We start from the raw sequence: 57,671 nt of genomic DNA, 5'->3' as shown, positions 1-57,671 counted from the left end.
TCGTCGGCCAGCCATCGCAGCAGGCGTGCGCAATCGGCGGGTTCGATATCGGCTTCGACCGCGGCCGCGGAATCGCCGGCCTGTTCCAGCCGGGTCGCCAGTTCGTCGACAATGGCATGGATCGCCTGCGTATCGCTGCTCACCTGCCGAACGTCCTTGATGACGTCCGGTACGGCGGCGGCGATCTCGTCGAGCAGTTGGGCGCTCGTCGCCGGGTGTAGTTGCAGGTGGATCCAGGATTCGCGACCGTCTCCGGTGCCGTTGCGCCGCAGGTCGGCCTCGTGTAGGCGGGCTGCGGTGAGGGTGCCGCCGGAATCCCGTTCCACCGTGAAGATGGGATGGATGACCTCGCTGATGGTGCCGCCCATCCGGCCGAAAAGCGCGGTCACCGAATCGACCAGCATGGGCATATCGTCGGTGACGATCTGCACCGCGGCGCCCAGCCCGGACCCGTCGTCGGGATGGTGGACCCGGACCAGGCCCTGACCCGGCTGCCGGGTCAGGGCCAATGTCAGATGGGCACGGAAGGTCAGGGTGGGTGCGGTGATCTCACAATCGGCGTCGTCGGTCTCGACGTGCCGGAAATAGCCGTCCTCCAAGGCGCCGAGGTCGGCTCGTAGCGTGTCCGGCAGTTCGGCAGCCCATGCCTCACTGGACAATTCGGACGAGACCGTCATTTCCCACTCCCTTGAATCCGGTTGTTTCTCGGACACACCGACACCGCCCCCGAGGGTAGACCCGAAGCCGGGCAGCGGGAAAAGTCTCGCGGCGTTACCCGCGGGTCAGCTTACGATGTGTCACTCGATGCGGCCGTGCGGCTTCCGGGCCGAGGCGTTCGATCTTGTTGGCCTCGTATGCTTCGAAGTTGCCCTCGAACCAGAACCATTCGGCCTCGTTGTCGGCATCACCTTCCCAAGCGAGGATATGCGTACAGGTGCGGTCCAGGAACCACCTGTCGTGGGAAATGACCACGGCACAGCCCGGGAACTGCTCCAACGCGTTCTCCAGCGACCCCAGGGTTTCGACGTCGAGGTCGTTGGTGGGCTCGTCGAGCAGGATCAGGTTGCCGCCCTGTTTCAGGGTGAGCGCCAGGTTCAACCGGTTGCGTTCACCACCGGAGAGCACCCCGGCCGGCTTCTGCTGATCCGGACCCTTGAAGCCGAAGGCGCTCACGTAGGCGCGCGAGGGCATCTCCTGCTGGCCGACCTCGATGTAGTCGAGCCCGTCCGAAACCACCTGCCATACGGTTTTGTTGGGATCGATACCGGCGCGGGACTGGTCGACATAGCTCAGCTTGACGGTCTCGCCGACCTTCACCGTGCCGCTGTCCGGCTGTTCCAGGCCGACGATGGTCTTGAAGAGCGTGGTCTTACCGACACCGTTGGGCCCGATAACACCCACGATGCCGTTTCGGGGCAGGGTGAACGACAGATCCTTGATCAGCTGGCGGTCACCGAAGCCCTTGTCCAGGTGCTCCACCTCGACCACCACGCTGCCCAGCCGCGGCCCGGCCGGGATCTGGATCTCCTCGAAGTCCAGCTTCCGCATCTTCTCCGCTTCGGCGGCCATCTCCTCGTAGCGGCCAAGACGCGCCTTGTTCTTCGCCTGACGTGCCTTGGCGCCCGACCTGACCCAGGCGAGCTCGTCCTTGAGCCGCTTCTGCAGTTTCTGATCCTTCTTGCCCTGAACAGCGAGCCGCTCGGCCTTCTTCTCCAGATAGGTGGAGTAGTTGCCCTCGTAGCCGATCGCCCGGCCACGGTCGAGCTCGAGAATCCAGCCGGCGACATTGTCCAGGAAGTACCGGTCGTGGGTGACCGCCAGGACGGCGCCCGGATACTGCGCGAGAAACTGCTCGAGCCAGAGCACACTCTCGGCGTCGAGATGGTTGGTGGGCTCGTCGAGCAGCAGCAGGTCGGGCTTGCTGAGCAGCAATTTGCACAGGGCCACCCGGCGGCGCTCACCACCGGACAGGTTGGTCACCGGCTCGTCCGGCGGCGGGCAGCGCAGCGCGTCCATCGCCTGCTCCAGCTGGGAGTCCAGGTCCCAGGCGTCGGCGTGGTCGAGCTCCTCCTGCAGTTTGCCCATCTCGTCCATGAGCTCATCGGAGTAATCGGTGGCCATGAGTTCGGCGATCTCGTTGAACCGGTCGAGTTTGACCTTGATCTCGCCGAGCCCCTCCTCGACATTGCCGCGGACCGTCTTCTCCTCGTTCAACGGCGGTTCCTGCTGCAGGATCCCGACCGTGGCGCCGGGCGCGAGAAAGGCCTCGCCGTTGTTCGGCTGGTCCAATCCGGCCATGATCTTCAGCACGCTGGATTTACCGGCGCCGTTCGGACCGACAACGCCGATCTTGGCGCCGGGAAGGAAGTTCAAGGTGACATCGTCGAGCACGACCTTATCGCCGTGCGCCTTACGAACCTTCTTCATTTGGTAGATGAACTCAGCCATAGCGATCACCCTATCCGTCAGACATCGGTGCGGTTTCACACGTCGGCGTTCACGGCCTCCTCGGCGCGCGCCGCCTGCTCCACCATTGGATCGTTCAGTTCCCCCGCCGCCCCGGTTTCGGCAGACGCAGCACCGGGACCGGCGGATATATTCCCGGTCGTGGCCGGTTGTCCGCTCCGGCGGCGCTCCACGCGGGCAGTGCAGCGGGTGAGGTCCGGCCCCAGGGTATGCGCTCGCATCTCGAGATCGCGTCGCTGGGCACCCTCCCGGGTCCGGTACTCGTTCGACCGTAGCTGCCCCTGCACGATCACCGGATCGCCCCGGTGGATCGACGCGTCCACCCCGGCCACCAACCGCCGCCAGCAGCTCACCGTGAGAAAGAGCGTCCCGTTGTCCACCCATTCACCGGTTTCGCGGTCCAGCCGCCGCGCGGTACTCGCCAACCGGAAGCTGAGCATCTGCTCGCCGCCGGGAAGTTCTCGTCGCACCGGCTCGGTCACCACCGTACCGACCACGGTCGCTACTGATTCGTACATGTCCGCCCCTCCATTCGCCCCGTGCTTCCGGGCACGCACTCATCGTCGCCCGCACGACGGGCCGGTGCCGGGCGCGAATCGGATCTGTGGGCAACTCCTCCGCGACAGGGCACTTGTGGAAAGAACGGACCGCCCGATTCAGCGGCCGGCTGCCGCCATGGCGGCAGCGATATCCCGCCGGGAGCGCACGCCGAGTTTGGCCAGAATGCTCGACACATGGGATTGGACGGTGCGGCGCGAGAGAAACATCTGCGCCGCGATATCGGCATTCGAGGAGCCATCGGCCACCTGGACCGCCACGGATCGTTCGGTATCGGTCAACGACGCCCAACCCGTTTTCGGGCGATTGCGCGGGCCCCGTACGCCCCGGCGGATTCCGTACCGCCGGATCCGGGCCACCGCGCGGGCGGTATCCCACGACGCGCCCAGCCGGGTGTACAGCTGGACGGCGGATTCGAGCGCCTCCCGCGCGTCGGCCCCCCGGCCGCCCGCGGCCAGCACGATCGCCGCGCCCTCGTAGGCCTGGGCTTCGTAGAGCGGCCACTCACAGCGCGAGAATTCCCGCGCGGCGGCGAACAGCGCCTCGGGGTCGCGCTCGGCCAGCCCGCCGCACAGCTGCGCGATACCCGCGCGGGCGGCGGTCCACTGCTTGGCCACCAGATCGTCGGCCGCCGTACGCGCGCTGTGCAGCGCGTCCGTATCGCCGGTATCGAAGGCCAGGCGGGCGATATCGGGCAGGATGTAATGCAGCGTCGAGGCGCTCATACCTCCGTCGAGCTTCGCGTGGGTCTCGACGAGCAACCGCAGCGCCGGTTCCGGGTTCCCCCGGGTCTCGTGAACCAAGGCGGTGACCCACGGCTGCATATATCCGTACCCGGCGGTGCCCAACCGGTCGTCCGGAACGAGCACATCCCCGGACGGCGGCGCCCCACGGTGCATCCCGATCAGCGCCATCACACTGTGGGCGACCGGCGCGTAACCGAACACATCGGACGCCTCCAGAGCCGCCTGGCACTCCGCGATCGCCTCGTCCCAGCGCCCGTTCAGCAGGAACATGCGCGCCTTGGCCAGGAGGTTGGCCGCCAGATAGACCCCGCGCGTCCGGCGATTGTGGCCGATGGCGGTCTGCAGGGCCTCCAGGGCCGCGACCGGGCGATCGAGCTCGATCAGGCAGTGCGCGTACAGCACGTACGGATCGATCTGATCCGATCCGGCACCGTCCTGTAACACCGTGAGCGACTCGGTACTGATCTCCAAGGCTTCGTCGACATATCCCTGGGTGTAGCGCACGGCGCCGAACGCCATCAGCCCGTATCCGGTGGCCAGGGAGTTGCCCGACTGCCTTCCCAGCGCGACCGCGCGCCGCCCGGCCGCTTCGGCCTCGACGAACCGTTCGAGGAAGAAGTTGTCCAGCGCGCACAGGCCCAGGAAACGCGCCGCGTCGGAGTCGTCGAGATCGAGCGTGTTCAGTGCGGTCTCGGCTACTTCGACGGCCTCGGCCAGTCGGCCCTGGGCGTGGCATACATGGGCGAGCAACCAGCGCAGACCCGGGTCGTCGGCGTGCTCGGGCCGGTGCCGTAACGCCACGCGCAACGTGGCCTCGGCCTGGTCGGTCCGGCCGTTCCACAGCAGCGTGCGGGTCCGCATCCGGATCAGGGCGGCGCGGGTCGCCGTATCGAGCCCGGCCGTATCGACTATGCGGGTCAGCAGGCGCATGGCCAGTTCCGGGGCGCGCACGATCAGCGCGTCCGAGACGGAGAGCAGCCATTGCAGACTTGCCGGCTCTAGTTCCCGGCCGCCGATCGAGAGGTAGTAGGCGACCCGTTCGATCGGTGCGCCGGTGGTCTGCAGCACACGCCCGGCCCGGCGCAGCAGATCCGAGCGCAGGGAGGCGGGTAATCGCTCCACCAGCACGTGACGGATCAGATCGTGCCGGAAGGCGAGCTCGGAATCGACCATGGTGAGCAGTCCGGCATCCGTTGCCTCGGTGACCGCGCTCCACACTTCCATGATGTGGCCGTCCAGCACCGCGGCGAGTTCCACCACATCGACTTTCGGGCCCAGTGCCGCGGCCATGGGCAACAGGTCGCGAGTCGATCGCGACAGCGATTCGGCTCGGCGCCAGATCGCCTCGGCCAGCGAGCCGACCGGTTGCGGAGCGGAACCGGATGCGGGTTTCGCGCCCTCGGCCTCCAGCAGTGAGGCCGCCACCAACTCCGTGATGTGCAGCGGATGCCCGTACGCTCCGGCGACCTGCCGCAGCAGCGACGGCGGCGGCACCGCACCGACCATCTCCCGGACCATGGTCGTCGTCGCCGCATCGGGCAGCGCGCCCAGCCGGATGGTGGAGGCGGCGCAGGCGGTCAAGGTGGCGGTCAGTACCGCGAAGGCTGGATCGGTGGTGAAAGGCCGGGTCGCCAGTACCAGCACCAGCGGCAGCCGATCGGCGAGGGTGCACAGTCGGTGCAGCACGGCCAGACTGGAGCGGTCGGCCCAGTGGACATCGTCGAGCAGCAAGGCGACGGGTTGCTCGGCGCACCAGGCGCGAACCTGTTCGAGCAGGAGCTCGGCGAGCGCGAACTCGTGGGTGGCTGCGGCGTCTCCGGCCTGGTCCGCGCCATCGAGCAGGGTCCGGACCGGATCGGAATCGGTGTGTGGGTCTCCGGTGACAAGCCAGGTGGCCAACGCGGCGAACGGGACATCCTGCTGGAGTTCTCTCGCGCGACTCGTCCGCACCTGCAACCCCAGTTCGGCGAACTGCCGGGCGGCTGCACCGAGCAGCGTGGTCTTGCCGATACCGGCTTCGCCTTCCACCACGACCACGGCGCCGTGCCCCGCGACCGCGGCACGCCCACCCGAGACCAGGGCCGCGACCTCGGCGTCGCGACCGACGAACACTGTCGCGAGAGATTGCTGCACTCGCATCAGTTTAAGCATCCGGACCGTCGCACGCATGGACCTACCACCGGTGGAACTGTGATCTCCCACCGCCACTCCGTCGGAAAACAGACAATCCGGGATCGACGGCCCCGCTCACAATCACGTGTATCGCACCACGACGGCGGGTCCGGAGCACCGAAAATGTTCGGGCACCGACGGATTCGACAAGCCCGGCGCGGCTTACGCGACCATGGTCACGGTCGGCGGCCGAAAGATGGCTCGACACTGCTCCCGCCGGGGGTCGAGCGGTGAACCGACACGCCGATCAGTGTGTCAGAGCACCGGGAGTTCGGTGTTCGCGCCGCACAACACCACCACCGGCCGCTCACCCGCACGCGGTACATAGGCACCGCTGAGAATGGCGGCCAGGGCCACCGCGCCGGAGAGTTCGACGACGATCCGGAACTCCCGCCACAGATAGTCCCGCGCATCGGTGATCGCGTCATCGGTCACCAGCGCGGACCGTACACCGTAGCGCCGGGTCACATCGAGCGCGATCTCGCCGATCCGCGAGGCGCCCAGGGCATCGGCGGTGATACTGGACACCTCCACATCGACCGGCTTCCCGGCGGCCAGCGCGGAGTTCAGTGTCGGAATCCCCGCGGGTTCCACGCCGACGATCTCGCGGCGGCGCCCGCCGGCGGCGGCGATCCCGCCGATCAACCCGCCGCCGCCGACCGCGACCAGGATCGGCGGCCGGCCACGGACCTGCTCCTCGATCTCCAATTCGATCACGCCGGCTCCGGCCACCACCGCGGGCAGATCGTAGGCGTGCAACTGCAACGCCCCGCGTTCGGCGGTGAGCTCGCAGGCGTGCTCGTAGGCTTCCGCATAGGTGGTTCCGTGCCAGCGCACCTCGGCGCCGTGCGACCACATGGCGGCGACCTTGGTGTGCGGTGCGGATTCCGGGACCACCACCGTGCAGGTCTTGCCCATCCCCGCGGCCGCCAGGGCCGCCGCGATCCCCGCGTTGCCGCCCGAAGCGATCACCACATGTTCGGGACACACCCGCTCCGATAGCAGCGCGTTGTAGCTGCCCCGCACCTTGAAGGTGCCACCGTGCTGCAAATACTCGAGCTTCAGGGTGACCGGGACGGGACCGCCGGGCCCCGGTACGGCGGTGTGGAAGACCGGGGTCTTGCGAATACGTCCGGTCAGTCGCCGACGCGCCGCCCGCACATCCGACCGGTAGATACGCCGGAGGGGTGGCACCGGTGTCAGCGGGATTTTCTGCTCGGTCATCTACCTACTTGCCCGATCTCGCTTGGCCAATTGGGCGAACATGGCATTGTGCGCGGCAAGTTCCGCGTCGTCGTCGCGTTCCGCGGCGCGGTCGGTGCGCCGGGCCAGCCGCGCGTCGCTGCGCGACCACTGGACCAGTAGCGCCAGCATGACCACTACCAGTGGGACCTCACCGGTGGCCCACGCCAGACTGCCCCCGGTGCGCTGATCGCCCAGCAGATCGATGGGCCAGCCGAGGTCGAGGCTGCGATAGAACCAGCCGGCCAGCACCGTGCTCGTGCCCATCAACACCACCCCGAAGAAAGCGTGGAAGGGCAGCGAACCGAACACCATGGCCAGTCTGGTCAGCGGCTCCACCCGCCGCGGTTTCGGGTCGATCCCGATCACCACCCAGTAGAAGAGATAACCACTGAGCAGGAAGTGCAGGTTCATCAGCAGGTGCGCGGTATGGGAATCGGCGTAGGTGTCGAAGATCCCGCCCAGGTACAGCGCATAGAAACCGGCCACGAACAGCACCGAGGCCACGATCGGCTGGGTGAGGAAACGGGAGACCGGGTTGTGTACCGCGGCCAGGATCCACTCTCGAGGGCCCGGGGCCCCGTCCCGGCCGGCCGGCGGCAGCGCACGCAACGCGAGCGTCACCACGCCCCCCAAGGCCAGCAGGATCGGGGTCAGCATCGACAGCGCCATATGCGCGCCCATGTGCACGCTGAACATGGCGGGCGCGTACCGGCCGACTCCCGACGAGGTCGTGAACAGCAATACCGCGCAACCGAGCAGCCACGCGACGGTCCGGCCGGCCGGCCACGCGTCACCGCGTGCCCGTAACCGTCGGACACCCAGCAGATAGAGCACCGCCAGCACGATGGCGAGCGTGCCGAAGATCAGGTCGAAACGCCAGTCGAAGAGCAGCCGCGCCACCGTAGGCGGACCGTCGAGGTTGTAGCCGAGCTCGACCTCCATCGGGGTGGGCACGCTCGTCGGCGGCGGTGGCGGGGTCCGGCCCAGTCCCACCGCCAGGCCCATGGTCGCGGCGAAGACGAGCAGCTCCACACTCGCGAAACGGGCGAGCGCGCGCCGGTCGTCCGGGTCGGCGGCCAGCGCCGGCAGCGCCGCGCGTCGCTGGAACCAGCCGAAGACGCCGAGGATCACCAGCGCCGCGGCCTTGGCCAGTACCAGTCGGCCGTAGGTACTGCTGAACAGCTCGTCCCAGGGCACGCGTACCCACGAGTTGACCACACCGCTGACCGCCAGCACCCCGAAGGAGACCAGGGCCACCGCGGAGAAGCGCCGGGCCGCCAGGGCCGTATGGGTGCCGTCCCGCAGCGCATGGACCAGCAGCGCGCCCAGGCCGCCGATCCAGACCGCGGCGGCGATCAGGTGCAGGATCAAACTGTTGGTGGCCACATCGTGGGCGCCGCCGGACGCCGAATGTCCGGTCAGCGCCAGCGGCATCATCACCACGACCGACGCGCCGAACAACACCGGCGTCCAGCCCCAGCGCAGAGCCAGCCGGCAGCCGATCGCCAGCAACAGGGCACCGATCGCGGTCAACCGCCAGGTACCGGCGAGCTCGATCCCACCGGCGATCCGCCACAGATCCCGGGGTGCCAGGATTTCGGTGACCGGCCGGCCGGTGCTGTCGGAGACGGTCAGCGGTACCAGCAGCGCGGCGCTCACCGCCCAGGCCACCGCCAGATTCGAAGCCCGCCGCACCGCGCGGTAACCCCCCGTGTCGAGCAGGCCGCCACGCTGCGGCGGCACCAGGAAGGCCGCGCAGAGCAGCGACCCCACTGTGAAGGCCGCGAAGAGATCGGCCAGTGCCCGGAGCGCGGGCAGGCCGTAGGTTGTCAGCGGACCCGGATCGGGAATCCCCAGCAGGCTCAGCGCCTGGGCGGCCGATAGGCCCACCACCAGCATCGATACCAGTGCGGCCAGCGCCGCGGCACACACGGTCAGCACCGTCGGCAGGACCGCCGGGCTACTGGGCCGACCGGCCTCTGTAGCGGGTTCGGCGGCGGGAGCCTGGGCTGACGACATAGGTTCGAGAGTAGTTCGATGGGCACAGTTCGGCCCGCCGGGGCCGTTTCGGGGCAGCCCAAATCAGACGATCCGGTCGATCGCTACACTTTTCAGCTGGACAGCGCGGCCGTTGTCCGCCATGGTGGAACCACTGCCTCCGTAGCTCAGTTGGATAGAGCAAGGGCCTTCTAATCCCTAGGTCGCAGGTTCGATTCCTGCCGGGGGCGCTCCACCCACCCGACTGAGCTGTTCGGGCCAGTCGGAGTGGGTGTACCCCTCCCGGCGAGCGTCAAACACACAATCCCGGTGGGCGAGCCTGCGCCTACACGCCGGCCGTGCGCGTCCACGGCCGACCCGCCACTCCGGTCCTGCGCGGGCTGCGGGCGGGCCGTGACCGGCGGTGCCCTCTAGGGTGTCGGGAATGGGTTTGCCTTCGCCTACCGCCGAGAGCCGCGCCGTGGTGACCGGCGCTTCGTCCGGAATCGGAACCGCACTGGCCGCCGAACTGGCCCGCCGGGGTCATTCGCTCATCCTGGTCGCGCGCCGCGGCGACATCCTCGACGACCTGGCCGGTCGGCTCACCCGGGATCACGGCGTCACCGCCGAAGTCCGCGCCGTCGATCTCGCCGACCGGGCACAGCGGGCTCCGCTCACCGAGGAACTCGCGGGCCGGGACATCTCGATCCTGTGCAACAACGCGGGCATCGCGACCTTCGGCCCCCTCGCCGCCCTCGATCCCGCCTACGAACGCGATCAGCTGGAGTTGAACGCCGTCGCCGTGCACGACCTGACCTTGGCCGTGCTCCCGGCGATGCTGGCCCGGCGGGCCGGTGGCATCCTGGTGAGCGGTTCGGCGGCCGGCAACATGCCCATTCCGAACAACGCCACCTACGCGGCGAGCAAAGCCTTCGCCAATACCTTCGCCGAATCCCTGCGGGGCGAGCTGAAGGGTTCCGGGGTGCACATCACCCTGCTCGCTCCCGGCCCGGTGCGTACCGAGACCCCCGATCCCGCCGACGCCTCCCTGGTCGACCGTATGGTCCCGGATTTTCTGTGGGTGTCCTCGGAGTACACGGCCCGGATCTCGATCGACGCACTGGCCCGGAACAAGATGCGGGTGGTACCCGGCCTGATCGGGAAGGGTATGAGCGCCGCCGGTAACTATGGGCCCAGGGCGGTCACCGCCCCGATCGCGGGCGCGTTCTACAAGAAGCTCGGCGGCTGAACCGGGGCCCTCCCCGGAGACTTCCCACACGGAGCGGGTACTGATTGCGCTCGGCGGGTGGCGGCGCTGATTAGGGTGGTGCGGGTGTCGGACAAATTAGTGGTGTGGATGGATTGTGAGATGACCGGGCTCGACCTGGTCACCGACAAACTGATCGAGGTGGCCGCCCTGGTGACCGACAGCGATCTGAATGTTCTCGGTGACGGGGTGGATATCGTCATCCACGCCGACGACGAGGCGCTCGCGGCGATGCCCGAGGTGGTCGCCGAGATGCACGCCCGGTCCGGCCTCACCGAAGAGGTGCGGCGCTCCACGGTCACCCTCGCCGAGGCCGAGCGGCAGGTACTCGACTATGTGAAGCAGTACGCGCCCGCCGCCCGGGTGGTACCCCTGGCCGGTAACTCCATCGCCACCGATCGTGGTTTCATCGCCCGGGACATGCCGGAGCTCGACGCGCACCTGCACTATCGGATGATCGACGTCAGCTCGATCAAGGAACTATGCCGTCGCTGGTACCCGCGGATCTATTTCGGCCAACCCGAAAAGGGCCTGGCCCACCGCGCGCTCGCCGATATCCAGGAATCCATCCGGGAGCTCGAGTACTACAGGCGCACGGCCTTTGTCGCCGCGCCGGGCCCTTCAACGGCGGAGATCTCCGCAATCGCCGCCGAGGTCAGCGCCGGTCCCCCGGGGGGAACCGGCGGCGGCACGCCCGGCCCGGTATAGGCCCGGCGACCGGCGCACCGATAACCGATTGGCTTGCGGAGGGGTAGACGCGCTACTATCTAGGCCGCCGGTGCAAATCGGTGATGGTGAGTGTAGTTCAGTTGGTAGAGCACCAGGTTGTGATCCTGGCTGTCGCGGGTTCGAGTCCCGTCACTCACCCTGGAAAGCCCGAGGGCCCATTGGGTCCTCGGGCTTTTTCGTTCGGCCGGTAATGGTCTCAGGCCTCGGGTTTGCTCGTATCGACCAGTGGGGGCGCCGCCTCGTCACGGGCGCCCTGATCCAGGCGGAAGGGCGGGTACTCGTCGCGTAACAGCGAGCCGTAGGCCTGCACCCGCAACATCCACCGGTTGATTCCCATCACAAAATCGAACAGCCCCTGGGAGTAGCGGGCCGCGAACAGCAACCCGACCAGGGCGACGAAGGTCAGCACGCCGATCAGCGGAATACCCGCGGCACCGGCCGTGGTGTCGGCGTCCTCGAAATCGACCAGCCAGGCGGCACCGGTCATACCGCCGATGATCAGATAGTGCGGAATGGCGAGCAGCCACCATTTCACCAGTACCAGCCCGCGATGCAGCGTCGGCGGATAGTCGATGTCCAGGTCCGCCGCGTAGTCGTCGTCACGGGCCAGCGAGAACGGTGGATATCTGTCGGTACCGGCAGGCGTCCAGGCGTAGAAGCTGACCCGCCACGACCACCGCATGACCCCGACGCTGTAGTCGAACAGGGCCCGAGGGTATCGACCGGTGAACAGGATCGCGAAGAACGCGATCACCGTGACCACGGCATAACCGATGTGCAGGAAGAACAGAACTATGTAGTGCGGAATGGCGAGAAGCCATTTCACGATCCACATCCAGCGCGACAGCGCGGGGTCCAGATCGCCGCGAACTCGGACCGGGTAACCGGCGGGAGCAGGCATTGTGATCAACGCTCCTTCGAGGGTGCTGGTCCGGCCGACCCAACCGGCCAGGCCGTCTCTCGATTGTGAGCTATCACACAAATTTTCGTCTTAATCCCCGCCGTACCGACATGGCATCGAGATCAATCGGCCACTCGGCCCGGTCGGCCCCGCGCGGCCTACCTGACCGGCGTCTTCTCGAATCCGTCCAGCGCGGCCAGGCGCGGCAGTGCGCCCGGATGCTGACCGTTCAGCCAGCTGATCAGCTCCTCACGGACGGCACAGCGCAACGACCACACCGCGTCCGAATCACGCCCGGTCATCGATGCCCGGACCTCGATACCGGTGGGGGTGCTGTCGGTGACCAGGAGGTTCCAGCTGCGGCCGTCCCAATCGGGGTGCTCGCTCAGGTATTCGTAGAGATGCTCACGCAGCTCGGCCACGGGGGCGCTGTGGTCCAGGTAGAGGAATACGGTGCCGGTCATCTGCGGGCCGCCACGCGACCAGTTCTCGTACGGCTTGCTGTTGAAGTACGAGACCGGCATGGTGAGCCGGCGGTCGTCCCAGATCCGGACGGTGAGGAAGGACAGGGTGATCTCCTCGACGGTGCCCATCTCCCCCTCGACGACAACCGTATCGCCGATCTTCACCGAATCACCGAAGGCGATCTGCAGGCCCGCCATGAGGTTGCTGAGCGTGGATTGGGCTGCCACACCGGCGATGATGCCGATGATGCCGGCGGAGGCGAGCAGCGAGGTGCCCAGCACACGCAGCCCGGGGAACATGACCAGCATGGCGATCGCCGCCGTCGCCACCGCGAGCAACGCGGTCGTGATCCGGCGGATCAGCGTGAACTGGGTGTTCAGCTGCCGTACCCGGCGAGGATCACGGGCCCGGCGGGAGTAGCTGTTCAACAGCCCGTCGGCCACCGCGTCGACTATCCGCACCACCAGCCAGACCGACGACATGGTGACCATGGAGGCCAGCACACTGAGGATCACCGTGTCCTGGCGCAGATTCAGATCGGCCAGCGGGTAGGTGATCCGGAGTGCGGCGAAGCCGAGGAACAACTGGAGCGGCAATTGGATCCGCCGTAGCAGACCCGGGATGGCGGTCTTCGGATGCCGGGCCGACCAGTATCGAAGGCCGCGGTCGATTGCCCAGCCGAGGACGATCGTCACTGCCAGTGTGACCCCGAATACGATCAGCAGCCGTATCACGTTCTCCACCGCGCCCACTCCTTGTTACCCATCGCTCGTGCAGGTCCCCCGAACAAGGCTACAGTTCGATAACGGCGGGTCACCACCAGTCACGGGGATCTCACGCAGTGGTGGGCGGTTACTGCGGCGCACTCCCCTGCGAGTACAGCCGGATCTCGCCCGCGTCACCAAGGAACGCGTTGACCAGCATCACCTGGTCTGCCCTCAATTCGGCCGGGTCGGGCGCGGTGGTGGTGATGGAGATCTGCGGAATGGCCGCCCAGTTCACGACATATCGTTCCGGCGGCCCGTCGTCGTCGGACAGCCTGGCCAGCCGGAAGACCGAGACGGTTTTGCGTTCCATCAGGTCGCGTACCATCTCCGCGATCCGCTCGGGATCCTCCAGCGCGAACAGGAAACCGAAGGTCAGTTCCGGCGAGGAGACATAGGCGGGCACGAGCCGAGGTTAGCCCATGGATAACCGCTCGGTGTGACCTGGCCCACCGAGCGGTTTCCGGATCGGATCAGTGTCGTTTGCCGGAGGCACCGGGATCGACGGTCTCGGCATCGACGATATCGGCGTCCAGGACGACGCCGGTCTCCCGGACCGGCGGGGTGCCCGCCGAGTCCCGGCCCACCCCCACCTCGTGAGTATCATCGGCGTCCTTGCTCGCCTCGGCCGCGGCGGCATGCTCGGCGGCAGCGTCGCGTTTGGCCGCGGCGGCGGCCTCGTTCATCTCGATGGCGTCGGTGATCCATTCCCCGACCTCCCGGGTCACCTCCGAGACGGTGCCGGTGATGATGCTCGCGATATTGCCGACCCGGCGCGCCCCCGACGTGGTGAGTTCCTGGATGAGATCCTTGTTGGACTCGAATTTGCCGATCATCACACGCCCGCTTCGGTAGGACTCTGCTGACGCATCACGATAACACCGGAAGTGGGCTGTTTCCGCAGCGCAGCGGGCAGGAAGCGGGCGATCCGGGACTCCGTCAACCGCGGCGGCAGCGCCAGTTGGAAGATTTTGGCCCACACCGAACCGATCTGCTTGCCCAGCGGCCCCGTGTTGTAGGGGAGCCCGAATTTCTCGCACAGCGCGCGCACCTCCGGGGCGATCTCGGGGTACCGGTTGGCCGGCAGATCCGGGAACAGGTGGTGCTCGATCTGGTGGGACAGATTGCCGGACATGATATGGAAGAGCGGACTGCCGGAGATATTGGCCGAGCCGAGCATCTGCCGCACGTACCATTCGCCGCGGGTCTCCTCGGCGGTCTCCTCTTCGGTGAATGTTTGCACACCGGAGGGGAAATGCCCGCAGAAGATGATTGAGTACGCCCACAGGTTGCGCACCAGGTTCGCCGTCGCATTCCCGGCGAGCGTGGACAGGAACAGCGGACCGGTCAGCAGCGGGAAGGCCACGTAGTCCTTGAGGACCTGCCGGCCCGATTTACGAAGCTGCCCCTTGATCAGCGGTTTCAGGTCGGACCAGCGGCGCTTGCCCTTGACGATGTTGTCCGCTTCGAGGTCGTGCAGCATCACGCCCCATTCGAAGAAGACCATCAGCAGGAACGCGTAGAGCGGGTTGCCCAGGTAGTACGGGTTCCAGTCCTGCCCCTCGTCGATCCGCAGCACGCCGTAGCCGATATCGCGGTCCCGGCCGTGGATGTTCGTATAGGTGTGGTGCATGTAGTTGTGCGAATGCTTCCACTGGTCCGCCGGGCAGACGGTATCCCATTCGAAGACCCGCGAGTTCAGGCCCGGCTCACGCATCCAGTCGTACTGGCCGTGCATCACGTTGTGGCCGATCTCCATATTGTCGAGGATCTTCGACACACTGAGCGCGGCCACACCGGCCAGCCAGAACGGGGGCAGGAACCCCAGGTACATCAGGCCGCGCCCGGCGATCTCGAATCCGCGCTGCGCCCTGATGATGTCGTAGATGTACCCACGGTCGCGCTCGCCCAGATCGGCGACGATACGGCCGCGCAGTTCGTCGAGAGTGCGGCCGATCTCCTCGACCTGATCGGGCGAGAGGACCAGCGGTCCGTCTTTGGTCTCGGTGAGGATGGTCATCTGTTTCTCCCCTTCGCGATGTCAGATGCTCGATGTCAGATTTCGATGTCCACGTCGCCGACGGCGGCCTGGACGCAGAGTTGGATCGGCTGGTCGGGGTCGGATTCCAGCTCCCCGGTGCGCAGGTTGCGGGTGCAGCCGCTGCGCCGGACCGAGGTGCAGGAGAAGCAGATACCCATCCGGCAGCCGAATTCCGGGCGCAGGCCGGCGCCCTCGGCCTGCTCCAGCAGGGACGACCCGGTGTTCTCCGCGGTGACGCCGCTGGCGGAGAAGGTCGTGGCCCCTTCCACGTCCGCGTCGTCCACGGGCGCGGCGGTGGCGACGAACTCTTCGGTGTGCAGACGTTCACTCAGGTCCGCGTCCGTGTAGACCGCACGCACCGAGTCCATCAGCGGCGGCGGACCACACAGGTAGGTCTGCGCGTCGGCGAACCACGGTGCCACCCGCGCGAGTTCGTCGTGATCGAAACCCCGGCCGTCGCGTTCCGGATAATGCAGCTCGACCGCGATATTCGGGTGAGCGGCAGCGATTTCGGCCAGTTCCGCGCGGTGGGGCACCAGCTCCGGCGAGCGCGCGTAGTGCAGGAAGACGACCTCACCGGGGTATTTCTCGTCGACGAGGGTGCGCAGCATGGACAGCACCGGCGTGATCCCGCTCCCGCCGCTGATCAGCAGGACCCGCTCGGGCCGCTGGTCCGGCAGATGGAAGACGCCGGAGGCCGGTTCGAGATCCACGATCATGCCGGGGCGCGCGTGTTCGTGCAGGTACCGCGACACCAGACCGTGTGGATGCACCCGGAGGGTCAGGTCGAGGCGGCGGCGATCGTGCTGGGAGTTCACCGGCGAATAGCAGCGCAGGTGGCGGACTCCGTCGATCACCACACCCAGCTGCAGGAACTGGCCCGCGCGCAGCCCGTCCCACTGCCGGGTCGGGCGCAGACCCAGCGAGATCGTTCCGGGAACCGAGCGGTCCACGTCGACGACGCGGGCCCGCATATCGCGGACGGTCAGCATCGGGCGTACCAGTTCCAGATACCGGTCCACCGGATGTGGCGTGGTCAGGGTCTGCACCAGATCGAGGAGGGCCACCATGGGAGTTCTCCATCCCTGTCTGTCGGTCGTGCCACGAGTTCGAACTTGTTTCGGTGTACGCCTGTACACTCAACCAGTGTGCCGGATACCCCGCGGGAACTGTCAACCAGTAATAGGTGTGACGCGGGCGACAAGAGGGAGATGAGGGAATGGTGAACGGCTGTATGCTCACTGAAATGACCGATCAGGGAGCAAGCCGCGTCGAGCGCAAAGAGCGCACCCGGCAGGCCCTGCTCGCCGGCACGCTGGCACTGGCCGCCGAACGCGGTTTCGGTGCGCTGAGCCTGCGCGAGATCGCCCGCTCCGCCGGAATCGTCCCCACCGCCTTCTACCGGCATTTCGACTCCCTGGACGACCTGGGCGCCACCCTGGTGGACGAGGGCGTTCAGGCATTACGGCTGGCTCTGCGGCAGCTGCGCCGCACCCCCGATGCCCGGCTCTCGGAAACGGTGCGGTTCGTCTTCGGTGAAGTCGCCCAGAAGCGGGAGCTGTACGGCTTCCTGATCCGGGAGCAGCGCGGCGGGAGCCCGGCGCTGCGTTCGGCCATCGCGCTCGAACTACAACTGATCGTGCGCGAGCTGGTGGCGGATCTATCCCGCGTCCCGGCCCTGGACGACTGGTCACCGGGCGATCTGGAGGTCGCCGCCGACCTGCTGGTATCCACCGTGATCGACGGGATCGCCGACTATGTGGGCGCCACCGCGCGCGCGGAACAACCGGTGATCGACCGCACCATCCAGCAGATCCGGCTCATCGCCCTCGGTATGGGCGCCTGGAAACCCTGAGCGCGCGCCGCCGGGCCCGCGTCAGGCCGCCGGTGCCTGCACCGGCTCCTTACTGCCCGAAGCGTTCGGTGACGGTACGAACAGCAGGGCCACGAGCCCCGCTCCCAGCACCACCAGCAGCCCGCCGATACCGGCCCGGTCCGTCCCGAAACCCCAGACGAACAGGCCGAACAGGGTGGGTGCGAGGAACGAGGCGGCCCGCCCGGTCGTGGTGTAGAGACCGAACAACTGCCCCTCCCGCCCGGGCGGTGTCAGCCGGGTGAGGAAGGACCGCGCCGACGCCTGCGCCGGGCCGACGAACAAAGTCAGCGCCAGGCCGAAGATCCAGAACATCACGACGCCCGACACCACCAGCAGCACCGCGCCGCACACCACAGCCGACAGCAGCGATACCGCGATCACCCGCTTCGGCCCGACCCTATCGTCGAACCGGCCGGCCACGACCGCCCCGAGCGCGGCGACCACATTGGCCGAGATACCGAAGAGCAGCACATCGGATTCGCTGATCCCGTACACCTGCACGGCCAGCACCGCGCCGAACGCGAAGACACCGGCCAGGCCGTCCCGGAAGATCGCGCTGGCCAGCAGGAACCAGATAACGGTGCGATCGAGCGCCCACAGTTCTTTCAGATCGCGCCACAGCACCCGGTAGGAGCCGAGCAGTCCCGCGCTCGCCGCCCCGGGATCGGCCCGGGTGCGCGGCACCTCCGGCACCGCGAACAGCACCGGCAGCGCGAACACACCGAACCAGACGGCGGCCAGGAGCACGACCAGCCGGATGTTCAGCCCGCCCTCGGTGCTCACCCCCAGCAGCCCCCGTTCCGGGCCGTCGCCGACGATGAACCCGAAATAACAGATCAACAGCAGGAAGATGCCGCCGAAGTAGCCCATGGCCCAGCCGAATCCGGACACCCGGCCCAGCGTGGCCGGAGTCGAGACCTGACGCAGCATCGCGTTGTAGGGCACGGTCGCGAGTTCGAGGAACACCGACCCCAGGGCGAGCAACACCAGCCCGAGCCACAGGTAGGAGTACTGATCCCGGACGAAGAACATCGCCGCCGTCAGGCCCACGACGACAGCGGTCATGATGCCGAGCGAACGTTTACGATTCGCGGTCGCGTCGAAACGCTGACCGGTGACCGGTGCGGTCAGTGCGACGACCAGTCCGGCGAGTCCCAGCGCCCACCCCAGCCAGGCGCTGGCGGAGACATCACCCGGCAGATCCTCCCCGACACTGTCGGTGAGGTACACCGCGAAAACGAAGGTGGTGATCACGGCGTTGAACGCGGCCGACCCCCAGTCCCACAGCCCCCATGCGACCACCTGCCCGCGCCCCACCCGCGCGTCCGCCTCGCTCATACCGCGCACCCTAATGGATCCGCGGCGCACCGGCCGGGGTACCGCCGACGGGCCGGTGACCGGGCCGCAGCCACGGTCGAAATACGGCGAGGTAGCGGGTTGATCACGTCTGGGTCCGTCGAATGTACGGACACGGAGCGCAAACCCTATAGTCGGAGAATGTCTTTCGACTCGAAGTGCGCCATCAGGGACTCGAACCCCGAACCCGCTGATTAAGAGTCAGCTGCTCTGCCAATTGAGCTAATGGCGCGTGCTCCGCTGTGCGGTGCGGGACAGACATTAACAGGCTCGGGCCGCAGAAGTGAAATCGATATCCCGTCGGGCGGGTGTGAGCCGGCCGACACCGTAACGATCGGCGCCCGGAACTCTATGTGTAGTTGGGCCGTGACGCCGGAAGTGATCGTGGCGGTTGGGATCACCTCGGCGCGGCTGGCAGAATGATGAACGTGGTCTCGACCGATCCCGCTGCCGTGGGTCGAGGTGAGCAGGTGATCGGTCGGATCCGAAGCCGTCGGCGCGTAGCGGGTGCGCCGAGACTTGAAACGGGGTTGATATGCATATTGGTGATCGGCGCAGGCCGGTCCGCTGGCTCTTCGGACCGCTGGCGCTCGTCGCGCTCGTCGTACTGGCGCTGACCGGTTGTTCCTCGTCGGGGGCGTCGGACGGGACCGTCGCCATCGATCGCAACCCCCTCACAGAGCTCATCAAACCCAAGCTCGTGGCCCCGGTCAAGGACGGGGATATCGGCGTCTCACCGGCCGAGGGGATGAAGTTCGAGATCACCGATGGCCTGTTCACCGAAGTAGCCCTGCTCAACCCCGACGATCAGCCGGTGGCCGGGCAGCTGGCCGCCGACGGCCGCAGCTGGTCCACCACCGAGCCCCTCGGCTACAGCAAGACATACCGCCTGCAGGCCCGGGCCAACGGCCTGGGTGGCGCGTCCACCGCCGGTATGAGTTTCACCACAACCGCGCCCGGCAATGTCACCAAGCCGTACCTGGTGCCCGGCGAGGGCGAAGTGGTCGGTATAGGTCAGCCGGTGGCGGTCCAGTTCGACGAGAACATCCCCGACCGCAAGGCCGCGCAGGACGCCATCACCATCAAGACCGATCCGCCGGTCGAGGGCGCCTTCTACTGGGTGAACAATCGTGAGGTCCGGTGGCGGCCCGAGCATTTCTGGAATGCGGGCACCAAGGTGACGATCGATGTGAACGTCTACGGCAAGGATCTGGGCAACGGGCTCTACGGCCAGGACGACATCCACTCGAACTTCGTCATCGGCGACGCGGTGGTCTTCAAGGCCGACGACAATACGAAGATGGTCACCGTCGAGAAGAACGGCCAGGTCATCCGCACCATGCCGACCTCGATGGGTAAGGACGACACGCCCACCAACAACGGGGTGTACATCCTGGCCGACCGGCACGAGCATATCGTCATGGACTCCTCCACCTACGGCGTCGCGGTGAATTCGCCCGACGGGTACCGCACCGATGTCGACTGGGCCACCCGGATGTCCTACAGCGGGATCTTCTTCCACTCGGCGCCGTGGTCGTTGGGCGCACAGGGCAATACCAACACCAGCCACGGGTGCCTCAACCTCAGCCCCGAGGACGCCCGATGGGTCTACAACACCGCCAAGCGTGGTGATATCGCCATCGTGACGAATACGGTCGGCCCGGTCCTGCCCGGTACGGACGGGTTGGGTGACTGGAACATCCCGTGGGCGGAATGGAAAACGGGCAATGCCGCGATGTGACGCTCGTAGGTGACATGCCGGTGCCGGGTCCCGTCGGGGCCCGGCACCTCGCTTTTCAGCGGGCAGTTTCGTAGAGCCGCCGCACGATATCCTCGATATCGGGTTCCTCGATCGAGAGGTCGCGCACCTCGGCCCGAGCCGACACCTCGGCCAGCAACTGCGCGGCGGTGGTCGTCTCGGCGTCGAAGGCCAGCCGCTGCCGCATACCCTCCGCCTCGACCGAGACCAGGTCGGCGCCCGCGAGGCCGTCGAGGGCCGGTGCGGGTACGGCGAGGTCGACAACCAGCACCCGTTGCGCGCCCACCGTCGCCCCGAGTCCGGGTAGCGAGCCGTCGTAGGCCAATCGCCCGTGATCCACCACCAGCACCCGGTCGCAGAGCCGCTCGATATCGCCCATATCGTGGGTGGTCAGCATGAGGCTGGTGCCGCGTTGGGCGCGTTCGGCCCGCAGAAATTCACGCAGGCGCTGTTTGGAGAGCACATCCAGCCCGATGGTGGGCTCGTCGAGAATGATCAATTCCGGACTGTGCAACAGTGCCGCGGCGACCTCGGCACGCATCCGCTGTCCCAGCGACAACTGCCGGACCGGCGTATCGAGCGTATCGGCCATTTCCAGCTGGTCGACCAGCTCCGCGGTGCGCGCCTGCCCGGCCGCGGGCTCGAGCCGGTGGATCGCGGCCAGGATCGTGAACGATTCTCGCAGCGGCAGATCCCACCACAACTGGGAACGCTGCCCGAATACGACGCCGATCCGGCTCGCCAGTTCCCGGCGCTGCCGAATGGGTTCCAGCCCGCAGGTGCGCACCGAACCGGAGGTCGGCACCAGGATGCCGGTGAGCATTTTGATCGTGGTCGACTTGCCGGCGCCGTTGGCGCCGATGTAGCCGACCGCCGCGCCCCGCTCGACCCGGAAGGTCATGGCATCGACCGCGGTGACCACCTCGCGCCGTGCGCGCAGCCCCTTCCCGGTCCGGCGAGTGAAACACCGGGTCAGCCGGTCGACCTCAATGATCGTATCGCTCTTTGTGCCGCCGTATCCCATCTCAGCCACCGCCGCTCTGATAGTGCCTCGTCCCGATCCGCCACATCACCCACGCCAGCACCCACGCCCATGCCGCCGCGAGCGGCGCGCACCAGGCGAGCCAGGCCGGTATTCCGGCAGGGCCGGGGAGATCCAGTAGTGCCAGGGTCGGGAAGTAGGCGGTGAACGCCACCGGTATCGCGACGCAGAACAGCAGTTTCAACGGTGTGGGAAAGATCGACGCGGGCTGCGTCGCCGCGAAGGATCCACCGTAGGTGAAGCTGTTGGTCATCTCCGCCCCGTCGATGAGGAAGAACTGACAGCCCGCGGCCACCACGAACAGCCCGCCGAACAGGACGGTACCGCTCACCACCGTCAGTGCGATCAGCGCCACGGAGGCCGCCGACCAATCGATCTCGTTGCGTACCAGTCCGACGATCAGCACCACCAGCGCGACCGTGGCCCGGGCCAGACGGCGTAAGGAGAAATCGCTGGTGATCAATTGCAGCAGTACCGGCTGAGGGCGCAGGTGGTAGATGTCGAGTTGGCCGAGGCGGATGAGATTCGGCAGTTTGTCCAGGTGCCCGAACACCAGCTGGGCCAGCGCGAAGGCCAGATTGCTCAGCCCGAACAGCAGCAGCGCGGCGTCCAGGTCCAGACCGCCCAGCACCTTGGCCTGATGGAAGATCAGCCATACCTCGGCGAATTCGGCCAGCCCGACCATGGTCGCCCCGGCCATATCGCCGGCGAAGGACAGACGGTAGGTGCGCTGTGCCCGGATCCGGGACCGCAACACCGCCGCGTAGGGGGCCAATCGGTCGCCGGCGGGCACGCGCCGATTCGCCGGTGGGTGGACGGCGGTCTCAACCACCCTGCACCTCCAGTTTCCGCCGGCCCGCGGCCAGCAGCATCCGGCCCGCCGCCAGGACGACCAGCAGCCAGCAGACCTGTGTGCCCACCAGTTGCGCCGCGTCCCAGCCCACCACCCGGCCGGACAGCACATCCACCGGCACCTGCAACATCGAGGGGAACGGCGTGCACTCGGCGATACCGCGCAGCCAGTCCGGGAAGACATGCACCGGGACGAACAGTCCGGCGAGGAACGGGCCGCCGACCTGATAAAGCGTCCGCAGTCCCCGGGTCTCCACGACCCAGAATCCGGCGGTGGTGAGCACGAACAGGGACAGGAACGAGATGGCCGCGGCGAGAACGACACTGAGCAGCCCGAGAAGATAGGACTCGGGGGTGCGGGGTAACACCAGCCCGAAGGTGAGCGCGCCGACCAGCAGGCTCGGTATCCCCCGCGGAAGCAATGTGCACAGCGCCCGGCCGAGGTCGGCGGCGAGATTACCCAGCTGCACATCGACCGGCCGCAGGAAGTCGATGGCGATATCACCGTTGCGGATCCGTTCGGCCAGTTCCAGTTCGGCGGCCATGAACTGCAGCGCGCCGAGCAGCCCCTGGGAGATCCAGACGTAGGCGCCGATCGTGCCCGCGTCGTATCCGGCGAACCCACCGGTGGCGTCGATGGCGGCGATCATCACCGAGGCACGGACGAAACCGAACACACAGTTGGTGAACAGCCCACCGAGCATGGCCAGTTTGTACCGCCACTGTCGGCGGAACCCCGCCACCAGGAGCCGCCGGTAGACACCGGCGGTGCCCTGGAGATCGCCCACAGTGGCCGACACGGTCACCCCCCTGCATGGCGCGGACACAAAGCCGCCACCCTACCGCCGCACCCCGGGCCGGAAAAGCGATTATCGAGTGGCCCTCACAACCGCGCGGCCAGCCGGGTGCCCTGCTCGATCGCCCGCTTCGCGTCGAGCTCGGCGGCCAGATCCGCACCGCCGATCAGATGTGTCGGCACCCCCGCGGCGGTGAGTTCCGATTCGAGCTCACGCACCGATTCCTGGCCGGCGCAGACAATCACATTGTCGACCGGGATCACCCGGGGCCGCTCGCGCTTCGGACCGAAACTGATGTGCAGCCCCTCGTCGTCGATACGCTCGTAGTTCACCCCGCCGATCTGCTCGACCCCTTTGGCTCTCAGCGCCGCCCGATGGACCCAGCCGCTCGTCTTACCGAGCCTTTTTCCGAAGGCCGTGTCCTTGCGCTGCAACAGCACGACCTCGCGGGCCGCGGCCGCCGGGCGCGCGGCACGCAACTGCCCGGGTAGCTGTTCGTCGTCGGTATCGACCCCCCACTCCGCGCGCCACTCGTCCGGTTTCAGCGTGGGATGCCCGTCCACGACCAGGTATTCGCTCACATCGAAACCGATTCCGCCCGCCCCGATCACCGCGACCCGCTCGCCCACCGGTCTGCCGTCCCGCACCAGTTCCGCGTAGGAGAGCACCATCGGATGGTCGATCCCCGGGATATCGGGGATGCGGGGCCGGACCCCCGTCGCCAGCACGATCTCGTCGTACCGTCGGTCGATCAGTGCGGCCGCGGTGACCCGGGTGTTCACATGCACCTGCACACCGGTGAGTTCCAGTTTCCGGGTGAAATAGCGGATGGACTCGTCGAACTCCTCTTTGCCCGGAATCCGGCGCGCGATATCGAACTGGCCGCCGATCCGGTCGAGTGCCTCGAACAGGTCCACCCGGTGGCCACGCTCGGCCAGGTTCACCGCCGCCGAGAGTCCGGCCGGCCCGGCCCCGACCACCGCGATGCTCTTGGCGCGCCGGGTGGGCAGCAGGATGAGCTCGGTTTCCCGCCCGGCCCGTGGGTTCAGCAGGCATGACACCGTACGGTGCCGGAAGGCGTGATCGAGACATGCCTGGTTGCAGGCGATACAGGTATTGATCTCATCGGTGCGGCCGGTCGCGGCCTTGTCGGCCCATTCCGGGTCGGCCAGCAGTGGCCTGGCCATGGAGATGAGCTGGGCGTCGCCGCGGGTCAGGATCTCCTCGGCGATCTCGGGCATATTGATACGGTTCGACGCGCATACCGGGATCCCCACCGCCGCGGTGATCTTCGCGGTGAAGTCGACGAAGGCTGCCCGCGGCACCGATGTCACGATCGTGGGCACTCGCGCTTCGTGCCAGCCGATATCCGTATTGAGAATATCGACGCCCGCACTCTCCAATTCCCGGGCGAGCGCGCGGATCTCGTCGAATGTCTGCCCGTCCTCCACCAATTCCGCCATCGACAAACGGAATACGATCAGAAAATCTGTCCCGACCGCCGCTCGAGTGCGCCGGACGATCTCCACCGCGAGCCGCCGGCGATTCTCGGCGGAACCGCCCCAGCGATCGGTTCGTTTATTCGTACGCGGGGCGAGGAATTGATTTATGAAATAACCCTCCCCACCCATTATTTCGACCCCGTCGTATCCTGCGAAACGGGCCAGTTCTGCGCACCGGACGTAATCGTCGATCGTCCGCCGAATTCCACGGTCGGAAAGAGCGCGGGGCCGGAACGGATTGATCGGCGCCTTGATCGAAGAGGCGGACACGCTGCCGGGAACATAGGCATAGCGCCCGGCGTGCAGGATCTGCAGCGCGATCTTGCCGCCGGCCTCGTGCACCGCGCGCGTGATCGTCCGATGACGGTAGGCCTCGGTGCGGTTGGTCAGTTTCGCCCCGAACGGCAACAACCATCCGGTGCGATCGGGGGCGTAACCACCGGTGATGATCAGGCCGACGCCACCTCGGGCACGTTCGGCGAAGTAGGCGGCCAGCCGGTTCGTATCCCAGGCCCGGTCCTCCAGGCCGGTGTGCATGGATCCCATGACCACCCTGTTGCGCAGTGTGGTGTGTCCGACCTGGAGCGGGGTGAACAGCTGCGGATAACTCGGCGTCGAGTACATCGCGGGCCCTCTTTCCGATATCGGTCCGGCTCGGCGGCGACCCGGCCGCCGGGCCTGCAGGACCTCATCACACCATTTCGCCGCGGCGCCGTTCCACCCCCGGAGCACGCCGCCATCGGAAAGCCGGTCGGCGCCGGGGCCGCGCGCCCCCGCCTACACCGGCGCGACCACCCCGTTTTCTATCACGGACCCGTCACGAGCACCTGAATCCACCGTTACCGACCAGAAATTTTGTGGTCTGCACCACAAGACGTTTAGAACCATTTCCCCAGGTCGTCGCGACGATACAACGTGTTCATTTCCCGCTTCAAGATCGCACTTATTATTTTCTCAGGCTCCGTTTACCCGCTGTTCACCTGCTGTGACCATTCTGAGATCCGGTCATAAACGACCTGAAGTTCGGCTAGTCCGCGCAGTTGTGGACACAGGGTTGGAAACAACCGCGAAACTCGCCGGCGCGACAACCACAAACGGTATCGCGATAGTCGAACTCGAGTCCACTCGACTTCACCACAGTGTGGAGTTCCTGCGGGCGCTACGGACCGGGAAACCACTCGGTAGCCGCGATATGCGCCATCCGGACCCGGACCGGCCTGCGTTCGGTGTCACACAAAAGAACCCGACAACAGCACAGTCATGTTTTCCGGTCGCGGGCCACCTGTCCGCACCGAAGATCCGTGCTGCCCGAACCGGGCCGGATCCCGAGACCGACAAGGAACCGAATCCGATCATGCCTTCCCACAGTTTCACCAGCCTGCGCCGTCGTACCAAACGTGAAGTCTTCGGCTTCGCCCTCGCCTCGGCCGGCATCGTCGCCGTCACCGCATCCTCCGCGGCCTCCATGGCCGACGACAGCTCCGCCAACCGGGTTGCCATGGTCGCCGAGCAGGCGCCCGCCCCCGTGACCAACGAAGCGACCGCTATCGCCGCGCCCGCCGCGCAGGCCGAGATCATCCCGGCTCCGGCGCCGGTCCCCGAAGCGCTGGCTGTTCCGGCTCCGGCCCCCGCCCCCGAAGCGGCACCCGTGCCGGCGCCCGCTCCGGTGTACCCCAACAACCTGGACGGCTGGATTCAAGAAGCCATGGACATCATGGCCGCGAACGGGATCCCCGGCAGTTTCGACGGCATCAAGCGCAACATCCTGCGGGAATCCTCGGGTGACCCGGGCGCCATCAACCTGTGGGACTCCAACGCCATGATGGGCATCCCCTCCAAGGGCCTGCTCCAGGTGATCGACCCCACCTTCGCCGCGTACCACGTGCCCGGCACCCCGTTCGATGTGTGGAACCCGGTCTCCAATATCGCGGCGGCCTGCAACTACGCCGCCCACCGTTACGGCTCCATGGACAACGTCAACGGCGCGTACTGAGTTGTCTGCCCCGCCTTCGGCGGGGCGGGCCGGGGCCCTGTGACCCCGGTTCTTCAACGCCGCCGCTCAGTCGCTCCAGAACCGGGGGCGGGCCCCGGCCGACAAGGCCGACTCTCGGGAGAAGCGGCCGGCGGAGATGGGTCCGGTACGTGACCCCGGGAAAATTTCATGATCGGCGGGGTGGCGCAACGGTGCGCCGGCCGCGGCGGAACCCCGGATGACGGGACCAGTGGTGAGGGTCCCGGACATCCCGGCCCGGGACAACGTCGTCCCAGGCCACGGCCGCTACCCCCGCAGATCGTCCGCGCCGTGCAACGACGCACGATCGCGGCAGCCCGCCGAACCGGCGGGAAACCACAATGAGGTGGGTGCGCGATGCCGTCCGATCCGGGCGGCATCGCGCATTTTCGGCTCGGACCGCCACGCGTCGGGCGGCGGAGGCGGATACCGTTCTCCTGATTCCGGATTCCGCGAACCTTTTACACTTGCTCATGGCCGATTACGCGCACTCCCCGGCCGCGGAGGCCGGCCGGGCCGCCAAGGCGCGGCAGCTGGCCGGCTATCTGTGGGACCGGGACATCTCGGGCTCCGAACTGCTCGGCATCGCCGCCGCGGTGCGGCGCAAACTCGCCCGGGCGGCCGGCGCCAACCCACCGGGCACCGAGGAGACCTGGCGTTCGGTGGCACGTCTGCTGGACGAAAAAGCGGCATGGGCGGCGCGGCATCCCGACCATCCGGCGGCCGCGCGGCACCATACCGACGAGAAGCTGCTCTGGGTGAAACCACCGGTCGCCCCGTGGTGACAATCGCTCCACTCCCCCACCGACCTCGCGGCCTATGTGACCGAGCAGGTCACGTAGGCCGCATACCGGACGAGCTGGTGGGAGCAGTACACCGGCGTCCGGGTCTCACCACCAGCCGGTGGCCGCCCCGACCTGCCGCTCCAGCTCCGGAGCGAGGGTCCGGGCGTAGCTCGCGCTGAGATGGTGCTCGTCGTGATAGACGAGCACATTGCCTTCCACCACCCGGCAGATCTCCGGTCCGCACACCGAATCGGTGAGATCCAGCAGCCGCATGTTCGGGAACGCCGCGGCATGCACCAGCGCCGGGTTCACCGGTGCCAGCGCGGTCGCACGCTGCATACCGCAGGTGGCGCTGTCACCACCGGCGGCCAGGCAATCCACGGCGCTGTAGCGAACACCGGTCGGGCTGCGCAGCCACGGGGTGTCGCGGATGGCGAGCACATTCAGGTGGCGTTCGGCCAGCGCCGCCCACACATCCAGGTACTCGGCCGGGACCACGTCGCCGCCGCTGGGCCAGATGGGCGCGGTGGCGGTGGTGAACACCCAATCCGGCGGGTCGGACGCGAGCAGGTCGATCACCTGCCGGGACCAGTCGCGGCAATCGGAGATATCCAGGCCGCGGTACTGGGCGTCGTCACGGATGTTTAGTGAACAACCCATCTTCAGATAGACGACGACCTTGATGTCGTGCACCTGGGCCAACGCGTCCATGGCGGGCATCCAGTGCTCGGCGTGCGAGTTACCGACCATGGCGATGGTCCGCGACCCGTTGGGGTCGCCGTAGGTGCAGGTCACGACCTCTTTGTTGAACCAGTCGGAGATACAGCCGTCGCGGGTGGGGGCCGGCAGATCGTTGGACGCCTCCAGGATGGACGGACGCAGTTTCGCCACCGGGACGGCCGCGCCGGCGAACAGCGCCTCCGCACCCGGGTAATCGTTCACCGGTAGCGCCTCCACCGGTTCGGAGGGTGTGCGGGCCATCACCACCTGCCATGAGATGCAGGAGCCGAGAACGAGCGCCCCTACCAGGCTCACCGCCACGGCCGGGATGCGACGCTGCCAGACCGGGGTCACCGTGGCCCGTCCGGAACGCAACCGCAGCGGCTCCTCGACGAACTTGTTGGTCAGCACCGCCAGCACCAGCGACGCCGAGATGACCAGCAGGCCGCCGCTGAGGCCGGCATGCGGTTTCCCGGTCTCCACCAGGTAGTAGATGAGCAGCGGCCAGTGCCACAGGTACAGCGAATAGGCGATGGACCCCAATTCGACCATCGGGCGGGACGCGAGCAGTCGCGAGACGACCGACCGCCAGCCGTTCTCGGTGCGGACACCGGCGACGATCAGCGCCACCGCCGCGCCCACCGGGAACAACGCGGCCGGCCCCGGGAACTGGCGGGCGCCGTCGAAGAGCATTCCGCATACGAGCACCGCTGCGAGTCCGGCGGCGGCGAGCAGCGTCAGCAGGACGCGCGCGGCCCGGCCCGCGGTGATCCGCAGCCAGGGCAGCACGGCGGCCAGCAGCGCACCTGTCAGCAACTCCCAGGCGCGGGCGGCGCTGTCGTAGTAGGTCCATTCCTGGGACACGGTCGACCACACGGCGGCATAGACGAAGGAGCCGGTGCCCAGGACCAGCGCCAGTACCGCGATCGCCGGCCGCACCGCCGAGACGCGGCCCAGCCGGACGCACACCCAGCCGAGCACCGCCAGCAGTATCGCGATGGCGAGGTAGAACTGGCCCTGTACCGCCATCGACCACATATGCTGCAGCGGGCTCACCGAGGGGTCGGCGGCCAGATAGCTTTCGGAGGCCTGCGCCAGGTACCAGTTCTGGTAGTAGAAGGCGGTGGCGATGGTCTGACCGGACATATTGGCCCAGGTCGAATACGGCCGGTACAGCACAGTGACGACCGCCACCAGGGCCAGCACCACCATCAGGGCCGGTAGCAGCCGGCGGGCGGTCCGCACCGCCGTCTGCCGCAGTCCCACCGCGCCGGTCCGTTCCACCTGACGCAGCAGCATGCCGGTGTAGAAGAAGCCCGACAGGACCAGGAAGATATCGACTCCGCCGGAGACCTTGCCGTACCACACGTGGAACGCGACGACCAGGGCGATCGCTATCCCGCGCAGGCCGTCCAGATCCAGCCGGTAATCGGCCGGGCGGGCCGCGGCCGCGGGAGGTGGCGCGGACGGGCCACCGGTGACGTCACTGTCCTTGATTCGCAACAACTGCTTTCTCCGACCTATCTCTTTCTCCGGCCGACCCGGGACGAGTCGAGTAACAGCAGCGGAGTACGAGCCTCGGACATAGCAGAATCCCTATCACAGTGTCTTGTCCACGGCGAAACCTCCCCTGACGGCGCGAGAACTTCGCCACTCCGGCGCGGTGCGCCACAGCATCCGGGGAGTACCCAACTCCGCATCCATTTTCCCCTGTCTTATCCAGGCCATACGAGTTGACAATCGACCCGCCCCTCACAACAGTGGAAGCCGCGCGTTCTCGTCGAACGCAGATCCACTCCCCAGCAGACATAGAGGAATTCATGAACGTACGCCAGCTCTATGTCAGCGCCGCCGCCGCGGGGCTGACTCTTCTGGCCGCTCCCGCCGCGAGCGCCGCCGGCCCGATCGGACTGCCCTCCCTGGCAGGCACCGGTTCCTCCGCGGCCGACGCCGTGCTGGGCGCGACAGGTTCGGCTCAGCTGACGCAGACCGGTTCGGCCGGCGGTGCCTTCAAGAACTGTGACGAAGCACGCGCCGCGGGTCGGGCGCCGATCTTCCGCGGTGAGCCCGGTTTCGCTCCCCACCTGGATCCGGACGGCGACGGGTTCGCTTGCCCCACCGTCTGATCCGCGGGTACTGCGCACGAACACCCGGTGACAGAGCTTCTGTCACCGGGTGTTCTGCATTCCGGGCCGATTCCCGGATCAGCGCAGGATCTTGAACAGCAGCGCACCGGCCACCAGCGCGCCGATACCGATCAGGGTGTACTTCACCTTCGGCTCGTTCACCTTCGCCAGCGCCAGCTGCTTGGTCCCCTCCGCGATCCGCTGCGGATCGGCCCGCACGGCGATCTCGTCGAGAGTGCTGGCCAACCGCTCCCGCGCGGCCTCGATCTCCTGCTCGATCCGCTCGGTATCCTTTGCCACCTTCACGCCTCCTGTAACTGGTCTGCCGCGCTCGTAGGCGGCGATGTTCCACCCCTGGGCCACTGTCGTCCGCGGATCGGCCGGGGCCGGGCCCGCGCTCGAGTGTATCCGCGCCCCCCGCGCTCGCCGGTTGTTCATCCCCGCCCGCGATCCGCACGATGCGTGGCCCCGGAGACCGGGCCGGGCGGCACACCGCAGGGGCAGCCCCTTCCCGGTCGGACCGCCGCGACGAGTGCGCGGCCGGGAACACGGCGAGTCGATTACGGTAGCGAGGGTGACCGACAACCAGCGACTCTCCCCCGGCGACCCGGCACCCGATTTCACCCTCTCCGATGCCGACGGCAACGAGGTATCGCTCGCCGGCTACCGCGGCCGCAAGGTCGTGGTGTACTTCTACCCCGCAGCGAGCACCCCCGGATGCACGAAACAGGCCTGTGATTTCCGGGACAACCTCGGCGAACTGAACTCCGCCGGCCTCGAGGTGATCGGTATCTCCCCCGACAAACCGGCCAAGCTCGCCAAGTTCCGGGACGCCGAGAAGCTGAACTTCCCGCTGCTGTCCGACCCCGACCGCACGGTGCTCACCGAATGGGGGGCCTTCGGCGAGAAGACCATGTACGGAAAGAAGGTGACGGGCGTCATCCGCTCGACCTTCCTTGTCGACGAGGCGGGGAAGATCGAGGTGGCGCAGTACAACGTCCGCGCGACCGGGCACGTCGCCAAGCTGCGCCGCGATCTCTCGATCTGATCCGTGGCCACCCGGTGCGGCCCGGGTGGTCATTCATAGGAGGCGATCAGCCGCTCGTAGCCGTCGAGCAGCAGCCCCAGTCCGGTATCGAAGAACAGGGTCGCCCACTGCTGGTCGTCCTGTTCGAAGGCCTGGGCCCGCACGGCCGCGGTGAGGGCGGGGAACCGGCCGGGGTCCAGCCGGTCGATGATGCCCCAATCTCCCTCCGATCCTTCTTCTTCCGCCTTGATCTCCGCGGCCAGTCGGGCCCGGCCGATGATGTACAGCGACAGGTTCATCACCAGCTGTAGTTTCAGTGCCTCGGGTATCCGGGTTCCGCCCAGCGCGGCCAGGCCCGCCTCCAGCCAGGCCATATTGTTGGGTCCCAGCGGCGGCGCGCTCATCCGCACATTCAGCCAGCCGGTATGCCGGCTGATGACCTGGTATTCCGCCCGTGCCCACAGTTCCAGCGCCTCGCGCCACGGCGTACCCGGCGGAATCTCCGGGGGCATGCCGACCACTCGGTCCAATGCGACCTCGAGCAGTGTCGCCTTGCTGTCCACATAGCGGTACAGCGACATCGCCGTGAAGCCCAGCCGCTCGGCGACCTTGTTCATCGAGAGGGCTTCGAACCCTTCTTCGTCGGCGAGTTCGATGGCGGTGTCGACGATCTGTTCCAGGCTCAGTCCGCGCCGCGGACCTCGGGTGCCGGTCGGCGCGAGCCCCCACATCAGTTCTACGGCCTTGGACAGCGGCGGGCTGTCCTGGCCCGCGGCCCACGGACCGGTGTTCTTCTCGCCTGGTGGATCCGTTTCCGGGCCGGGCCCGTCCGCACCTGCGCCGGCTCTCGCCATCGACTTCCTTCCCGTTGCGGTCCGCGGCGGCGGGCAGCGTCACCCACGCGCCGGCGCCGGCCGGTCCGGCCGGTGGCGTCGTACTCGAGCACCTACTACACCACCCGGAGTACACGGCTTGCGCTCCACCCCGAACTGTGTACTGTTTAAACAGAATTTATGTCATATACAGTTTACTGAACACGCAGTTTCGGGACGGAGTCGACACATGACCGCACCACCCGCCATCTCCCTGGCCGGCCTCACCAAGACCTTCGGCGACCATCACGTCCTCGCCGGTATCGACCTCGAAATCGCGACCGGATCGGTGTTCTCCCTGCTCGGCCCCAACGGCGCCGGGAAAACCACCATGGTGCGCATCCTCGCCACCCTGACCGCCCCGGACAGCGGAACGATCCGGGTGGCCGGCCACGATGTGGTCCGTGAACCCGACCGCGTCCGCGCGACCATCGGAGTCACCGGCCAGTACGCCGCGCTCGACAAGGTGCTCACCGGGGCCGAGAACCTGCACATGGTCGGGCACCTGCTGCACCTGGGCAGATCCGCCACCCGGCAGCGCACGGCCGAACTACTCGAGCGCTTCGACCTCACCGACGCCGCGAACCGTCCGGCGAACACCTACTCCGGCGGTATGGGCCGCCGCCTCGACCTGGCCATGAGCCTGATGGGACGTCCGGAGGTGGTCTTCCTGGACGAGCCCACCACCGGACTCGACCCGCGCAGCCGCCGTGAACTGTGGACGGTGATCCGGGAACTGGTGGACGACGGCGTCACCGTTTTCCTCACCACCCAGTACCTCGAGGAAGCCGACCGGCTGGCCGACCGGATCGCGGTCCTGCACGAGGGCCGCATCGTCGCGGACGGCACCCCGGCCGAACTCAAGCGGCTCACCCCCGGCGGCCATATCCGCTTCCGCTTCGCCGACCTCACGGATCTGACGGCCGCCGCCCGGACCTCCGGCCACCCCGAGATCGACCCCGCCGAGCTGACCCTGCAGATCCCCTCCGACGGCTCGGTCGCCCATCTCAAACATCTGCTCGACCGGTTCACCGAACTCGACCTCACCGTCGAAGAACTCAGCGTGCACACGCCCGACCTCGACGATGTGTTCTTCGCACTCACCAGCCGGCCCGCCGCCCCGCTTCCGGCTGCCTCCTGACCGCCGCCGTCCCGCACAGAAAGCCACGCTCGTGACCACTCTCGCCCACTCCGCGCAGGACGCGGTGACCATGACCGCCCGCAATATGCGCCATACACTACGTAGCCCGGACTCGCTCATCAGCACGCTCGCGTTGCCGATCATGATCCTGCTGATGTTCGTCTACGTCTTCGGTGGTGCCATGAACGTCGGCGACAGCACCTTCGTCGACTACGTGGTCCCCGGAATCATCCTGCTGTGCGCCAGTTTCGGCGCCTCCACCACCGCGGTCGGTGTCTCGGTCGATATCACCGAGGGCATCGTGGACCGGTTCTCCACCATGGCCATCAGCCGGTCCGCGTTCCTCACCGGGCACATCGCCGAGAGCCTGCTGCGCAATATGGCCGCCACCACGGTCGTGGTCGGCGTCGCACTGACCATCGGTTTCCGGCCCACCGCCGACCCGCTGCGCTGGCTCGCCGCGGCCGGGCTCCTCGCCCTCGTGGTACTGGCGCTGTCCTGGATGTCGGCCTGCTTCGGATTGATCGCCAGTAGCCCGGAGGCCGCCAACGGGTTCACCATCTTCGCGATGTTCATCCCCTACATCAGCAGTGCGTTCGTGCCGCCGGAGACCATGCCGGGCTGGCTGCGCGGCTTCGCCGAACACCAGCCGGTCACACCGGTCATCGAAACCCTGCGCGGGCTCCTCGTCGGCGCCCCCATCGGCAACAGCGCGGTACTCGCACTCGCCTGGTGGGGTGCCATCGCGGCGATGTCCTACCTCGCGGCCCTGGTCCTGTACCGCGGGCGCACCCGGAATTGATCCGCGTCCCGCCGATCCGGGCCGCCGGAGCGAGTGTTGCCCGGCCCGGATCGGCGGTATCGCGAGTGTGAGACATGACAGACTCGCCGTGACAGTTCCATACTCCGCACCACGGCGTTCCCGCTACCGCTAGCCTGGGACAGGTGAACGTACGGACGGAGGCCAGGGCCAAACGGCGTCCGGACCCTGCGCTGGAGCTCCAGGACGACCCGCAAGAGCTGATGCCACGCCGGCGTCCGACCCAGGAACGCAGCAAGCGGAAATTCGACGCACTGCTGCAGGCCTCACGCGAACTGCTGGTGGAAGTCGGTTTCGAATCGTTCACCTGCGAAGAAGTCGCGGCCCGCGCCGAAGTGCCCATCGGCACGCTCTACCAGTTCTTCGCCAACAAGTATGTGATCGTCTGCGAATTGAACCGGCAGGACCTGGTGGCGGTATCGCAGGAGCTCGCCGATTTCCACGGCGAGATCCCGTCACTGGACTGGCTGCGGCATATGAACCAGTTCGTCGATCATCTGGCCAACCTGTGGATGACCGACCCGTCCCGGCGCGAAGTGTGGCTGGCCATGCAGTCCACGCCGTCCACCCGGGCTACCGGCGCCATCCACGAGAAGGAATTCGCCGAGGTCGTCTCGCAGATGCTGCGCCCGCTCACTCCGCGCACACCGCGGGCCCGGCGCACCATGATGGCCGAGGTGCTGGTGCACGTGGTCTATTCGATGATGAACTTCTCGGTGCAGGACGAGCAGAGCCACGCCGACGCGGTCGCCGAGCTCAAACGGCTCATGGTCGCCTATCTCCTGGTCGCGGAGAAGGAATCCCGCACCGCCAGCCAGCGCTAGCCCGATGCGGCCTGGAGCATGGGGCGGGTTCTAGGAGTCGTTGCGACACTGCCCGGTCTTCAGGTGGTCAGTAGATCACGTAAACGCTCGGCTGGAATTGAAACAACACGATCGCCGCAACCTCTCAATCGAGAGTGTTGCGACGATCGCGTGAACCCGCCCTCGCGCTCCGGGCCGTTCGTCGTTTCCGGTTCAGTTCTCCGGTGACCGACCCTCGATCAGGTCGGCCAGTTCACCCGGATCCTCCAGCACCACCATCGCGGCCGCCGTGTCACCGTCGTGGGTGAGTGACAGGTGCACCCGCACCCGCGGCAGGAATTCCGCGGCCAGGCCGTGCAGTTTGATGCTCGGCCGGCCCCAGGCGTCATTGACGACCTCGATCAACGGGTACGGGTTGTCCCCGATCTGCGGGCGGCGGGCGAAGCGCGACGCGGCCCAGGCCTTGAGCACCGCCTCCTTCGCCGCCCACCGCGCCGCGTAACTACGGGCCGGATCGGTGGCCTTGCTCTGGCAGTAGCGCCGCTCACCGGCGGTGAAACTCTCCCTGAGCATGGTCGTTCCGGCACGGTCCAACTGTTCGGCGAACTCGGAGATGGTCACCAGGTCCAAGCCGATTCCGAGGATGGTCACAGTGGCGCAGCCTACGCAGTACCGGCGACGCCGGCATCGGAACCGCCACCGACGAATCGCCCGGTCTCGCAACCGGCTCCATCGACCTGGTAGACCCCGCCGGTACCGAGACGCGCGTCCTCGGACAGCAGCACCTCGGCCTCGAGACCGCGGATCTTCGCCGCCGGGGTGCCGTCGCCGCCGAGACGCCGATCGGCCGGACGCTCGTAGAGCGCCGCCCCACCGCACATCGCCTCGACGATCCGCTGCCGGCCCGCCAGCAGGCGTTCCTGCGCCCGGCGCTGGTACTCCGCCCGCCGAGCCGGTTCGATCGCCTGGACGAACGCCTCCGGATGGACGACCGCCAGCAGACCGGACACATGTCCGAAGCCGAGCGAGGTCACCAGGCCCGCCTTGAGCGGGAACCGGTCACCGAAGCGCAGCGCTTCGCGCACCCAGACCAGATGCGGGTACTCCGCCATCTTGTCGTCGACGCAGTCCAGGCTCCGGTTCGGCGGCACCACACCGTTTTCCAGCACCTGGCACAGGCCGATCAGCTGGAACGCGGCCGCGCCACCCTTGGCGTGCCCGGTGAGGCTCTTCTGCGAGACCACGAACAACGGCGCCCCGGCGGACCGGCCGATGGCCGCCGCCAGCCGCTCGTGCAGTTCGGACTCGTTCGGATCGTTGGCCGCGGTGGAGGTGTCGTGCTTGGACACCACCGCGATATCGTCCGGGCCCACACCGAGTTTGCGCAGTTCGGCGGCGAACCGGGATTCCCGGCCGCCCCGGCCCGCACCGAGGGCGCCCAGGCCGGGCGCCGGGATCGAGGTGTGCACACCGTCGGCGTAGGACTGGGCGTAGGCGACGACACCGAGGACCGGCAGGCCCAGTTCCAGCGCCACGTCACCGCGGGCCAGCAGCACGGTGCCGCCGCCCTGCGATTCCACGAACCCGCCGCGACGCCGGTCGTTGGCCCGGGAGAAGTAGCGGTCGCTGATGCCCTTGGCGCTCATGGCCGCCGAATCCGCGGTGGCCGACATATCGCCGAAGCCGACAATGCCCTCGATACCCAGATCGTCGAAGCCACCGGCCACGACCACCTCGGCCTTACCGAGCTTGATCTTGTCGACACCTTCCTCCACCGACACCGCGGCGGTGGCGCAGGCCGCGACCGGATGCACCATGGCGCCGTAGCTGCCGACGTAGGACTGCACGACATGCGCCAGGGCCACATTGGGCAGCGCCTCCTGCAGAATGTCGTTGGGGCGCGGCTCGCCGAGCAGGTTGTCGACATAGAGCGACCGCATCGACGACATACCGCCCATACCGGTGCCCTGGGTGTTGGCCACCAGGCTCGGGTGCACCCAGCTCATCAGTTCCGACGGGCTGAACCCGGACCCGACGAACGCGTCGACGGTGCAGGCGATGTTCCACAGCGCCACCCGGTCGATCGAGGACGCCATATCCGCGGAGATACCCCAGACGGTGGGATCCCAGCCGGTCGGGATCTGGCCGCCCACGGTCCGCGACAGGTTCGCCCGGCGCGGCACGCGGATCTCGGTGCCGGCCTTACGGGTCACGGTCCAGTCGCCGGAATCGGCGACCGGGGTGATGACCGTGTGCTCGGGATCGGCCGCGTAGAAGGCACGCGCCTCGGCTTCGCCGCCGACCGTGAACGACAGGTCCTGATCCAGGAACACCGAGGTCATCAGCGGGCTGCTGTTGTCGAACATGGCACCGTCGTCGGCGTAGCGGCGGATACCGCACCGCTGCACCACGGCGTCGTGATACCGCTCGGCCAGTTCGTGTTCCGGCACGTAGTCACCGGATTCGGTGTCGTACCAGCCCGGTTTGGGATCGTTCTCCCAGGCCACCATGCCGGTGGTCCAGGCCAGCTCCAGCACACCGCCGGCCGACAGCTCGTCGGAGACCTCCATCTCGAACCGGGTCCGTGCCGAACCGTAGGGGCCGAGCTCACCGGCCCCGACGATGACAACCATATCCGTGAGATCAGCGGTTACCGCGCCCCATTCGGGGACGGGCAGCGCGGAGGTCAGTGCCGGCGGCGCGGGCAGCGCGGAGACTCGCGGCGCGTCCGAAGCGGGTACCTCGTCGGCCTCCTCCGCGCCCGCGGCTTCCTGCGCCTGCTTGGCGAGCGCCGCCAGGTCCAGATCGGCACCGGCCAGCCCGCCGGTCAGGTCGATCTGCTGCGGGTCGGCCGCGGCGGCCGCACGGGCCTGCTCGGTCGCCCACTTCAGCAGTTCGTCGGCGATCTCGTCGGTCGACCAGGTCTGCACCCCGGCCTGTTCGACGGCGTCCACCATCGGGTCGTTGTGACCCATGAGCCCGGTACCCCGGACCCAGCCGATCAGCGCGTGCACCAGGGTGACCCGGGCCGCCCACGTCTTCTCGGCCCGCCACCTGGCGACCACGGCGTCGAGCGCGGCCTTGGCCTCGCCGTAGGCGCCGTCACCGCCGAACAGGCCGCGGTTGGGCGAACCCGGCAGCACCACATGTAGTTTCGCGTCGACATCGTGGTCGGCGCCCAGCGTGGACAGACCACCGATGAGCCGCTCGACCGACCACAGCAGCACCCGCATCTCCATTTCGGCGCGGGCACCCGCGTCGGAGAGGTAGCCGGAGACCCGCGGCGCCGCGAACGGCAGCAGCAGGGTGGGGGTCAGCGCGTCCTTGGTCTTGATCTTGGCGCCACCGGCATTGTCGACCTGCTCGGTACCGACCCACTCGATGAGGGCGTCGATATCGGTGTAGGAGGCCATATTCGCCGGGACCACCCACAGCGCCGCACCGTGGCGGGCGTTGGCGCGGTAGAGGTCACGGTAGAAGCCGAGCCGGTTGTCGTCCAGACGCGAGGTGGTGACCACCACGGTCGCCCCGCCACCGAGCAGGCGCCCGGCGAGCGCGGCGGCGATGGAGCCCTTGCTCGCGCCGGTGACCACCGCGACCTCGTCGGACCACACACCGATTTCGGTGGTGTTCCGCGCCGCCTCGGCGATCCGCTCGTAGTGACCCGCCAGCACCGAACGTGCCTCGCCCACGGCCCGCTGCCGCCACCAATCGGCCTGCGCGGCAACCGCTTCACCGGCACCGGTGAACCCGGCGACCGGCAGCTGCGCGGTGACGGAGTCCTCACCCAGCCACAGCCGGGCCAGGTCCTCGCGCGCGGTGGCCCACCGGTCGTCGATGAGCACCGCCTTGCGGGCGTCGAAGGCCGAGGCGACCAGCCGCGGCCAGTCCGAACCCAGTTCCGCCGACACCAGGTCGACGAGTCCGTCGTCGGTGGCCTCGGCCGCGGAGGTCCGCTCGCTCAGGCCGAGCTGTTCGAGGACCAGACGGGCCGCCGAGGCCAGCACACCGTCCTTGCCGGTGATCTGCTCGGTGAACTCGCCCAGGGCCGCCGCGTCCACGGTGCCGCCGCCGGACCCACCGGCCGCGGGCAACGAGACCGCCACACCGCGCCGCGCCGCCACCGCCTGGACGGCGGCATCGATCGCGGCATCCACGGACGCGCCGTCGGAGAGCGCACCGGAGACGAGACCGCCCAGGTCGCCGCCGCGCACGCTGGTGCCCTCGCGGGTACCGAGCGAAACCTCGGCGGTGATGTGGCTGGCCCAGCCCTCCCCCAGTTCCCAGACTTTCTTCACGCGTTCGGCGATCGCGGCCGGCCGCTTGCCGGACGGTCCGAACACCTTGCGCAGATGATCGTTGATCGCGTCGCTGAGCACCGAGCCAAACGGCTTGTAGGTGCGGGCGAGACGTTCCACGGTCGCCGACAGCGCGCCCATATCGGCATCGGCGGCACCGTCGATCGCGCCCAGCGACAGTTCCGACCCGAGGTCGACCAGCAGCTGGTTACGGCGCGAGGACACCCCGTCGCAGAGGCCCTCGATGGTGTCGACCGGGCCGATCTGGTCGATCCGGAGCTTGGTCCACAGCGCGATCAGCACGCGGGTGGCGTCGGCGGCAGTGAAGGCGATGTCGTCGGGCCGCGGACCACCGGTCGCGGCCGCGGGTGCGGCGGGCGCGGCGGCCGGAGCGGCCGCGGCAGCGGGCGCCTCGGCGGTCTCCTCCACGGGCTCGTCCACCGGAGCCGGGTCGGTATCGGTGGAGTACACCACCGCCGCCTCGCGCTCGATATTGAGCACCTCCACCGTGGTGGTGGCGAAATCGGGCAGCTTCAGGGTCTGGCTCGCCAGGTTCGCCACGGTCGGGGTGGCGCCCAGGCCGACCTCCACGAAGCGCTCCACACCCAGCTCGCCGAACAGCAGGTCCTGGGTCTCGATCCAGCGCACCGGGCTGGCGAACTGCCAGGCCAGCAGTTCGATGAGCACCACGCGGCACAGTTCGCTCGGGCGTTGCGCCCAGGAGTCGAAATCGGCGAGGACGGCGGCGAGCGGTTCCGAGGGCACCAGATCGGCGATCTCGGCGACGAACTCCCGCTCCAGCGAGAACGGCTTCGGCACCAGGTTCGGAATATAGCGCCCGACCAGCACCTCCGGCTGCAGTTCCTCGGGCAGCAGCTGCTCGAGCTTGCCCCGGAACTCCGGCACCCCCTTGCGCAGCACCGTGGAATGGAACGGCACATCGATACCGGGGACCAGGATGAAGGCGCGCTTCCCGCCGAATTCCGCCCGGCGACGCTCGATCTCGGCCTCCAGGGCGTCGAGACCGGCGACGGTACCCGCGATGGCGTACTGCGAACCGCGCAGGTTCAGGTTCACCACTTCGAGGAATTCCCCGACCTGCTCGCCGACACCGGAGACGAAGCCGATGACCTCGTCGTCGGGCAGTCCGATCTGTGAGGGCCGGATGGCGGCCATCCGGTAGTCGCTGCGGCCCTGCGCATCCCGCGGCACCAGCTCGTGCATGGCCGAACCACGCTGGAACACCACCTCGAGGACGGCCTCGAGCGGCAGTACACCGGCCACGGCGGCCAGGGCGTTGTACTCACCGACCGAATGCCCGGCCAGCAGCGCGCCCTCCACGAACGCACCGGCCTCGCGGAGTTCCGCGACCTGGGCGACACCGAGGGTGGCCATGGCGACCTGGGTGAACTGGGTCAGGTGCAGGACACCGTCCGGGTGCCGGTGCTCGACCCCGCGGGCCTTCAGATAGGTCGGGTTGTCCCGCACCACGGCCAGGATCGAGAAGCCCAGAGCTTCCCGGGTGTGCTTGTCCGCCCGGTCCCAGATGGCCTTGGCGGCCTTGGAGCGCGACCGCGCGTCCAGGCCCATCCCCTTGCGCTGGATGCCCTGGCCCGGGAACGCGTAGACGGTTTTCGGCGCGGCGGTACGACCGGTCGCCGTCATCACCAGATCGCCGGCGGCGCGGCAGGAGACCTCGACGATCTCGTCGCCGCCGTCGACCGCGACCCGTTCCACCCGCACATCGATATCGGCGCCCGGCCGAACCATGCCCAGGAACCGGGTGGTCCACGCGGTCAGCGTCCGCGCCGGCACCGAGGCCCGCGGGTCCACCGCCGATACCGCGTGCTGCGCCGCGGCCGACAGCCACATACCGTGCACGATCGGGCTGCCCAGGCCGGCGAGTTTCGCGGCGGCATCGCTGGTGTGGATAGGGTTGTGGTCACCGGAGACCGCGGCGAACGCGGCCATGCTCCGGGGCGCCACCATGGTGACGTCCCGGCGCCGGCGGCGCGGGGTCTCGGTGGCATCGGCGCCCACGGTGCCCGCGGCCCGGGGCGGATCGGTCAGTTCGCCCGCGCCGGTGCGTCCGCGGATGGCGAAACGTTCGGTCAGGCGGGCCAGCGGTACCACGTCCAGGCCCTGGTCCCGCATCTCGCCGACGGTGACGTCCACCTCGACCACCCGGCCGAGATCGGTGTCGACGACCGTCCCGGATTCGGCCCGCACCACGAGAATGCTGGTCTCGCCGGGCAGTTCGCGCAGCAGCTCGATCCGGTGATCCAGGTGCACCAGATCCAGCATGCCCTCGATGACGCTGGCATCGGCCGCGGTCCGCGCCGCGCCCAGTACCCCGAACACCGCCGGCCAGCAGGCACCCACCAGCACGTCCGGCACGGTGCGGCCCAGCGTGCTCAGCTCCGCCGGCAGCCCGGCGCCGGTGACACCGGCGTGATCGGCGACCAGATCCGGCGACCAGGCCAGATTCAGGTGCGCGACACTGCCCTTCACCTCCGGCAGGGCCTGGCCGGCGGCCACCCCGAGCAGCGCGGACATGGCCGCGTCGGCATCGGCTTCGGTCACCACCGGCGCGCCGCCGTTGTACACGGTCACCGGCACCGTGATGCGGATACGCACCTCATGTCCGGCGTACAGGGGGACGGTCAGCTCCACGTAGCCGTGTTCGGCCTCGGGACCCTCGGTCTCGACCAGGATGGCTCCGGTCGGCGGGTGCACCGCACCCTTCTCGTCCACGGTCCACTCGTGCAGGTCACCGAGCCGGTGCACCGGGTTCACGGTGGCCCGGCCCGACCAGTTCACGTCCGGCGCGGCCAGCACCACATCGATCGGTCCGCTGGTCACCGCGGCGACCCGGCGGGCGTCGACCGCGGCCGGGGTCAGACCGTCGCGAACCAACTTGTAGGCGGTGTCCTGCTCGAACCGGTCCAGCAGTTCACCCACAGGCTCGTCGACCCGGGTGATCCCGGCGACGGCGACGGTGCCGGGGATCACGCAGACCTGATCGGCGGAGTAGCGCGGATCATGGGCCTGCCACAGCGAATCCGAGCGCCACCAGCGCCGCACGTCCTGGTCGACCACCGGGACGAAGTTGACCGGTTTGCCCGGCGTCTTGCACAGGGTGATGAAGAACGGCACATCCGCCGGATGCAGCAGGCTCTGCGCCGCCGCCGGGTAGTGCTCGCGCAGCGTCGCGAGCGCGGCGGCGGGGTCTTCCAGGTCCTCGTCACGGAACAGGGAATCGATCTCGCCACGGTCGGCCGGGGCGAGCCGGGCCTCGGCGCGGCGCAGCATCTCGCCGAACCGGTCGCGCCAGCTGATGTCCAGCCACACCGACCGGGTCGCCGCGGTGATCGCGTCACCGAGGTCGGTGCCGCAGTCGAAGTCCTGGCGGCGCTCCTGCCCGATCGCCAGGTCCACGTAACGTTCGAGCCAGGCGAGGTAGGTCATGGCCGCGATATCGCCGAAATAGGGCTTGGCGGTCGCGTTGAGCGCGTCGATGATCTCGGCGCGGCGGGCGGCCACCGCCTCGGCGTCCCCGGCCACCTCGTCGAGCAGGCGACCGGTACGTGAGGCGGCATTGTCGATCTCGTGGATATCGGCGCCCAGCTGGCTGCGGCCCGAGGCCATGCCGCCACTCGCGGTGCCCGCGCCCACCCAGTCCGGGGTGCCGGGGGTGTCGACCAGCAGCTGCTTCACCTCGGGCGCGGTGGTGGCCTCCAGCGTCGCCATCGCCGCGGTCCCCACCAGCACACCGTCCAGCGGCATGGCCGGGTAACCGTGCGGCGCCGACCAGGCACCGGTCAGGTATTCGGTGGCCCGCTCCGGGGTCCCGATGCCGCCGCCGACGCAGACCACGACATTTCCGTGGGTGCGCAGTTCGGCGTAGGTCTCCAGCAGGAGATCGTCCAGGTCTTCCCAGGAGTGGTGCCCACCGGCCTTACCGCCCTCGATGTGCATGATCACCGGGTAGTCCGGCACCGCGTCGGCGATGCGGAGCACCGCGCGGATCTGCGCGACCGTGCCCGGTTTGAAGGCCACGTGGCTGATCCCGGCCTCGGTCAGTTCTTCGATGAGCGCGACGGCTTCCTCGAGCTCCGGAATACCGGCGGTGACGATCACACCGTCGAACGGAGCGCCCGCCGCGCGGGACCGCTGAACGAGCCGCTTGCCGCCCAGCTGCAGTTTCCACAGGTACGGATCCAGGAACAGCGAGTTGAACTGCACCTGCCGGCCCGGATGCAGCAGTTCCTGCAGCTCCGTGACTCGGTCGGCGAAGATCTGCTCGGTCACCTGGCCGCCGCCGGCCAGTTCGGCCCAGTGCCCGGCATTGGCCGCGGCCGCGACGATCTTCGCGTCCACCGTGGTCGGGGTCATCCCCGCCAGCAGGATGGGCGAACGTCCGGTGAGCTTGGTGAACGCGGTCTCCACCACGATGCGCCCGTTCGGCAGGCGCACCGGGCGCGGCGCGAACGCGGTCCAGGGCTGCGCGACCTCGGGCGTGGCGCCCGGGGTCAGCAGGTTGCGCTGGCCGGCCCGGGTGGCCGCGGCGATCATGCCGACACCGCTGCCCTTGAGCGAACCACCGCTGACGCGTGAGAGCAGATCGCCGGGGCCGAGGTCCAGAATCCATTCGGCGCCGGTGCCGACCACTTCGTCCACGGTCCCGACCCAGTCGACCGGCTCGACGAGGATGTCGCGGGCCAGTTCGCCGGCGAGTTCGGTATCGAGCCCGCACTGCCCGGCCCACCCGGCGACCAGTTCGACGGTGTCGCCGAGGGCCGGATGGTGGAACGCGACATCGACGTCGAGGTCCTCGAAGACCGGCGCGAACACCGCGCCGCCGCGCTGTTTGGCCGACCGTTCACGGTCCTGTTCGGCGTGCAGTTGCTCGCAGCGCTGCTGCACCCGGCGCAGCTGATCGGGGGTACCGGAGAGCACCACCCGGCGCCGGCCGTTGCGGATCGATAGCACCGCGGCGGCCATCGGGTCCACACCCACCGAGACCTCGGCGAGCACGGCCCGCAGTTCGTCGGGGTCGACATTGGAGACCGCGACCATCGAGGACCGCTCACCCACCGGCATCAGACCGCGCCGCCGCGCGACCAGTCCGGCCGCCGCGCCGACCAGCTGGGCGATGGCGAGGATCTCCGCGTCCCGCTCCCCGGCGGCCCGCACCGCGGCGGCCGCCAGCAGCCCCTGCGAGTGACCGATCACCGCGACCGGCGCGATCTCGACCGGGTCCAGTCCCTGCAGCCGCAGTGCCCGCAGCGCGGCGAGCTGGGTCAGCAGTACACCCGGCATCGATACCGCGGCCGAACGCAGCACCCGCTCCGGCGGCGCGTCCGAGGTGTCGGTGTCCTCGTCGGCGAGGTCGTCCTCCAGCATCCAGGCGACGGGATCGAATCCCACCGGGCGCACCACCAGCAGCTGGTCCGCGACGGGACCCAGCAGCGCGGCCGCCTCGTTGACCAGAGCAGTGAGTTCGGGTTCCAGGGCGGCGTCACGGCCGATCTCGGCCAGTTCGCCCAGCCAGCTGGCGCCCTGCCCACCGAAGGCGAGCGCGTACGGGGTTCCTTCCCGCAACCGGTCCAGCAGCGGCGTGCGATTCGTCTCGGTCACGGTCCTGCCTGCGGCGGCGTCCACCCGGTGTCCGGCCCCGGACGCAGTGCTCTCGTTGATCGTCAAGACGTTTCGACTTTCTCTCGTGGCGACATGTCTTCGGAGACTTCCCCGGCTCCCAGTCCACGCACGGGTGGTCCACACCCGTCGGCCTGCTCTCAGCGAGAATGGCACAAAATCATGAGGGAATCCTCACGTTTGCCCGCCCGTGCGTCGCCTACCGATGAGTATTCGTGCACCGATGTACCAGAATGGACAGAAACATGAACCTTCCTCATGTTTGAACCCGCTGGTGAGGACCGGTCCTTACCGGCGCGAAACGTGAGTACTCCTCATATTGCCGGTTATCGAATCGTTATAATCCCAGGTGGGGTTACCGGCGAGTACAAAACACCGGCCCGCGTCTTCGCGATCCGCCGACGGACCGGTAGAGTTTGGACGGTCGTACCATCAAGCGCGAGTGGCGAAATTGGCAGACGCGCCAGATTTAGGTTCTGGTGTCCACGGACGTGGGGGTTCAAGTCCCCCCTCGCGCACAAATACCCAGCAAATCTGCTGGGTTTGCGTGCCGTATGGCTGATCGGCCGCCGCGGTAGCGGGCATCTACTCCTGAATCCTCCGCGGCACCGGACAACCTGATCGGCGCTCGTATCGAACTCGTAGGCAGTGACCCGATGGCATCAACCCGCCAGGCCACAACTCCCCCAGCCGATACCTTGGCCGCGGCCCGGCTGCTGCTCACTCGGCCTCGATCCACGATCAGTTACTGCCGGGTTGGGTGAAGTGAATAGAGACGCCCTTTGAACTGAGAAGATCGCTGTTGTCCAGGCAGTGATCGGTCCGGTTCAGAAGGGCACTTCGGGTGCAAGTTTTGCATAGATTCGCCGCGGAGCCAGCGGCGTTCGATGATCAGAGTCTTGTATCGCCGGCCGGGTTGGTGCCGGTGATGCGGCCGGCCGAGCGAACCGGGCTTGGTGAACTTCTGACATGAAGGGTGGCGATCACCGAGCCGCGGATCCGCTCCGGAGCGGCAAACGCCCGGCCGAAGCTGACAGCGCTGATTGCAAGGATGCGCGCCGGAAAGCCGGCTCGGCCACAGAAAGCAGCCCGGATGGTCGCAAGCTATCGTCTGCGCCCGCGCAGCGGTAGTGAGCGGGGAGATCCTGGTCCCGAAAGAAAAGTAACCGACACTCCTAATTCTGTGTGTCGTACCGTTCGTGGCTTGGGCGATCGTTTTGGTCAGCGCCCTGTCAACAGGGTGGGCTCTCTGCGCGGTTTGCGCGACGCCGGAGCCACCACACCACTGCTCCGATCCCGACGCACAGGATCAGCACAAGAATGTTGGACACCTGCCCGCCGAGTTCGGCCACGCCTGTTTCGATCCGGTATTGGTCTGCGATGGAGAGGATCCCGCCGACTTCCGGGTCGCGTGCCAGGAACAGGAGCAAGATGCCGAGGGCACCGGACAGCACGCCGGAGATGATCGCATGCCAACTGTTCGTCCAACGCCCGATGGTGAGTTCCTGTGGTGCGAGGGCGGCGCGGATCCCAGCCGACCACCGTTTCCATGCGAGGGCGAGGATCAGTAGCGGTAAGGCCATTCCGGCCGCGTAGACCGCGAGCAGGATGGCGCCGTAGGCCGGGTTCGCTCCGACCGCGGCGATCATCAGTACGGACCCGAGAATCGGGCCCGTGCAGACGCCCGCAACTCCGTATGCCGTGCCGAGAACGTAGACGGTCCAGGCGCGGCCGGCCTCACCCGGCTGGGAAGTGCGAGACAAACCCGGAATCGGGATCCCCGCCAGCTGGACGACACCGAACAGGATCACCACGCCGGCGACGACAGTGAGCAGCAAGCCGCGGTTCTGGTTGAGAAATGCCCCGACAGTGCCGGCGAAGACGCCCAGCGGCACGAGCGTCGTGACCAGTCCGAGGTAGAACACGCCGGTACGGGCAACGAGAGTGGCAGGGTCGGAGAACGCGTAGGCGAAAAATGCGGGAAGCAACATGACCGAACACGGAGACAGAAGGCTGAGTATGCCGCCGAGTAAAGCGCCGAGGTAGCCGATATCCATCAGCCGATCTCCTCGAGCTGCGCGTCGATGACCCGACGGAACGCATCGATGGGCTGTGCGCCTTGCAGCACTCGGTCGCCCACGATGAAGGTGGGGGTCCCGGTCACGCCGAGTGTCCGGGACTCGTTGCCCTCCCGGTCCACGGCTGCCGCCAGCTCCGGATCGTCCAATGCGACGGTGAACGCCGCGGTATCGAGACCTTCGACCCTGCTCGCGATCTCGACCAGGATTTCACGCCGGTAGTCCTTGGAGCCGGAATAGGTGTGCGCGAACATTTCTCGCGAGAACTCCCAGAACAGGTCTAGTTCCGCTGCCGCTCGGCCGGCGATCGCCGTTTCTACGGAGTGGCCGGTCAGGATGGGCGTATCACGCCACTCGATACGAACGTGCCCGGGCCCGACATACTCGTCGAGCAGCGCCGGGAGGGTGTTGACGGCGAAGGCGCTGCAGTACGGGCAGGTGAAATCGGCGTACTCGATGACGACGACCGGCGCGTCGACAGCGCCGATGGCGAACGGGTCGTTGCCGTCACGGCGCGCCAGGTCGGGCAGGCCGCTGCCCCCCCTCGGCGGCCGACGGCGCGGCGTGAGATCGATCGTTCTGGGTGTTCGTGCTGATCGCGACACCAATGGACAGGAGCGCGACGACTATCGCGCCGAAGGCAATGGCCTTCCATGGGAGCGAGCGGGTGGGGGTGTCCTGCGAGGAAATCGTCGTGCTCCTTACTGGCCGGGAGACGCGCGTCCGCCCAGGGCACTGCACCGACGCGGGTTGTCGGGGCGGTGGGCGCGTCAACTATCTCAGATAGTCGACTATGCAAGGTAGTCGACTATCCGGCATAGTAAAACCGTGAGTCGTATCGAACAGCGGGTGAGCCGCCGGAGAACGTCGCTGGGCCTCGCGGCGCAGGCTTTGAATGCGTGGGGTCCCCGGCAGCTGGGCCTCGCTGCCACGGCAGCCGTGGTGGTGGCTGTGCTGGTCGGCCTCGGCACCGTCTTGATTCCGAACCCGGTCTTCGGGCGTGAGATACCGCCGGAGCCGTGGAACTACCCGGTGTGGATCGTCGCATCCGTTCTCACCGGGATCTTGTTCGCAACCTATGTTCGCCCGAACACCGCAGTCACTTCCCGTCCTGGCGAATCGGCAGAATCCGGCGACGGTTCGGACCGCCGCAGTGCCCGGCTCGGCGGTTTCGCCGCGGTGCTGGCCTGGTTCGCGGTCGGTTGCCCGGTCTGCAACAAGATCGCGCTGCTGGCCCTCGGCTACTCCGGTGCGCTCACGTGGTTCGCACCCGCACAGCCGGTGCTGGCCGCGACCGCGCTCGTATTGTCCGCGGTCGCCGTCGTCCGGCGGCTCCAGGGCCAGGTCGTATGCCCGGTGCCTGCAGTACGGTAGGGAGGTCATGATGTCCGGAAAAAGACGAGATCAGCAGTCTGAGCCGGTGCGGCTGGGGGCACTCGAACAACAGGTGATGGACGTGCTGTGGGACCACGGAGCTTCCACGATCCGGCAGGTGATCACCCGGCTGGGCGGTGACCTGGCCTACACCACGATCGCCACCGTGCTGACCAATCTCGAACGCAAAGAACTCGTCGCCCCCGAACGCAACGGGCGGTCCGTGCGCTACGCGCCGCGCCACACGCGGGAGAAACACGCTGCCCAGCTCATGAAACAGGCGCTGTCCACCAGCAACGACCCTATGGCGTCGATCCTGCATTTCATCGACGAGATCAATCAGCGTGACCTGCAGTTGCTCCGCGACTACCTCGACAGGAGCGGGCGCAGCGAATGAGCGCACTGGTCATCCCGGCCGTTCTGGCGTTCGTTCTGGCCGCATCCGCGATAGGCGGGCCGGCGCTCGTCCGTACCGCCGCACCCACACTGATGCGGATCCCCCGTACGGCCGTACTCGTCCTCACCGGCAGTCTGCTGCTGTGGCTCCTCGCGGTGGCGTCGCTGAGCCTGATGGCAGCGTGGATGGTCACCGGTCCGAGGGTGCTTCCCGCGCCGGTCGCTGAGGCTTGCCGACAATGCCTGGACGACGCCAGCCCGTTCGCTCCGACCACAGTGAGCACCGACATTCCCGTCGTATTGCTTCTGCTGCTACCTGCGGTCACGCTCTCCACCCTGGTCGGTCTCGGGGTTCCCCGGTGGGTGCGCCGCCACCGCGCCACGCGGTGGGCCGCGCAGGCGCTGGCTGTCCGAGCCCGGACTGCGCGCGTCGCCGGGCATCGCGTCCTGGTGATCGATGATCCACGGCCGGTGGCGTTCTCCTTGCCGCGACGGTACGGCGGGATCGTCGTATCCGACGGACTGTGCGTCTCGCTGGAGCCCAGCGAACTCGCGGCGGTCCTCGAACATGAACGCGCTCATCTACGTCAGCACCACCACGTGATGCTGACGCTCGTCGGTGGACTGACTTGGTCGTTGCGCTGGGTGCCGTTGGTGGCGGCGATCGCCGATGCGATCCCGCACTATCTCGAGATCGCGGCAGACAACGCGGCCCGCAGCCATGCGGGCACACCGGCATTGGCGAGCGCACTACTCAAACTCGGTGCACCCGACAATCACCTCACTGCGGCTCCGGGCAAACCGCTCACGGGTCTCCTGCTCCACGCGGCAGGGCCTGACCGGATCGGCCATCTGGTATCACCCACCCGAGCCCGTTCGGCGGTGCTCCCGGCGTCGACGCTGGCCGTACAGCTCCTCGCTTTCGCCGCGGTGGTGGCCACGGTCCATGGTTCTTACCTGTTTGTCGTGCTGTCTGGGTGCGCTACGGCAGTCTGACATCGACGAGACCGGAATCTTCGACTCACTGGTGAATGCCCGACATTTTCTTGCCGCGATTCCGGACTCTACGCACGCGCCCAGCGCCTATTGGCACGACAAGCCTGCGGTAGCCTTTTCGTACACCCCAACTGCATGACCAAGGACCGATTCGTCACCGAAAATCCGTAACGGGGTGCCGCTGTTGCCCGGGTCAGTGGGTGCGTGAATTCAGCACTTGTTCCACGTCTTCGACGACAGTGACCCGGCCGCCATCGCCGGGATCGGGGTCGGGCATCATCGATTCCGGGTCCACGAGGTAGACCTCGTGACCGTCCAGCGTGAGCCGGCGCGCGACCTCCAGCAACATGCGCCGGGCCACGCCGTCGATCGAATAGACCATCGTGAAGTCCAGCGCCACCCCGGCTTCCGGTGGCGCGGTGTCCAGGATTTCCCGAACGATCCGCTCGGCCCCGGCGAAGCCGATACCACCTTGTAGTCGGATGACCCGGATCGCGTCCGGTCCGTGGCCGGCGACGTCATCCGAACGCACGACCGCACGCGCGGGGGCCGGGACCTCCATCACATGCAGACCCATATCGGAGGAAAATCGTTCGAACAACGACACCCCGCGCACACTGTTGCCGTGGAGGTCCAGTCGTGGCGAGAACGTGGCGATACCGATCTGGCCGGGCAGTGCGCCGATCAGGCCCCCGGCCACGCCGCTCTTCGCCGGAATGCCGACCTGGGTCGCCCAGTCACCGGCCGCATCGTACATCCCGCAGGTGAGCATGACGCTCAGCACCTGACGTACCACCTGTTCGCGTATCACCTGTTCACCCGACAGCGGATTCACGCCGCGATTGGCCAGCGTCGCGGCCATCATGGCCAGATCGCGCGCGGTGACGAGCACGGAACACTGGCGGGTGTAGCCGTCGACGACGGCCCGCGGGTCCTCGGTGAGGATGTTGTGGCTGCGGAGCATATGGGCGATGGCGAGATTGCGGTGCGCGTGTTCCATCTCCGAAGCGCATACCGCCTCGTCGATTTTCAGCCGGCGACCGGCGAACGCCGAGAGGCCTTGGACCACGCGCTCGACGCGCTCCTCCGGATCCAGCCCGGGCGCGCCGGCCAGCGAGTGGGCTGTGATCGCACCGGCGTTGATCATGGGGTTGAAGGGGCGCCCGGTATCGCCTTCGAGGGAGATCTGATTGAACGCCTCCCCCGACGGCTCGACACCGACTTTCGCGAGCACCGGGCCGAAGCCGCGATCGGTCAGTGCCAGCGCGTAGGTGAACGGTTTGGAGATCGATTGGATCGTGAACTCGGTATCGATATCGCCGACGCCGTAGACCTGGCCGTCGACGGTGGCGAAGACCGCGCCGAGGCGCTCGGGGTCCGCTGCCGCCAGCTCGGGGATGTACCCGGCCGTCTCTCCGGAGGTGTCCGCAGCGACATCTCCGAGTGCCTCGGCCAGATAGTCGGGAATGATCGACCGCATTCGTCCTCCTCCGTACAGATGTGCAAGGTCCGCGCCATACAGGGTCACGTCGGGCCAGATGGACAACCCTGTCCGGCGGCAACCGCCCGGCGCGCCGAGATGGTGCCGGCCATCTCGGCTCCCAGTATTCCGATGGTTGTGACGTGGACGGTGATCGTGCGTGCCACCGTGACAGCGGAGCTACCGAGTTCGGGGTCCTGGCACCGCTCGATCACCTCGATGACTCCGCCACACCTCGCGTCCGTAGCCACCCCCGCCCCGGGTTCCCCTTGTTCCAGAAGTACTGTCGCGAAACGTATCCGGTGACCAACCCGCCGCGGCGTCCACCCGAACCATGTACCCAACGGGGGTAGAGTAGTCCGCGATCGGCACAGGGCCGGTCCGGACGCTCGGAAACGGAGGTGGGCCGATGACGATCACGACGCGCACCGCGGCGTCCCGGCGCAACCACCGGCCCCGCGGCGCGACGGTCATGGTCGTCCTGGCCGCGCTGGCGTTGCTGTCGCCCCTACTGCACTGTGATCTCGTCCCCGTGGCGGCAGCGCACGCCCGCGCCCATGAGGCCGTGGCCGATCACCACGACCGCACCGGCGACCCTGCCGGCAGCCACTGCACGACCCAGGCGCTCCACTGCGTATCCCAGGTGGTGCTGCCGGCCCGGGTCCCCGATCCGTTCGTCCTCGTTTTCCTGGCAACACTGACGCTCACCACGGCAGTCGCGCGCTCGCTCGCGCCCACCGCCGGACGCTGGATCCGGGGACCCCCGGCCGGTGCGCTCGCCGCCGGTGGCCGCGAAATCCTCACCCGCTTCTGTATCGCCAGGCGCTGATCGGCCCACGCCCGGCCGGTCCCACCGGGCCGGCCGGTGTCCGCTGCCGACCATCCGCCTCCGGGTCCGCGAGGACCCGATACAGAAAGCGACAGTTATGAACAACGTGGTCCTGCCCGAGCCGGCGGAGCCGACCGCCGCCGGAATCGTTTCGCCACCCGGCACCGCCCTGACACCTCCCGCCCTCGTGGGGAACACGCCGGTGCTGTGGGTGGGCGCCCCGCTGGCTCCCGCCGGGCGCGGATTCTGGGCCAAACTCGAGGGCAGCAACCCCGGCGGGATGAAGGACCGGCCCGCCCTGCACATGGTGCGGCGCGCCCGGGAGCGCGGTGATCTCCCGCCGGGTGCCCGGATCGTGGAATCCACCAGTGGCACCCTGGGGCTGGGTCTTGCCCTGGCCGGAGTGGCCTACCACCACCCGGTCACCCTGGTCACCGATCCCGGCTTGGAGCCGATCGTGGAAAAGTTGCTGACGGCCTACGGCGCCACCGTCGATATGGTGCCCGCACCGGACCCGGTCGGCGGGTGGCAGCAGGCCCGCCGCGATCGAGTGGCGCGGATACTGGCCGCGGAGCCGTCGGCGTGGTGCCCGGACCAGTACAACAATCCCGACAATGTGGCCGGGTACGAGTCACTGGGTGTGGAACTGATCGAACAGCTGGGCGGCGTGGACGTACTCGTCTGCGCGGTGGGCACCGGCGGTCATTCCGCGGGGGTGGCCCGCGTACTGCGCCGGTTCGACCCGAATCTCGAACTCATCGGCGTGGACACCGTGTCCTCCACCATCTTCGGCCAACCGGCGGGACCGCGGCTCATGCGCGGGCTCGGCTCCAGTATCTATCCCGCCAATGTCGACTACGCCGCGTTCGACGAAGTTCACTGGGTCGCCCCGGCCGAAGCGGTGTGGGCCTGCCGGACCCTGGCCACCACCCACCACGCCACCGGCGGGTGGAGTGTCGGGGCGGTGGCCCTGGTCGCGGGTTGGGCGGCCGGACAGTTCGATGCGGACGTCCAGGTCGCCGCGATCTTCCCCGACGGTCCACAACGCTATTTCGACACCGTCTTCAGCGACGAGTACTGCCGCGCACACGACCTGCTCGGCGTGGTGCCGCCGGCCGGGCCGACCACGGTGTCCTCCCCGTTCGAGGCGGAGTTCCGGAGCTGGACCCGCTGCGCGACCGTGGTGGATCCGCGCGGGCGCATCGCACTCGAAGGAGCCCGCGGATGAACACTCTCGCCACCTTCCGCAGCTTCGACACCCCGGTGCGACTGCTGATGATCAATCAGTTCGGTATCAACCTCGGTTTCTACATGCTGATGCCGTTCCTGGCCGGATATCTGGCGGGCCCCCTCGGGCTCGCCGCATGGGCGGTGGGGCTCGTGCTGGGGGTGCGAAATTTCTCTCAGCAGGGCATGTTCCTGATCGGCGGAACGCTCGCCGACCGGCTGGGTTACAAACCCCTGATCGTTACCGGATGCCTGTTGCGCACGGGCGGTTTCGCACTGCTGGTGTTCGCCACCGGCCTGCCCGCGCTGCTGGTCGCCTCGGCCGCCACGGGGTTCGCCGGGGCGCTGTTCAATCCGGCCGTCCGCGCCTACCTCGCCGCCGGATCCGGGTCGCGCCGGGTGGAGGCCTTCGCCCTGTTCAACATCTTCTATCAGGCCGGAATCCTCGCGGGCCCCCTGGTCGGGGTCGCGCTGCTCGCGCTCGATTTCCGGGTGGTGGCGGGCACGGCCGCCCTGGTGTTCGCCGTGCTGACCGTGGCCCAGCTGCTGGCGCTGCCCGCCGGACCCGAACTTCCCGCCCACACCCGGGTCCCGGTGCGGACGGCGTGGGCGGAGGTGATGCGCAACCGGCGGTTCATGGCGTTCTCCGTAGCGATGATCGGTTCCTACATCCTGTCCTTCCAGATGTATCTCGCGCTCCCGCTGCAGGCGGAGATGATCGCCGGAGACGGCGCGCAGGTGCTGGTATCCGCGCTGTTCGTGATCTCCGGGGTGATCGCGGTGGCCGGCCAGTTGCGGATCACCGCCTGGTTCCGGGCCCGCTGGGGCACCGGACGCGCCCTGGCCGCGGGGATGACGATCCTGGCCGGCGCCTTCCTACCGCTCGCCCTGGTCCCCGTCCCGGCATTGTTCGGCACCTGGGCCGCGGTGGCCGCCCTGCTGGTCTCGGCGGCTCTGCTGGCCGTCGGGACCGCCGCGGTGTTCCCGTTCGAGATGGACACAGTCGTCACACTGGCCGGCGACCGCCTGGTGGGCACCTACTACGGCTTCTACAACAGTGTGGTCGGGATCGGCATCCTGATCGGGAATCTCGCGACGGGTGCCGTATTCGGCGCCGCGCGGGCGGCGGATGCCGAGACGCTGGTCTGGGTCGGGCTGTCCCTGATCGGCGCTCTCTCGGCCGTTGCCCTGGCCCGCCTCGGCCGGGCCGGGACCGACCACTCCGGCACGGCCGACCCCGTGACATCCGGCGGTGACGTGGCGGAAGCGGGAGAACCCGCCTCCCCTGCCTCCGGCTCGGCCGGCCGCGCGAGTTGAGGTCTGCACCGGGCCCGCGACGGCGATCAGCTCGCGGGTTCGGGCCGCCGGGCGGCGCTCGACCGCGCGCAGACGGTGGCGGTATGCGGGCGCCGGCATTCGTCCACGCCCCGGCCGACCGAATCGCAGCGCCGGGCCTACCGGCCGCTCCCGGTCGCCGGGTGCGCGGACTGCTATCGTGAACAGGGAATCCTCGACCACAGAGAGATCGATCATGGTTGGTGAACTCGACATCTCCGGAGCCACCCGGCTCTGACGGCCACCAGTTGGGCGCATCGGGCGCCGCTGTAGTGGCCATTTCGTCGTTCACTTTTCCTTCTTCGGGACAGCGCTACGCGCCCGAACGACAACCGAGGTCTCTCCTATATGTCCGAATCTTTTATCGTCTGTTCGAACCTGTCGTTTTCCTGGCCGGACGACACCGCGGTGTTCACCGATCTCTCCTTCAGCGTCCCCGGCGGTCGCACCGGTCTGGTGGCACCCAACGGTGCGGGTAAGAGCACGCTGCTCCGCTTGCTCGCGGGTGAGCTGAAACCCCGTGCCGGCAGTGTGTCCGTCGACGGCGTACGCGGTTATCTCCCGCAGACCCTGCCGCTCACCGGCGAGATGACGGTCGCCGAAACCCTGGGTATCGCACCGATCCTGGCCGCCCTGAACGCCGTCGAATCCGGTGACACCGCCGAAGAGCATTTCACCACCATCGGCACGGACTGGGATATCGAGGAACGCACCCGGGCCCAGCTGGAACGCCTCGGTCTGGGCGAGCTGACACTGAACCGGCGGCTGCGCACCCTCAGCGGCGGTCAGGTGGTGTCGCTGGGTCTCGCGGCCCAGCTGCTGCGGCGACCCGATGTACTGCTGCTCGACGAGCCGACCAACAACCTGGATCTGGAAGCCCGTTATCGGCTCTACGACCTGCTGGCCGATTGGAAAGGCTGTCTGCTGCTGGTGAGCCACGACCGGGCCCTGCTGGACCGGATGGACCGTATCGCCGAACTGCATGCCGGGGAGATCCGCTTCTACGGCGGCAATTTCACCGAGTACGAGGAGTCCGTCCGCGCCGAGCGCGAGGTCGCGGAGAAGAACATCCGCAATGCCGAACAGGAGGTCAAACGCGAGAAGCGGGAACTCCAGCAGGCCCGGGAGCGCGCCGCGCGGCGGGCGAGCAACGCGGCCCGGAATCTGGGAAACGCGGGGCTGCCGAAGATCTTCGCCGGCACCATGAAACGCAATGCCCAGGAATCGGCCGGGCGGGCCAACGAAACCCATGCCGCCCGGGTCGACGCCGCGAAGAACCGGCTCGACCTGGCCGAGCGCGCACTGCGCCCGGAGCAGCGGATCACCCTGCAACTGCCGGACACCGATGTCCCGGCCGGGCGCACCGTGTTCACGGGGGAAGGAATCCGCTACCGCTTCGGCGAACACGAGGTCTTCACCGGTGACGGCGCGGATCTGACCATCCGCGGGCCGGAGCGGATCGCGTTGACCGGGCCGAACGGTGCGGGAAAATCCACCCTGCTCCGGCTCGTGCACGGCGATCTGGCGCCGGAGAGCGGTTCGGTCGCCCGGGCCGAGGGCCGGGTCGCCTATCTGTCACAGCGGCTGGACCTGCTCGATGTGGATCGCACCGTCGCCGAGAACCTCGCCGCCTTCGCGCCGAACCTGCCCACGCCACAGCGGCTGAATCTGCTGGCGCGGTTCCTGTTCCGGGGAGCCCGGGCCGAGCTGCCGGTGGGCGCGCTGTCCGGTGGTGAACGGCTGCGTGCCACGCTGGCCTGCGTACTGTTCGCGGAGCCGGCACCGCAGTTGCTGCTGCTGGACGAGCCGACCAACAATCTCGATCTGGTCGGTGTCGGGCAGCTCGAGAGCGCACTCGATGCCTACCGGGGCGCGTTCGTGGTCGTCAGCCACGACGAGCGGTTCCTCGCCGAGATCGGGGTGCAGCGCTGGCTGCGGTTGGCCGACGGCCGGCTGCGCGAGGTCGCGGGGCCCGCGGTAGCCGACTGAGTCCGGCGCGGTATCGACTGCGGCGGTTCCGGGTCATATTGCGCTGTTCTCCCGGAGTTGTGCACCGGTAGCGACCCGGCGCACCCGCCGGCCCGGAACTGCTACAGAGGTAACTATCTGCGCTTTCCCGCCCGGGACCCCTCGCGCATCGACCGGGATGACGAGCAGAACTCGGCTCCGGCTGCGCAGGTCAACGACCATCGGCTGTCGGCGGGGTCACCGGCGGACACGGCCCGCCGGTAACCCGTCCTACAGCCCGAGGCCCGGGCCGGGCTCTCCCTCCGCAGGCGTCTCACCCGCGGCGGGAGGCGCACCTTCCTCAGCAGGTCCGCCCTCGACGGGCGGCTCACTCTCGACAGGCGGCTCACCCTCGGCAGGCGGCTCACCCTCGGCAGGGGGCGCACCTTCCGCGGGTGGTCCACCCTCGGCAGGCGGCTCACCCTCCGCACCAGGTCCCTCCGCGGGAGGACCATCCTCCGCACCAGGTCCACCCTCGGCACCAGATCCGCCCTCGGCACCAGATCCGCCCTCGGCAGGAGGAGCACCTTCCGCCGGGGACTCACCCGGCGCGGGCTGGGCGCTGGGCGGTGGGCCCGCATTGGGTGCCTGTGCGGAAGGCGGATCCTCGGAGTCCTTGTCCTTGGAGTCCTTGTCGTCCTTGTCATCCTTGGAGTCGGCATTCGCGGCGGTCATGGCCGACATGGCTGCCGCGGCCATCACGGCTCCCATGATGGACTGCATACCGCTGCCGGCATTGCCACCGGGGGCGCCACCCGCACCCCCGCCGGTACCGCCGCCCTGATTACCGCCCTGGCCGCCGCCCGAACCTCCCTGGTCGGAGTCGTCCTCGTCGCCGCCCGGATTCCCGTCGAAGATGTCGTCTATGTCAGTGCCGGAGTCGTCGTCGGAGCCGCCACCCGAATCACCGCCCTGGTCACCACCCGAGCCGCCCCCGCCACCCGAACCGTCACCGGACCCGCCCCCGCCACCCGAACCGTCACCGGACCCGCCCCCGTCGCCCGACCCGTCCTTGTCGTCGTCGCCCGACCCGCTCTTGTCGTCGTCGCCCGACCCGTCCTTGTCGTCGTCGCCCGACCCGCTCTTGTCGTCGTCGCCCGACCCGTCCTTGTCGTCGTCGCCCGACCCGCTCTTGTCGTCGTCGCCCGACCCGTCCTTGTCGTCGTCGCCCGA

43 protein-coding genes, 4 tRNA genes and 2 pseudogenes (1 of these 49 running past the window's edge) are annotated in these 57,671 nt (G+C 68.0%); 22 read left to right on the top strand and 27 right to left on the bottom strand.

The annotated features are described in order from the left end of the window. The 6 genes from NGR01S_RS26020 to NGR01S_RS25995 form a co-directional block, all read right to left on the bottom strand. Positions 1-677, bottom strand: part of the annotated coding region (locus tag NGR01S_RS26020) for an NAD-glutamate dehydrogenase domain-containing protein (protein WP_174551750.1) (this coding region is incomplete at its 3' end). Its footprint begins 2,119 nt before the window's first position; 677 of its 2,796 annotated nt are in view. 94 nt (positions 678-771) lie between these two features. Then, positions 772-2,448, bottom strand: coding sequence for an energy-dependent translational throttle protein EttA (gene ettA / locus NGR01S_RS26015; protein WP_063041328.1), 1,677 nt, complete (start codon positions 2,446-2,448; stop codon positions 772-774). 35 nt (positions 2,449-2,483) lie between these two features. Continuing rightward, positions 2,484-2,984, bottom strand: a complete 501-nt coding sequence (locus NGR01S_RS26010) for a single-stranded DNA-binding protein (RefSeq protein ID WP_084481716.1) — start codon at positions 2,982-2,984, stop codon at positions 2,484-2,486. 138 nt (positions 2,985-3,122) lie between these two features. Beyond that, positions 3,123-5,903, bottom strand: a complete 2,781-nt coding sequence (locus NGR01S_RS26005) for a helix-turn-helix transcriptional regulator (protein WP_169811969.1) — start codon at positions 5,901-5,903, stop codon at positions 3,123-3,125. A gap of 294 nt (positions 5,904-6,197) precedes the next feature. Next, positions 6,198-7,166: a threonine/serine dehydratase gene (locus NGR01S_RS26000; RefSeq protein ID WP_063041324.1), complete on the bottom strand. Its 969-nt coding sequence runs from the start codon at positions 7,164-7,166 to the stop codon at positions 6,198-6,200. Then, the gene (locus NGR01S_RS25995; protein WP_063041322.1) at positions 7,167-9,206 is read right to left on the bottom strand and encodes a bifunctional copper resistance protein CopD/cytochrome c oxidase assembly protein; all 2,040 of its coding nucleotides are present in this window, start codon (positions 9,204-9,206) and stop codon (positions 7,167-7,169) included. A gap of 135 nt (positions 9,207-9,341) precedes the next feature. Between NGR01S_RS25995 and NGR01S_RS25990 the strand changes: the two genes are divergently transcribed. The 4 genes from NGR01S_RS25990 (at position 9,342) to NGR01S_RS25975 (ending at position 11,298) form a co-directional block, all read left to right on the top strand. After that, positions 9,342-9,415, top strand: a tRNA-Arg gene (locus tag NGR01S_RS25990). A 194-nt stretch (positions 9,416-9,609) separates the two neighbouring features. Continuing rightward, positions 9,610-10,413 (top strand): mycolate reductase, encoded by an 804-nt coding sequence (cmrA, locus tag NGR01S_RS25985; RefSeq protein WP_063041320.1) that lies wholly within the window; start codon positions 9,610-9,612, stop codon positions 10,411-10,413. A gap of 84 nt (positions 10,414-10,497) precedes the next feature. Continuing rightward, positions 10,498-11,139, top strand: a complete 642-nt coding sequence (gene orn, locus NGR01S_RS25980; RefSeq protein ID WP_063041342.1) for an oligoribonuclease — start codon at positions 10,498-10,500, stop codon at positions 11,137-11,139. Positions 11,140-11,225: 86 nt separating this feature from the next. Beyond that, positions 11,226-11,298: transfer RNA gene (locus NGR01S_RS25975), tRNA-His, on the top strand. Between the two features lie 58 nt (positions 11,299-11,356). On the opposite strand, the gene NGR01S_RS25970 is transcribed toward NGR01S_RS25975, so the two are convergent. The 6 genes from NGR01S_RS25970 to NGR01S_RS25945 form a co-directional block, all read right to left on the bottom strand. Continuing rightward, positions 11,357-12,061, bottom strand: coding sequence for a DUF4389 domain-containing protein (locus tag NGR01S_RS25970; protein ID WP_063041318.1), 705 nt, complete (start codon positions 12,059-12,061; stop codon positions 11,357-11,359). A 158-nt stretch (positions 12,062-12,219) separates the two neighbouring features. Further along, entirely contained in the window at positions 12,220-13,269 is a 1,050-nt protein-coding gene (locus NGR01S_RS25965) for a mechanosensitive ion channel family protein (protein WP_063041340.1), read from the bottom strand. A 109-nt stretch (positions 13,270-13,378) separates the two neighbouring features. Further along, positions 13,379-13,696, bottom strand: a complete 318-nt coding sequence (locus tag NGR01S_RS25960) for a hypothetical protein (protein WP_063041316.1) — start codon at positions 13,694-13,696, stop codon at positions 13,379-13,381. A 67-nt stretch (positions 13,697-13,763) separates the two neighbouring features. Further along, a complete protein-coding gene (locus tag NGR01S_RS32715) occupies positions 13,764-14,126 on the bottom strand; it encodes a hypothetical protein (protein ID WP_063041314.1) in 363 nt (120 codons plus the stop codon). Continuing rightward, on the bottom strand, positions 14,126-15,310 hold the full coding sequence (locus tag NGR01S_RS25950) for a fatty acid desaturase family protein (RefSeq protein WP_063041312.1): 1,185 nt from the start codon (positions 15,308-15,310) through the stop codon (positions 14,126-14,128). Before NGR01S_RS25950 ends, NGR01S_RS32715 begins: the two co-directional genes overlap by 1 nt. A 35-nt stretch (positions 15,311-15,345) precedes the next feature. Further along, a complete protein-coding gene (locus tag NGR01S_RS25945) occupies positions 15,346-16,401 on the bottom strand; it encodes a ferredoxin reductase (protein ID WP_063041310.1) in 1,056 nt (351 codons plus the stop codon). A 176-nt stretch (positions 16,402-16,577) separates the two neighbouring features. Between NGR01S_RS25945 and NGR01S_RS25940 the strand changes: the two genes are divergently transcribed. Beyond that, the gene (locus tag NGR01S_RS25940; protein ID WP_245664782.1) at positions 16,578-17,186 is read left to right on the top strand and encodes a TetR family transcriptional regulator; all 609 of its coding nucleotides are present in this window, start codon (positions 16,578-16,580) and stop codon (positions 17,184-17,186) included. Between the two features lie 21 nt (positions 17,187-17,207). On the opposite strand, the gene NGR01S_RS25935 is transcribed toward NGR01S_RS25940, so the two are convergent. Then, positions 17,208-18,545 (bottom strand): MFS transporter, encoded by a 1,338-nt coding sequence (locus NGR01S_RS25935; RefSeq protein WP_063041306.1) that lies wholly within the window; start codon positions 18,543-18,545, stop codon positions 17,208-17,210. Between the two features lie 177 nt (positions 18,546-18,722). Continuing rightward, positions 18,723-18,795, bottom strand: a tRNA-Lys gene (locus NGR01S_RS25930). Positions 18,796-19,098: 303 nt separating this feature from the next. Here NGR01S_RS25930 and NGR01S_RS25925 point away from each other — a divergent pair. Beyond that, complete coding sequence (locus NGR01S_RS25925; RefSeq protein ID WP_063041304.1) at positions 19,099-20,304, top strand: L,D-transpeptidase; 1,206 nt, start codon at positions 19,099-19,101, stop codon at positions 20,302-20,304. Positions 20,305-20,359: 55 nt separating this feature from the next. Here NGR01S_RS25925 and NGR01S_RS25920 read toward each other — a convergent pair whose 3' ends face one another. From NGR01S_RS25920 to NGR01S_RS25905, 4 genes are all read right to left on the bottom strand, one after another. Next, entirely contained in the window at positions 20,360-21,346 is a 987-nt protein-coding gene (locus tag NGR01S_RS25920; RefSeq protein WP_063041302.1) for an ABC transporter ATP-binding protein, read from the bottom strand. A gap of 1 nt (position 21,347) precedes the next feature. Further along, entirely contained in the window at positions 21,348-22,196 is an 849-nt protein-coding gene (locus NGR01S_RS25915) for an ABC transporter permease (RefSeq protein WP_245664781.1), read from the bottom strand. After that, positions 22,189-23,016 (bottom strand): ABC transporter permease, encoded by an 828-nt coding sequence (locus tag NGR01S_RS25910; RefSeq protein ID WP_245664780.1) that lies wholly within the window; start codon positions 23,014-23,016, stop codon positions 22,189-22,191. Before NGR01S_RS25910 ends, NGR01S_RS25915 begins: the two co-directional genes overlap by 8 nt. 83 nt (positions 23,017-23,099) lie before the next feature. Further along, the gene (locus tag NGR01S_RS25905) at positions 23,100-25,139 is read right to left on the bottom strand and encodes an NADPH-dependent 2,4-dienoyl-CoA reductase (RefSeq protein WP_063041296.1); all 2,040 of its coding nucleotides are present in this window, start codon (positions 25,137-25,139) and stop codon (positions 23,100-23,102) included. 730 nt (positions 25,140-25,869) lie between these two features. Here NGR01S_RS25905 and NGR01S_RS25900 point away from each other — a divergent pair. Together NGR01S_RS25900 and NGR01S_RS25895 are read left to right on the top strand one after the other, a co-directional pair. After that, on the top strand, positions 25,870-26,508 hold the full coding sequence (locus NGR01S_RS25900) for a transglycosylase SLT domain-containing protein (RefSeq protein WP_063041338.1): 639 nt from the start codon (positions 25,870-25,872) through the stop codon (positions 26,506-26,508). A 491-nt stretch (positions 26,509-26,999) separates the two neighbouring features. After that, on the top strand, positions 27,000-27,311 hold the full coding sequence (locus tag NGR01S_RS25895; protein ID WP_063041294.1) for a hypothetical protein: 312 nt from the start codon (positions 27,000-27,002) through the stop codon (positions 27,309-27,311). 105 nt (positions 27,312-27,416) lie between these two features. Here NGR01S_RS25895 and NGR01S_RS25890 read toward each other — a convergent pair whose 3' ends face one another. Beyond that, the gene (locus NGR01S_RS25890; RefSeq protein ID WP_245664779.1) at positions 27,417-29,534 is read right to left on the bottom strand and encodes an acyltransferase family protein; all 2,118 of its coding nucleotides are present in this window, start codon (positions 29,532-29,534) and stop codon (positions 27,417-27,419) included. A gap of 317 nt (positions 29,535-29,851) precedes the next feature. Here NGR01S_RS25890 and NGR01S_RS25885 point away from each other — a divergent pair, with 317 nt between their 5' ends. Further along, a complete protein-coding gene (locus NGR01S_RS25885; protein ID WP_039823171.1) occupies positions 29,852-30,157 on the top strand; it encodes an excalibur calcium-binding domain-containing protein in 306 nt (101 codons plus the stop codon). Between the two features lie 78 nt (positions 30,158-30,235). Here the strand turns inward: NGR01S_RS25885 and NGR01S_RS25880 are convergent, their stop codons facing one another. Then, positions 30,236-30,457 (bottom strand): DUF3618 domain-containing protein, encoded by a 222-nt coding sequence (locus NGR01S_RS25880; RefSeq protein ID WP_039823189.1) that lies wholly within the window; start codon positions 30,455-30,457, stop codon positions 30,236-30,238. Between the two features lie 274 nt (positions 30,458-30,731). Between NGR01S_RS25880 and bcp the strand changes: the two genes are divergently transcribed. Continuing rightward, positions 30,732-31,205 (top strand): thioredoxin-dependent thiol peroxidase, encoded by a 474-nt coding sequence (bcp, locus tag NGR01S_RS25875; RefSeq protein WP_063041293.1) that lies wholly within the window; start codon positions 30,732-30,734, stop codon positions 31,203-31,205. A 29-nt stretch (positions 31,206-31,234) separates the two neighbouring features. On the opposite strand, the gene NGR01S_RS25870 is transcribed toward bcp, so the two are convergent. Further along, positions 31,235-32,038 carry a TetR/AcrR family transcriptional regulator gene (locus NGR01S_RS25870; protein ID WP_245664778.1) on the bottom strand — a complete coding sequence of 268 codons (804 nt, stop codon included), beginning with the start codon at positions 32,036-32,038 and terminating at the stop codon, positions 31,235-31,237. A gap of 208 nt (positions 32,039-32,246) precedes the next feature. Here NGR01S_RS25870 and NGR01S_RS25865 point away from each other — a divergent pair, with 208 nt between their 5' ends. From NGR01S_RS25865 to NGR01S_RS25855, 3 genes are all read left to right on the top strand, one after another. Continuing rightward, complete coding sequence (locus tag NGR01S_RS25865; protein WP_063041291.1) at positions 32,247-33,197, top strand: ATP-binding cassette domain-containing protein; 951 nt, start codon at positions 32,247-32,249, stop codon at positions 33,195-33,197. Positions 33,198-33,267: 70 nt separating this feature from the next. Continuing rightward, a complete protein-coding gene (locus tag NGR01S_RS25860) occupies positions 33,268-33,999 on the top strand; it encodes an ABC transporter permease (protein WP_063041332.1) in 732 nt (243 codons plus the stop codon). A gap of 221 nt (positions 34,000-34,220) precedes the next feature. Next, entirely contained in the window at positions 34,221-34,841 is a 621-nt protein-coding gene (locus tag NGR01S_RS25855; protein ID WP_051715520.1) for a TetR/AcrR family transcriptional regulator, read from the top strand. A gap of 192 nt (positions 34,842-35,033) precedes the next feature. On the opposite strand, the gene acpS is transcribed toward NGR01S_RS25855, so the two are convergent. Both acpS and NGR01S_RS25845 read right to left on the bottom strand, forming a co-directional pair. After that, positions 35,034-35,471 (bottom strand): holo-ACP synthase AcpS, encoded by a 438-nt coding sequence (gene acpS / locus NGR01S_RS25850; protein WP_063041289.1) that lies wholly within the window; start codon positions 35,469-35,471, stop codon positions 35,034-35,036. An 11-nt stretch (positions 35,472-35,482) separates the two neighbouring features. After that, a complete protein-coding gene (locus tag NGR01S_RS25845) occupies positions 35,483-44,824 on the bottom strand; it encodes a type I polyketide synthase (protein WP_063041287.1) in 9,342 nt (3,113 codons plus the stop codon). 388 nt (positions 44,825-45,212) lie between these two features. Here NGR01S_RS25845 and NGR01S_RS25840 point away from each other — a divergent pair. Together NGR01S_RS25840 and NGR01S_RS32710 are read left to right on the top strand one after the other, a co-directional pair. Then, a tRNA-Leu gene (locus NGR01S_RS25840) sits at positions 45,213-45,294 on the top strand. Between the two features lie 326 nt (positions 45,295-45,620). Continuing rightward, a pseudogene (locus tag NGR01S_RS32710) lies at positions 45,621-45,839 on the top strand (IS1380 family transposase); the annotation flags it as partial. Positions 45,840-46,008: 169 nt separating this feature from the next. On the opposite strand, the gene NGR01S_RS25835 reads toward NGR01S_RS32710, so the two are convergent. Together NGR01S_RS25835 and NGR01S_RS25830 are read right to left on the bottom strand one after the other, a co-directional pair. Next, complete coding sequence (locus NGR01S_RS25835) at positions 46,009-46,833, bottom strand: cytochrome c biogenesis CcdA family protein (protein ID WP_063041285.1); 825 nt, start codon at positions 46,831-46,833, stop codon at positions 46,009-46,011. Continuing rightward, a complete protein-coding gene (locus NGR01S_RS25830; RefSeq protein ID WP_063041283.1) occupies positions 46,833-47,459 on the bottom strand; it encodes a DsbA family protein in 627 nt (208 codons plus the stop codon). Before NGR01S_RS25830 ends, NGR01S_RS25835 begins: the two co-directional genes overlap by 1 nt. A gap of 223 nt (positions 47,460-47,682) precedes the next feature. On the opposite strand from NGR01S_RS25830, the gene NGR01S_RS25820 reads away from it, so the two are divergent. The 3 genes from NGR01S_RS25820 to NGR01S_RS25810 are packed head-to-tail and all read left to right on the top strand — an operon-like array spanning position 47,683 to position 49,620. Next, positions 47,683-48,228 (top strand): hypothetical protein, encoded by a 546-nt coding sequence (locus NGR01S_RS25820; protein ID WP_063041279.1) that lies wholly within the window; start codon positions 47,683-47,685, stop codon positions 48,226-48,228. Positions 48,229-48,238: 10 nt separating this feature from the next. Then, positions 48,239-48,625 carry a BlaI/MecI/CopY family transcriptional regulator gene (locus tag NGR01S_RS25815; RefSeq protein ID WP_063041330.1) on the top strand — a complete coding sequence of 129 codons (387 nt, stop codon included), beginning with the start codon at positions 48,239-48,241 and terminating at the stop codon, positions 48,623-48,625. After that, complete coding sequence (locus NGR01S_RS25810) at positions 48,622-49,620, top strand: M56 family metallopeptidase (protein WP_063041277.1); 999 nt, start codon at positions 48,622-48,624, stop codon at positions 49,618-49,620. The genes NGR01S_RS25815 and NGR01S_RS25810 overlap by 4 nt, the downstream gene beginning before the upstream one ends. A 193-nt stretch (positions 49,621-49,813) precedes the next feature. Here NGR01S_RS25810 and NGR01S_RS25805 read toward each other — a convergent pair whose 3' ends face one another. Beyond that, on the bottom strand, positions 49,814-51,100 hold the full coding sequence (locus NGR01S_RS25805) for a glutaminase (RefSeq protein WP_063041275.1): 1,287 nt from the start codon (positions 51,098-51,100) through the stop codon (positions 49,814-49,816). Positions 51,101-51,509: 409 nt separating this feature from the next. Here NGR01S_RS25805 and lpqS point away from each other — a divergent pair, with 409 nt between their 5' ends. The 4 genes from lpqS to abc-f all read left to right on the top strand — a co-directional run bounded on the left by lpqS (position 51,510) and on the right by abc-f (position 56,480). After that, complete coding sequence (lpqS, locus tag NGR01S_RS25800; protein WP_063041273.1) at positions 51,510-51,929, top strand: putative copper homeostasis (lipo)protein LpqS; 420 nt, start codon at positions 51,510-51,512, stop codon at positions 51,927-51,929. A gap of 97 nt (positions 51,930-52,026) precedes the next feature. Beyond that, positions 52,027-53,157: a PLP-dependent cysteine synthase family protein gene (locus NGR01S_RS25795; RefSeq protein WP_063041271.1), complete on the top strand. Its 1,131-nt coding sequence runs from the start codon at positions 52,027-52,029 to the stop codon at positions 53,155-53,157. Continuing rightward, entirely contained in the window at positions 53,154-54,473 is a 1,320-nt protein-coding gene (locus tag NGR01S_RS25790; RefSeq protein ID WP_084481713.1) for an MFS transporter, read from the top strand. Before NGR01S_RS25795 ends, NGR01S_RS25790 begins: the two co-directional genes overlap by 4 nt. Positions 54,474-54,839: 366 nt before the next feature. Beyond that, on the top strand, positions 54,840-56,480 hold the full coding sequence (abc-f, locus tag NGR01S_RS25785) for a ribosomal protection-like ABC-F family protein (protein ID WP_063041269.1): 1,641 nt from the start codon (positions 54,840-54,842) through the stop codon (positions 56,478-56,480). Between the two features lie 249 nt (positions 56,481-56,729). Here abc-f and NGR01S_RS33325 read toward each other — a convergent pair. Beyond that, positions 56,730-57,671: pseudogene (locus NGR01S_RS33325) on the bottom strand (hypothetical protein); the annotation flags it as partial.

This window comes from Nocardia grenadensis NBRC 108939 (assembly GCF_001613445.1).
Taxonomy (GTDB): domain Bacteria; phylum Actinomycetota; class Actinomycetes; order Mycobacteriales; family Mycobacteriaceae; genus Nocardia; species Nocardia grenadensis.
The sequence above is the reverse complement of the archived record's forward strand: the minus strand, read 5'-3'. Positions and strand labels throughout refer to the sequence as shown.

Excerpts from the sequence above, each read along its gene's own strand:
- NGR01S_RS25835 (WP_063041285.1), bottom strand. The coding sequence starts at position 46,833 with ATGGATATCGGCTACCTCGGCGCTTTACTCGGCGGCATACTCAGCCTT.
- NGR01S_RS25795 (WP_063041271.1), top strand. The coding sequence starts at position 52,027 with ATGAACAACGTGGTCCTGCCCGAGCCGGCGGAGCCGACCGCCGCCGGA.
- NGR01S_RS26010 (WP_084481716.1), bottom strand. The coding sequence starts at position 2,984 with ATGTACGAATCAGTAGCGACCGTGGTCGGTACGGTGGTGACCGAGCCG.
- NGR01S_RS25815 (WP_063041330.1), top strand. The coding sequence starts at position 48,239 with ATGTCCGGAAAAAGACGAGATCAGCAGTCTGAGCCGGTGCGGCTGGGG.
- NGR01S_RS25925 (WP_063041304.1), top strand. The coding sequence starts at position 19,099 with ATGCATATTGGTGATCGGCGCAGGCCGGTCCGCTGGCTCTTCGGACCG.
- NGR01S_RS25920 (WP_063041302.1), bottom strand. The coding sequence starts at position 21,346 with ATGGGATACGGCGGCACAAAGAGCGATACGATCATTGAGGTCGACCGG.
- NGR01S_RS25950 (WP_063041312.1), bottom strand. The coding sequence starts at position 15,310 with ATGACCATCCTCACCGAGACCAAAGACGGACCGCTGGTCCTCTCGCCC.
- NGR01S_RS25860 (WP_063041332.1), top strand. The coding sequence starts at position 33,268 with ATGACCGCCCGCAATATGCGCCATACACTACGTAGCCCGGACTCGCTC.
- NGR01S_RS25790 (WP_084481713.1), top strand. The coding sequence starts at position 53,154 with ATGAACACTCTCGCCACCTTCCGCAGCTTCGACACCCCGGTGCGACTG.
- NGR01S_RS25810 (WP_063041277.1), top strand. The coding sequence starts at position 48,622 with ATGAGCGCACTGGTCATCCCGGCCGTTCTGGCGTTCGTTCTGGCCGCA.
- NGR01S_RS25995 (WP_063041322.1), bottom strand. The coding sequence starts at position 9,206 with ATGTCGTCAGCCCAGGCTCCCGCCGCCGAACCCGCTACAGAGGCCGGT.
- NGR01S_RS25855 (WP_051715520.1), top strand. The coding sequence starts at position 34,221 with ATGCCACGCCGGCGTCCGACCCAGGAACGCAGCAAGCGGAAATTCGAC.
- NGR01S_RS25970 (WP_063041318.1), bottom strand. The coding sequence starts at position 12,061 with ATGCCTGCTCCCGCCGGTTACCCGGTCCGAGTTCGCGGCGATCTGGAC.
- NGR01S_RS25900 (WP_063041338.1), top strand. The coding sequence starts at position 25,870 with ATGCCTTCCCACAGTTTCACCAGCCTGCGCCGTCGTACCAAACGTGAA.
- NGR01S_RS25870 (WP_245664778.1), bottom strand. The coding sequence starts at position 32,038 with ATGGCGAGAGCCGGCGCAGGTGCGGACGGGCCCGGCCCGGAAACGGAT.
- NGR01S_RS25895 (WP_063041294.1), top strand. The coding sequence starts at position 27,000 with ATGGCCGATTACGCGCACTCCCCGGCCGCGGAGGCCGGCCGGGCCGCC.
- NGR01S_RS25885 (WP_039823171.1), top strand. The coding sequence starts at position 29,852 with ATGAACGTACGCCAGCTCTATGTCAGCGCCGCCGCCGCGGGGCTGACT.
- NGR01S_RS25945 (WP_063041310.1), bottom strand. The coding sequence starts at position 16,401 with ATGGTGGCCCTCCTCGATCTGGTGCAGACCCTGACCACGCCACATCCG.
- NGR01S_RS32715 (WP_063041314.1), bottom strand. The coding sequence starts at position 14,126 with ATGATCGGCAAATTCGAGTCCAACAAGGATCTCATCCAGGAACTCACC.
- ettA (WP_063041328.1), bottom strand. The coding sequence starts at position 2,448 with ATGGCTGAGTTCATCTACCAAATGAAGAAGGTTCGTAAGGCGCACGGC.
- cmrA (WP_063041320.1), top strand. The coding sequence starts at position 9,610 with ATGGGTTTGCCTTCGCCTACCGCCGAGAGCCGCGCCGTGGTGACCGGC.
- NGR01S_RS25805 (WP_063041275.1), bottom strand. The coding sequence starts at position 51,100 with ATGCGGTCGATCATTCCCGACTATCTGGCCGAGGCACTCGGAGATGTC.
- NGR01S_RS25905 (WP_063041296.1), bottom strand. The coding sequence starts at position 25,139 with ATGTACTCGACGCCGAGTTATCCGCAGCTGTTCACCCCGCTCCAGGTC.
- NGR01S_RS26000 (WP_063041324.1), bottom strand. The coding sequence starts at position 7,166 with ATGACCGAGCAGAAAATCCCGCTGACACCGGTGCCACCCCTCCGGCGT.
- abc-f (WP_063041269.1), top strand. The coding sequence starts at position 54,840 with ATGTCCGAATCTTTTATCGTCTGTTCGAACCTGTCGTTTTCCTGGCCG.
- NGR01S_RS25940 (WP_245664782.1), top strand. The coding sequence starts at position 16,578 with ATGACCGATCAGGGAGCAAGCCGCGTCGAGCGCAAAGAGCGCACCCGG.
- NGR01S_RS25865 (WP_063041291.1), top strand. The coding sequence starts at position 32,247 with ATGACCGCACCACCCGCCATCTCCCTGGCCGGCCTCACCAAGACCTTC.
- NGR01S_RS25935 (WP_063041306.1), bottom strand. The coding sequence starts at position 18,545 with ATGAGCGAGGCGGACGCGCGGGTGGGGCGCGGGCAGGTGGTCGCATGG.
- lpqS (WP_063041273.1), top strand. The coding sequence starts at position 51,510 with ATGACGATCACGACGCGCACCGCGGCGTCCCGGCGCAACCACCGGCCC.